The sequence below is a fragment of the Melghirimyces thermohalophilus genome (genome assembly GCF_900102685.1).
GTDB lineage: Bacteria > Bacillota > Bacilli > Thermoactinomycetales > DSM-45169 > Melghirimyces > Melghirimyces thermohalophilus.
This window is the reverse complement of sequence record NZ_FMZA01000018.1, coordinates 1-57,671: the sequence shown is the minus strand read 5'-3', so window position 1 is coordinate 57,671 and position 57,671 is coordinate 1. Positions and strand designations below refer to the sequence as shown.

Annotated in this window: 57 protein-coding genes, 2 rRNA genes and 2 riboswitches (1 of these 61 running past the window's edge); of the genes, 12 read left to right on the top strand and 47 right to left on the bottom strand. The window is 53.7% G+C overall.

Annotated elements, in window-relative coordinates:
- The 6 genes from BLP91_RS13080 to BLP91_RS13055 all read right to left on the bottom strand — a co-directional run.
- A protein-coding gene (locus BLP91_RS13080) for a nucleoside deaminase (RefSeq protein ID WP_091571920.1) crosses the window boundary here: on the bottom strand, positions 1-124 show its beginning. 326 nt of this gene lie to the left of the window's left edge; 124 of the gene's 450 nt are visible here — the first part of the coding sequence; it begins with the start codon at positions 122-124; its stop codon lies beyond the left edge, outside the window.
- A gap of 77 nt (positions 125-201) precedes the next feature.
- Positions 202-561, bottom strand: a complete 360-nt coding sequence (locus BLP91_RS13075) for an arsenate reductase family protein (protein ID WP_091571917.1) — start codon at positions 559-561, stop codon at positions 202-204.
- Between the two features lie 45 nt (positions 562-606).
- Positions 607-1,164, bottom strand: a complete 558-nt coding sequence (locus BLP91_RS13070; protein WP_091571914.1) for a cob(I)yrinic acid a,c-diamide adenosyltransferase — start codon at positions 1,162-1,164, stop codon at positions 607-609.
- A gap of 33 nt (positions 1,165-1,197) precedes the next feature.
- Positions 1,198-2,019 carry a heme ABC transporter ATP-binding protein gene (locus BLP91_RS13065; protein ID WP_091571911.1) on the bottom strand — a complete coding sequence of 274 codons (822 nt, stop codon included), beginning with the start codon at positions 2,017-2,019 and terminating at the stop codon, positions 1,198-1,200.
- 37 nt (positions 2,020-2,056) lie between these two features.
- Positions 2,057-3,067, bottom strand: a complete 1,011-nt coding sequence (locus tag BLP91_RS13060; protein WP_245662271.1) for a FecCD family ABC transporter permease — start codon at positions 3,065-3,067, stop codon at positions 2,057-2,059.
- A 14-nt stretch (positions 3,068-3,081) separates the two neighbouring features.
- Positions 3,082-4,029: an ABC transporter substrate-binding protein gene (locus BLP91_RS13055; protein ID WP_176757976.1), complete on the bottom strand. Its 948-nt coding sequence runs from the start codon at positions 4,027-4,029 to the stop codon at positions 3,082-3,084.
- 147 nt (positions 4,030-4,176) lie between these two features.
- Positions 4,177-4,369, bottom strand: a riboswitch (cobalamin riboswitch).
- A gap of 113 nt (positions 4,370-4,482) precedes the next feature.
- Here BLP91_RS13055 and BLP91_RS13050 point away from each other — a divergent pair.
- Positions 4,483-5,358 carry an alpha/beta hydrolase gene (locus BLP91_RS13050; RefSeq protein ID WP_091571903.1) on the top strand — a complete coding sequence of 292 codons (876 nt, stop codon included), beginning with the start codon at positions 4,483-4,485 and terminating at the stop codon, positions 5,356-5,358.
- A gap of 1,284 nt (positions 5,359-6,642) precedes the next feature.
- On the opposite strand, the gene BLP91_RS13045 is transcribed toward BLP91_RS13050, so the two are convergent.
- From BLP91_RS13045 to BLP91_RS13020, 6 genes are all read right to left on the bottom strand, one after another.
- Complete coding sequence (locus BLP91_RS13045; protein WP_091571900.1) at positions 6,643-7,221, bottom strand: glycerol-3-phosphate acyltransferase; 579 nt, start codon at positions 7,219-7,221, stop codon at positions 6,643-6,645.
- A gap of 64 nt (positions 7,222-7,285) precedes the next feature.
- Positions 7,286-7,864, bottom strand: a complete 579-nt coding sequence (locus tag BLP91_RS13040; RefSeq protein ID WP_091571896.1) for a nitroreductase family protein — start codon at positions 7,862-7,864, stop codon at positions 7,286-7,288.
- A gap of 296 nt (positions 7,865-8,160) precedes the next feature.
- A complete protein-coding gene (locus tag BLP91_RS13035) occupies positions 8,161-9,213 on the bottom strand; it encodes a YkvI family membrane protein (protein WP_091571893.1) in 1,053 nt (350 codons plus the stop codon).
- 135 nt (positions 9,214-9,348) lie between these two features.
- Positions 9,349-9,483 (bottom strand): hypothetical protein, encoded by a 135-nt coding sequence (locus BLP91_RS17310; protein ID WP_281220632.1) that lies wholly within the window; start codon positions 9,481-9,483, stop codon positions 9,349-9,351.
- 109 nt (positions 9,484-9,592) lie between these two features.
- Positions 9,593-12,085, bottom strand: coding sequence for a transglycosylase domain-containing protein (locus BLP91_RS13025; RefSeq protein ID WP_091571888.1), 2,493 nt, complete (start codon positions 12,083-12,085; stop codon positions 9,593-9,595).
- 188 nt (positions 12,086-12,273) lie between these two features.
- Positions 12,274-14,886 (bottom strand): transglycosylase domain-containing protein, encoded by a 2,613-nt coding sequence (locus tag BLP91_RS13020; RefSeq protein ID WP_176757975.1) that lies wholly within the window; start codon positions 14,884-14,886, stop codon positions 12,274-12,276.
- 158 nt (positions 14,887-15,044) lie between these two features.
- Here BLP91_RS13020 and BLP91_RS16790 point away from each other — a divergent pair, with 158 nt between their 5' ends.
- The 6 genes from BLP91_RS16790 to BLP91_RS12995 all read left to right on the top strand — a co-directional run bounded on the left by BLP91_RS16790 (position 15,045) and on the right by BLP91_RS12995 (position 18,143).
- Entirely contained in the window at positions 15,045-15,215 is a 171-nt protein-coding gene (locus BLP91_RS16790) for a hypothetical protein (protein ID WP_176757974.1), read from the top strand.
- 282 nt (positions 15,216-15,497) lie between these two features.
- Positions 15,498-15,638, top strand: coding sequence for a hypothetical protein (locus BLP91_RS16785; RefSeq protein WP_176757973.1), 141 nt, complete (start codon positions 15,498-15,500; stop codon positions 15,636-15,638).
- Between the two features lie 325 nt (positions 15,639-15,963).
- Positions 15,964-16,386 carry an ATP-binding cassette domain-containing protein gene (locus tag BLP91_RS17400; protein ID WP_342670304.1) on the top strand — a complete coding sequence of 141 codons (423 nt, stop codon included), beginning with the start codon at positions 15,964-15,966 and terminating at the stop codon, positions 16,384-16,386.
- Positions 16,387-16,389: 3 nt separating this feature from the next.
- The gene (locus BLP91_RS17395) at positions 16,390-16,905 is read left to right on the top strand and encodes an AAA family ATPase (RefSeq protein ID WP_342670305.1); all 516 of its coding nucleotides are present in this window, start codon (positions 16,390-16,392) and stop codon (positions 16,903-16,905) included.
- Entirely contained in the window at positions 16,898-17,404 is a 507-nt protein-coding gene (locus BLP91_RS13000; RefSeq protein ID WP_091571877.1) for a hypothetical protein, read from the top strand. The genes BLP91_RS17395 and BLP91_RS13000 overlap by 8 nt, the downstream gene beginning before the upstream one ends.
- Positions 17,405-17,435: 31 nt before the next feature.
- Complete coding sequence (locus BLP91_RS12995) at positions 17,436-18,143, top strand: ABC transporter permease (RefSeq protein WP_091571874.1); 708 nt, start codon at positions 17,436-17,438, stop codon at positions 18,141-18,143.
- Between the two features lie 30 nt (positions 18,144-18,173).
- On the opposite strand, the gene BLP91_RS12990 is transcribed toward BLP91_RS12995, so the two are convergent.
- The 4 genes from BLP91_RS12990 to BLP91_RS12975 form a co-directional block, all read right to left on the bottom strand.
- On the bottom strand, positions 18,174-18,947 hold the full coding sequence (locus BLP91_RS12990) for an SDR family oxidoreductase (protein ID WP_091571871.1): 774 nt from the start codon (positions 18,945-18,947) through the stop codon (positions 18,174-18,176).
- Between the two features lie 335 nt (positions 18,948-19,282).
- On the bottom strand, positions 19,283-19,534 hold the full coding sequence (locus BLP91_RS12985; RefSeq protein ID WP_091571869.1) for a hypothetical protein: 252 nt from the start codon (positions 19,532-19,534) through the stop codon (positions 19,283-19,285).
- 888 nt (positions 19,535-20,422) lie between these two features.
- Positions 20,423-21,361, bottom strand: coding sequence for an RluA family pseudouridine synthase (locus BLP91_RS12980; protein WP_176757972.1), 939 nt, complete (start codon positions 21,359-21,361; stop codon positions 20,423-20,425).
- 230 nt (positions 21,362-21,591) lie between these two features.
- Positions 21,592-23,268 carry a transglutaminase domain-containing protein gene (locus tag BLP91_RS12975; protein ID WP_245662270.1) on the bottom strand — a complete coding sequence of 559 codons (1,677 nt, stop codon included), beginning with the start codon at positions 23,266-23,268 and terminating at the stop codon, positions 21,592-21,594.
- A gap of 487 nt (positions 23,269-23,755) precedes the next feature.
- Between BLP91_RS12975 and BLP91_RS12970 the strand changes: the two genes are divergently transcribed.
- Complete coding sequence (locus BLP91_RS12970; RefSeq protein ID WP_091571865.1) at positions 23,756-25,090, top strand: helix-turn-helix domain-containing protein; 1,335 nt, start codon at positions 23,756-23,758, stop codon at positions 25,088-25,090.
- Positions 25,091-25,165: 75 nt separating this feature from the next.
- On the opposite strand, the gene ligA is transcribed toward BLP91_RS12970, so the two are convergent.
- The 3 genes from ligA to pcrB all read right to left on the bottom strand — a co-directional run bounded on the left by ligA (position 25,166) and on the right by pcrB (position 30,400).
- Positions 25,166-27,178 (bottom strand): NAD-dependent DNA ligase LigA, encoded by a 2,013-nt coding sequence (gene ligA / locus BLP91_RS12965; protein ID WP_091571862.1) that lies wholly within the window; start codon positions 27,176-27,178, stop codon positions 25,166-25,168.
- Positions 27,179-27,195: 17 nt separating this feature from the next.
- Positions 27,196-29,415, bottom strand: a complete 2,220-nt coding sequence (gene pcrA / locus BLP91_RS12960; protein WP_091571981.1) for a DNA helicase PcrA — start codon at positions 29,413-29,415, stop codon at positions 27,196-27,198.
- A 208-nt stretch (positions 29,416-29,623) separates the two neighbouring features.
- Complete coding sequence (pcrB, locus tag BLP91_RS12955) at positions 29,624-30,400, bottom strand: heptaprenylglyceryl phosphate synthase (protein WP_245662269.1); 777 nt, start codon at positions 30,398-30,400, stop codon at positions 29,624-29,626.
- Between the two features lie 503 nt (positions 30,401-30,903).
- On the opposite strand from pcrB, the gene BLP91_RS12945 reads away from it, so the two are divergent.
- Positions 30,904-31,230 carry a hypothetical protein gene (locus tag BLP91_RS12945; protein ID WP_091571854.1) on the top strand — a complete coding sequence of 109 codons (327 nt, stop codon included), beginning with the start codon at positions 30,904-30,906 and terminating at the stop codon, positions 31,228-31,230.
- A 50-nt stretch (positions 31,231-31,280) separates the two neighbouring features.
- On the opposite strand, the gene BLP91_RS12940 is transcribed toward BLP91_RS12945, so the two are convergent.
- From BLP91_RS12940 to BLP91_RS12925, 5 genes are all read right to left on the bottom strand, one after another.
- Positions 31,281-31,724, bottom strand: coding sequence for a DUF2935 domain-containing protein (locus BLP91_RS12940; protein WP_091571851.1), 444 nt, complete (start codon positions 31,722-31,724; stop codon positions 31,281-31,283).
- A 165-nt stretch (positions 31,725-31,889) separates the two neighbouring features.
- Positions 31,890-32,027 (bottom strand): CocE/NonD family hydrolase, encoded by a 138-nt coding sequence (locus BLP91_RS17195; RefSeq protein WP_245662268.1) that lies wholly within the window; start codon positions 32,025-32,027, stop codon positions 31,890-31,892.
- Positions 32,028-32,051: 24 nt separating this feature from the next.
- Positions 32,052-32,228 (bottom strand): hypothetical protein, encoded by a 177-nt coding sequence (locus tag BLP91_RS17190; RefSeq protein WP_245662267.1) that lies wholly within the window; start codon positions 32,226-32,228, stop codon positions 32,052-32,054.
- A 274-nt stretch (positions 32,229-32,502) separates the two neighbouring features.
- The gene (locus BLP91_RS12930) at positions 32,503-32,817 is read right to left on the bottom strand and encodes a YerC/YecD family TrpR-related protein (protein ID WP_091571849.1); all 315 of its coding nucleotides are present in this window, start codon (positions 32,815-32,817) and stop codon (positions 32,503-32,505) included.
- A 64-nt stretch (positions 32,818-32,881) separates the two neighbouring features.
- Entirely contained in the window at positions 32,882-33,865 is a 984-nt protein-coding gene (locus BLP91_RS12925; RefSeq protein WP_176757971.1) for a DUF3048 domain-containing protein, read from the bottom strand.
- A gap of 248 nt (positions 33,866-34,113) precedes the next feature.
- On the opposite strand from BLP91_RS12925, the gene BLP91_RS12920 reads away from it, so the two are divergent.
- The 3 genes from BLP91_RS12920 (at position 34,114) to BLP91_RS12915 (ending at position 35,045) form a co-directional block, all read left to right on the top strand.
- Positions 34,114-34,353, top strand: a complete 240-nt coding sequence (locus BLP91_RS12920; protein ID WP_091571844.1) for a YgaP family membrane protein — start codon at positions 34,114-34,116, stop codon at positions 34,351-34,353.
- Positions 34,350-34,478, top strand: coding sequence for an EYxxD motif small membrane protein (locus BLP91_RS16435; protein WP_143003555.1), 129 nt, complete (start codon positions 34,350-34,352; stop codon positions 34,476-34,478). Before BLP91_RS12920 ends, BLP91_RS16435 begins: the two co-directional genes overlap by 4 nt.
- 345 nt (positions 34,479-34,823) lie before the next feature.
- Complete coding sequence (locus tag BLP91_RS12915; protein ID WP_091571842.1) at positions 34,824-35,045, top strand: hypothetical protein; 222 nt, start codon at positions 34,824-34,826, stop codon at positions 35,043-35,045.
- A gap of 35 nt (positions 35,046-35,080) precedes the next feature.
- On the opposite strand, the gene BLP91_RS12910 is transcribed toward BLP91_RS12915, so the two are convergent.
- The 23 genes from BLP91_RS12910 to BLP91_RS12795 all read right to left on the bottom strand — a co-directional run.
- Entirely contained in the window at positions 35,081-36,136 is a 1,056-nt protein-coding gene (locus tag BLP91_RS12910; RefSeq protein ID WP_245662266.1) for a CDP-alcohol phosphatidyltransferase family protein, read from the bottom strand.
- A 6-nt stretch (positions 36,137-36,142) separates the two neighbouring features.
- Positions 36,143-36,892 carry an ABC transporter ATP-binding protein gene (locus BLP91_RS12905; RefSeq protein ID WP_091571839.1) on the bottom strand — a complete coding sequence of 250 codons (750 nt, stop codon included), beginning with the start codon at positions 36,890-36,892 and terminating at the stop codon, positions 36,143-36,145.
- Positions 36,893-36,894: 2 nt separating this feature from the next.
- Entirely contained in the window at positions 36,895-37,722 is an 828-nt protein-coding gene (locus tag BLP91_RS12900) for an ABC transporter permease (protein ID WP_245662265.1), read from the bottom strand.
- Between the two features lie 11 nt (positions 37,723-37,733).
- A complete protein-coding gene (locus tag BLP91_RS12895) occupies positions 37,734-38,828 on the bottom strand; it encodes an iron-containing alcohol dehydrogenase family protein (RefSeq protein ID WP_091571837.1) in 1,095 nt (364 codons plus the stop codon).
- An 18-nt stretch (positions 38,829-38,846) separates the two neighbouring features.
- The gene (locus tag BLP91_RS12890) at positions 38,847-39,563 is read right to left on the bottom strand and encodes a phosphocholine cytidylyltransferase family protein (protein WP_091571834.1); all 717 of its coding nucleotides are present in this window, start codon (positions 39,561-39,563) and stop codon (positions 38,847-38,849) included.
- A gap of 61 nt (positions 39,564-39,624) precedes the next feature.
- Complete coding sequence (locus BLP91_RS12885; protein WP_176757970.1) at positions 39,625-40,371, bottom strand: CDP-alcohol phosphatidyltransferase family protein; 747 nt, start codon at positions 40,369-40,371, stop codon at positions 39,625-39,627.
- Entirely contained in the window at positions 40,343-41,392 is a 1,050-nt protein-coding gene (locus BLP91_RS12880; protein ID WP_091571827.1) for a glycosyltransferase, read from the bottom strand. The genes BLP91_RS12885 and BLP91_RS12880 overlap by 29 nt, the downstream gene beginning before the upstream one ends.
- A gap of 368 nt (positions 41,393-41,760) precedes the next feature.
- Positions 41,761-43,035, bottom strand: coding sequence for a phosphoribosylamine--glycine ligase (gene purD, locus BLP91_RS12870; protein WP_091571820.1), 1,275 nt, complete (start codon positions 43,033-43,035; stop codon positions 41,761-41,763).
- A gap of 261 nt (positions 43,036-43,296) precedes the next feature.
- A complete protein-coding gene (locus tag BLP91_RS12865) occupies positions 43,297-43,575 on the bottom strand; it encodes a hypothetical protein (protein ID WP_091571817.1) in 279 nt (92 codons plus the stop codon).
- A 69-nt stretch (positions 43,576-43,644) separates the two neighbouring features.
- Positions 43,645-45,213, bottom strand: a complete 1,569-nt coding sequence (purH, locus tag BLP91_RS12860; protein ID WP_091571814.1) for a bifunctional phosphoribosylaminoimidazolecarboxamide formyltransferase/IMP cyclohydrolase — start codon at positions 45,211-45,213, stop codon at positions 43,645-43,647.
- Complete coding sequence (gene purN, locus BLP91_RS12855; protein ID WP_091571811.1) at positions 45,210-45,818, bottom strand: phosphoribosylglycinamide formyltransferase; 609 nt, start codon at positions 45,816-45,818, stop codon at positions 45,210-45,212. Before purN ends, purH begins: the two co-directional genes overlap by 4 nt.
- Positions 45,815-46,852 (bottom strand): phosphoribosylformylglycinamidine cyclo-ligase, encoded by a 1,038-nt coding sequence (gene purM / locus BLP91_RS12850; RefSeq protein ID WP_091571809.1) that lies wholly within the window; start codon positions 46,850-46,852, stop codon positions 45,815-45,817. Before purM ends, purN begins: the two co-directional genes overlap by 4 nt.
- Entirely contained in the window at positions 46,849-48,285 is a 1,437-nt protein-coding gene (gene purF, locus BLP91_RS12845) for an amidophosphoribosyltransferase (RefSeq protein ID WP_091571806.1), read from the bottom strand. Before purF ends, purM begins: the two co-directional genes overlap by 4 nt.
- Positions 48,255-50,507, bottom strand: a complete 2,253-nt coding sequence (gene purL, locus BLP91_RS12840) for a phosphoribosylformylglycinamidine synthase subunit PurL (RefSeq protein ID WP_091571973.1) — start codon at positions 50,505-50,507, stop codon at positions 48,255-48,257. The genes purF and purL overlap by 31 nt, the downstream gene beginning before the upstream one ends.
- A gap of 19 nt (positions 50,508-50,526) precedes the next feature.
- Complete coding sequence (gene purQ, locus BLP91_RS12835; protein ID WP_091571804.1) at positions 50,527-51,210, bottom strand: phosphoribosylformylglycinamidine synthase subunit PurQ; 684 nt, start codon at positions 51,208-51,210, stop codon at positions 50,527-50,529.
- 3 nt (positions 51,211-51,213) lie between these two features.
- Positions 51,214-51,498, bottom strand: a complete 285-nt coding sequence (purS, locus tag BLP91_RS12830; protein WP_425412228.1) for a phosphoribosylformylglycinamidine synthase subunit PurS — start codon at positions 51,496-51,498, stop codon at positions 51,214-51,216.
- The gene (gene purC, locus BLP91_RS12825) at positions 51,458-52,177 is read right to left on the bottom strand and encodes a phosphoribosylaminoimidazolesuccinocarboxamide synthase (protein WP_176757969.1); all 720 of its coding nucleotides are present in this window, start codon (positions 52,175-52,177) and stop codon (positions 51,458-51,460) included. Before purC ends, purS begins: the two co-directional genes overlap by 41 nt.
- A gap of 41 nt (positions 52,178-52,218) precedes the next feature.
- A complete protein-coding gene (gene purB, locus BLP91_RS12820; protein WP_091571797.1) occupies positions 52,219-53,514 on the bottom strand; it encodes an adenylosuccinate lyase in 1,296 nt (431 codons plus the stop codon).
- A 9-nt stretch (positions 53,515-53,523) separates the two neighbouring features.
- Positions 53,524-54,678, bottom strand: a complete 1,155-nt coding sequence (gene purK, locus BLP91_RS12815; protein ID WP_091571968.1) for a 5-(carboxyamino)imidazole ribonucleotide synthase — start codon at positions 54,676-54,678, stop codon at positions 53,524-53,526.
- Between the two features lie 15 nt (positions 54,679-54,693).
- Positions 54,694-55,188 (bottom strand): 5-(carboxyamino)imidazole ribonucleotide mutase, encoded by a 495-nt coding sequence (purE, locus tag BLP91_RS12810; RefSeq protein ID WP_091571794.1) that lies wholly within the window; start codon positions 55,186-55,188, stop codon positions 54,694-54,696.
- Positions 55,189-55,291: 103 nt separating this feature from the next.
- Positions 55,292-55,393, bottom strand: a riboswitch (purine riboswitch).
- Between the two features lie 269 nt (positions 55,394-55,662).
- Positions 55,663-56,904 (bottom strand): dicarboxylate/amino acid:cation symporter, encoded by a 1,242-nt coding sequence (locus tag BLP91_RS12805; RefSeq protein ID WP_091571791.1) that lies wholly within the window; start codon positions 56,902-56,904, stop codon positions 55,663-55,665.
- A gap of 461 nt (positions 56,905-57,365) precedes the next feature.
- A 5S ribosomal RNA gene (gene rrf, locus BLP91_RS12800) occupies positions 57,366-57,482 on the bottom strand.
- 71 nt (positions 57,483-57,553) lie between these two features.
- Positions 57,554-57,671: ribosomal RNA gene (locus BLP91_RS12795) — 23S ribosomal RNA — on the bottom strand; the annotation flags it as partial.

The window sequence follows — 57,671 nt, the reverse complement described above, 5'->3', positions numbered from 1 at the left end:
GTAACTCATTCACCCCTTCGGCGATCGCCTCCTGATCTTTGACCAGGACAGCGCCAAAGGGCTGCCCTCCCTCACGAACATTATCCACTGCCAGTTGCACGGCCCGCCTCATGAATGAATCCATGGTAATAGCCTCCCTTTTCGGTTCCACCCAAAGGTAAAAAAATGAGCCCGACAGGGCTCCCTTCGTTGACCCTCGCTTTACTGGGCCCAGGTTTGATCGAAGGTATCTTCCTTAAAACCGATGGTCACCTTTTCGCCATCGGTAACGAGCGGCCGTTTGATCAACATGCCATCGGAGGCGAGAAGATCCAGCATCTCCTCGTCATCCATCTCTTTTAAACGATCTTTCAACCCTAACTCCCGATACTTTTTGCCGCTGGTGTTGAAAAACTTTTTAACCGGCAAACCGCTCTTGCGCACCATCTCCGCCAACTCCTCCCGACTGGGAGGGGATTCGACGATATTTTGATCCGCAAAGGGAATCTCTTTTTCCTCCAGGTACTTGAGCGCCTTGCGGCAAGTGCCGCAGCGCGGATACTGGTATACTTTTAAGGCCACCACTCATCCCCCCTTCCATCTTCTCAGTATAACCAAAGAGGGGACTTACTTAAAGACATCCCCACTCCGCTCATATTCCACATCCTGATGCCCCTTTCGGGCGTTAGCGGCGCGGGCGATGGCGAAGAAGAAGTCAGATAGCCGGTTCAGGTAACGACGAACTTCCTCGTTGGTCTCCTGATCCTGGGAGAGGGTGACCACCCGCCGTTCCGCCCGTCGCGTCAGGACGCGGCAGACGTGAAGGGCGGAGGAAAGGGAGGTCCCCCCGGGCAGGATAAACCGACGAATCTCCGGCGCCTCCTGATGATAGCGGTCGATCCATTCCTCCAGCCGTGCCACCATCTCCGCCGTCACTTTGTAATCCCGTTTTTTACCCGCTTGAGCCAGGTCGCCACCGGCATCAAACAGCTCATGCTGAATATGGGTCAAATCCCGGATCATATCCTTGTCTCGAGATGGGTCCATTCGGGAGATGGCTTCACTGACAAAGGCATTCACTTCATCGATGGTGCCGTAAGCTTCCACACGGATATCGTCCTTATCCACGCGTCCACCGACCACACTGGTTTTCCCGGCATCACCGCTCCGGGTATACAGTTTCATCCTGATTCCCCCTTGCTTGGAGTCTCTCCTCTTTTACAGAGGAAAGGGTACGGCAGATTCTCTGTTCTCGGCAGGAGCCTGTTCACCGGAAGTGAGCAGCACCTGAGGTGCCCCGGTGACCGGATGCTCAGTCAACACCGGCTGTACACCGTATACTTCCCAAATCCGCTCCGGTGTCAGCACCTGTCCCGGTGTCCCCTCTGCAAAGAGGGCGCCCTCTTTCATGAGTAGGAGACGATCGCAGTACTGGGCGGCCAAATTCAGGTCATGGAGGATCACCAACACCGCCAATCCCTCCCGTCGCCGCCACTGTTGAATCCCGTCCAAAACCGATAGCTGATAGGCGATGTCCAGGTAGGTGGTCGGTTCATCCAGTACCAACAGCCGGGGCTGTTGCGCCATCGCCTTGGCGATGGCCACCCGTTGCCGCTCCCCACCGCTCAAGCGATCCACCCGCCGGTTTCGGTTCGACTGCAAGCCAGTCTCTTCCAACACCTGTTCCACGGCCTCAGCATCCCTGGATCCTGACCAGGGCCACCATCCCCGATGGGGATGGCGCCCCATCGACACCACCTCCTCTACGGTGAAAGGGGTCGGTGGCAGTCCCTCCTGGGGAAGGACGGCCATCTGTCGAGCCCGCTCCCGGGCACTCCATTCCGTGAGCGGTCGCCCACCCAGCCGAATCTCCCCTGCTTCCGGGTTCTCCTCTGCAGACAACAACCGAACCAGGGTGGTCTTTCCGCTGCCATTGGGGCCGATCACCCCCAGCATCTCGCCGGGAGCCACCGACAAGCTGATTCCCCGCAGGAGGGGCCGGTCGCCGTCATATTTCCATAAATTCCGGATGTTCACCATGGGCTCTCTCTCCTGTTCAACTGCTACCGCCGATTTATCACCGGTGTCGGAGGCTGCGTCGTAATTGCCAGGCGAAGAAAGGGGCCCCGATCAAGGCGGTCACCACCCCGATCGGAAGCTCTCGCGGTTCCATCACCGTGCGGGCCAGCGTGTCCGCCGCCACCAAAAACATCGCCCCAGCTAGGGCAGACACCGGCAACAGCACTCGGTGGTCAGGACCCGTCAGCCTCCGCATCACATGGGGAATAATCAGGCCAACAAAACCGATCGTTCCCGATACGGCCACGGCGGCGGCGGTCATCAAGGTAGCCGTCAACAGGAGGACCGTCCGGGTACGCCGTACGGAGACCCCGAGATGGCCGGCGGATCGCTCCCCCAGGGAAAACAGATTGAGGGAACCGGACATCAGCCAGACCAGACCCAGGCCTAAAACCAGAAAGGGCAGGATGGCCGTCGCGTGATGCCACTCCCTCAAAGCGACACTGCCCATGATCCAATATTGGATCCGCTGCATCTCTTCCGCGGAGGCGACCGCAATCACAAAGGTGAGCAGAGCGCCAAAAAAGGCCTGGACAACCACCCCCGACAGGATCAGTGTCTCGGTTCGCATCGCTTTTCCCGCCAGACCCAACACCAAAAACAGCGCAGCTGAGGCCAGGATGAAGGCCCAGGCGGGCACCGTCCACGCACCCAGTACAGCAGTGCCCATTCCTGTGAATATGGCCAAGGCCGCTCCCAGAGCCGCTCCAGAGGAAACTCCCAGGATGTAAGGGTCAGCCAGCGGATTTCGCAAGAGCCCCTGAAACACCACCCCTGCTCCAGCAAGAGCCGCTCCCACCATCGCCGCCAACACCACCCGGGGCAGGCGAATCTGCCAGATGATGGCGTCTACCGCCGGATCGACGGCGCTCACTCCAGTAAAGCGGGAGGCCACCACCCGCCCTACATCGGCCATACCCAATTCGGTGCTGCCCCAGCAGATCGCCGCCGCCATCGTGAACAACAACAGGGTAGTAAGTGTACCGCTCCACAGGGTAAGACGGGACAACCAATTCCGTCCGCTCATTTCACAACGTCGGCGTATGCCTCAGGGTAGATGGCTTTGGTGATGTGGAGGAGGCCCTCGGTGATCCGAGGACCCGGTCGACTGACGATATCCGGCGGCAACGATTGGATCCGCTCCTCTTTAACCGCCTCGATTGATTTCCATCCACCCCGGGAAGCGATTGCCGCAGGTTTCTCCGTATGGGTATACAAAATCACATCCGGGTTCCATTTAACCACTTTCTCCGAGGAAACCTGTACCCAACCTTCCTGCTCTTTGGCCACGTTATCTCCACCGGCGAGGGAGATCAATTCATTCATAATCGTATGATTGCCGGCGGTAAACAAATCGGGAGAGACTTCCACCCATACCTTAGCCCGTTGATCCTTCGGAACCTGTGACGCCACCTTTTCCGCCAACGCCCTCTCTTTGTTCATCTTCTGGATCAGCTGGTCGGCTTTTTCCGCAGATCCGGTGGCCTTGCCAACCGCCTCGATCTGCGCAAATACTTCTGTCAGATTTTTCGGCTCCAAGGCGATCACTGTCAGGCCCAATTTTCGCAGTTGATCGATGGTCTCCTTCCCGTTCATTCCCGGGGAAGCTAGCACCAGATCCGGTTTGAGGGAGACCACTTTTTCCACGTTGATTTTCATGTCTCCCACTTTTTCCACTTTTTTGACCGCCTTCGGATAAGTGTCGTTCGTCGTCACCCCAACTACCCGGTCTCCGCGGTCCAGGGCATAAACCGTTTCCGTCATGCTGGGAAGCAAGGAGACGATCCGCTTCGGCTCCTCCTTCACCGTCACCTGTTCGCCCGTGTCATCTTTCACTTCAACCGGAAACCCAGCCGCCGCCTTCTGTTGCCCCTCGCCGCCCTGATCCGCTGCAGGCGCCGATGTACAACCAGCGCTCAAAACCAGCAGCATGGCCAGCAACAGGGCTGAAACCCTTTGCCATCTCTTCATCCGGATCCTCTCCTGCGTTGAATGTTGGTTTTGGGGCAAAGAAAAAACCCCCATCACCCGAGAGGTAAACAGGGGGGCGTAGCCTGCATCTGGACATAGATCACCCAGAACAGGCCCAGCGCTCTCCTTTACCTCGAAGGAGATCGCAAGCATCAAAGTGACAAGGCAGGTCTCCTGGCTCTTGGATCCTCGCTTCACCGCGCCTTCCCGTCATGCTGAAATGAAACAGTGGCATCCTACGGCTTCGCTCCCCAATCACAGTGGCGGGACCGCGCCGGATTTGCACCGGCTTCCCTCTTTCGCTTCCGCAATGCGGAAGACCTTATCACCTGATCTACTTGTGGAAACTATTATATCCCATTGAACAGAAGGGTTCAATTGAAGCAAAAAGGGGCTACAAAGAGTGGGCATAAGCAGGGATAATGGAAGGAGACCGACCGGAAGGAGGGAAGGGTGGAGGGACAGCACCCTCCGCACGAACATATGGGACTGCGAACCAAACCTTTTACACTGGACGTAGGAAAAGAAGACCGGGTGATCCGGGGGGAGATTCGTCTCCCCGAAACTTCCGGCACCTATCCTGTCGTGGTTATCTGTCACGGATTTAAGGGATTTAAGGACTGGGGTTTTTTCCCTTACACAGGAGAGCAATTGGCCGCAGCGGGCCTGGCCGCTATCACCTTCAATTTCTCCATGAACGGCGTCGGGGAAAACTCGGAAACCTTCGAGGAATTGGACAAGTTTGCCCGCAACACCTTCAGTCGGGAGCAGGAGGATTTAGCACGGATCTTTCAAGAGATGGAAGCAGGATCGCTGCCTTTCCACGAGGAGCTGGACCTCAATCGGCTCGGGCTGCTCGGCCACAGCCGGGGCGGCGCCAACAGCCTCCTGTTCGCACTGGATCACCCGTTCATCGATGGGGTCGCTTTGTGGAACAGCGTCGCCCGAACTGACTTTTTCGCCGATGAGTTGAAGCAAGAAATCCAGGAAAAGGGAAGGGGTTGGATTCCCAACGCCCGAACCGGTCAAAACATGCCGATCGATCGGGAAGTGTTGGAGGACATCGAGCAGCATCGGGAACAGTTTGATCTGTTGCAGCGCCTGACCGACTACGAGAAGCCAATTCTGATCCTGCAAGGGGAAGAAGATCCGGCCGTTTCTCTCAAAAGCGCCCGCTCCCTGCGAGAGGCAGCCTCCCACTCGCAGCTTCACACCATTCCCCATGCGGGACACACCTTTAATGCCGTCCATCCCTTCCAGGGAAGCACTGATGCCCTGGATGAAGCGCTCAAGAAAACCATTACTTTCTTCCGCAAAATTTTCAACTGATCATTTTCTGCAAACGAAAAGACCGGCCATGATGGCCGGTCTTTTCGTCTCAAGGGGGTCAAACTCATTTTATCGGATAAAAGGGAAGATTGCCATTTCACTAATCCTAAAAAAACCTTCAAAATCGTTTAAATACATCATAGTCGATTTAAAACTATATGTCAATCATTAAAGGACCAAGAAATGCTTTTTTGTAGCGCGTTGGTGCTTTTAATTGTAACAACGAAAGATCTTCCAGTCCGGTTTCATTGACGTCGTTTCTTCCCTCCCTTTATCTCCGATGATACTTAGAAAATCGCCATTTTATCTGGGCTCTACTTCTCAGCCCATGAAAATGGATCCCCCACCCAGAATCGCTTCCCCACCTTACGAGACTTTGTTACAATCCCTCGCCGTCTCCGGGAAAAATGTGGAATCCTCCCCGTTTTGAGCCATCAACTATTTCATTAAATTTCTGCTAGCTCAACAGAGGCCCTCACAAAAGAATAGAATTCCGCCATAAACTATTATAACCACAAGTGGCGGGGTATGAGAGTGGCAAAGAAAAAAAGAGAAAGAAACGAAATCCTCGAAGCAAAATCACACAGGCCCGATTCCTAACGCCATTTCCTAGAACAATACGTTTTAATAAAAAAACTTATGCCGCATGATGCGACGGTATTGGGTACTCTACATCAAACCCAACGGCGAGGGGCAAGGGAAGAGAATCCTGCGGCTGAAACGAAAGGGCAAAAACAAGTGCCAGATCAAAACTCGACGAAACGTGTTCGTATACAAGAACAAACAGCCCGACTGAGACGGGTCATGAACAAAAAGGGGGCATTCTGTGATCCCAAGGGGGATTCGCAGCGTCACCCCAAAAAACAAGCCCTTTGATACGAGTTCTCGTCACGCGAATCCGCGGGAAATGAAAAGTAGCTGACATCGTTGGAAAAATGGCCAGAAAAAATAGAATCGTCACGAACTACCATCCAGGAGGACGACCGATCCAACTGAACCATCTTCTTAAAAATCATTTAAGATACAAAAAAGAAGCGCCGCCGGATAAAAAGAAGGCTGAAACAGCTTTCAATCCAGGCGGCCAAAGCGACGAGCAGACAATATAATCGAAAAGCATACGGAATCAATTTCGGGATTTCCCGCAAAATTTATGAAGTCAATATTACTCAGGGGGTCAACCTATTTAAAATAAACCAAAGACGGTATCGCCGAGTATGTTCTTATCGGAAAACGGCCAGTTGATCATGAGTAAAGGGCCTCAAAGGTCCTTTTTTACTAAAGAGGCTAACGCCACCGACGAAAACCGCGCCAGCGAATCGGCGGTTCCGCTCCCCGATACCGGCCCTTAAATAGATCCCGATGGCGAAACATGATCAGGCTGCCGGCAAACAACACGACACCCATCACATACAACTCGGGAAACAGGACGAGGGTGAGCAACATCACGCCCAGTGCAGCGAAGACAGCGGAGACAGACAGATAACGAGTGACCCACAGGGTGATCAAATATATCGAGGCCCCCACCACAATCAATAGCGGGCTTAAGATGAGCAATGTGCCACCAGCCACCGCTATCCCGCGACCGCCTTGGAACCGTTGAAAAACGGAAAAAAGGTCACCCAACACCACGGCAGCTGCGGCAAAGGCGGCTCCGGTCCACCCGTGAAACATCAAACCGACCAGGGTGGCCAACGCCCCCTTTCCCACCTGCAGCCCGGCCAGAACCAGACCTTCCCGCAGATTGCGCACCGGATGGATCCCGATCGGAAGCATTCCCGGCCGCAATTGTTTTCGTCCTGAGATGACATGTACTGGAAGTGAGCCGATCAAGTAGGCGATGACGACCATCAGGAGCAGGGTCATCTTTTATGTCCCCCTTCTGTTTTCGTCCCGAGGTGATCGAAAGGTACCCAACCGATCCTACCGTTTACTGATCCCACCACTCCACTTTTTCCTCCAGCGCCTGCCGCGGTCGCTCTTTAGGCAGAATGGACGGATAACCGACATACAAAAATCCGAGCAAGGTATCCCGCTCCCCCAATCCGAAAAAGCGCTTCATACGAGGGTGATACGTTGGTTTCCCCGACCGCCAGATGGCTCCCAATCCGAGGGCGTGCGCGGTGAGCAGCGCATTTTGCACCCCGGCGGCCACCGCGCAAATCTCTTCGATCTCCTCTACCTTTGGATCATCGGAAGGCGTGACGGCGACGGCGATCACCACGGGGGACCGGAGAGGCTTTTTTCGTTCCCTGGAAAGACGATCCATATTGGCTTCGGTTTGTTGCTCTTCTTCGCTCATGGTCTCCGCTTTGATCTCCGCCATCACAGTCCCGAGCCGGTTCCGAGCCTCTCCGGTCAACACAAAATATTTCCAGGGTTGAGTCATATGGTGGTTCGGCGCCCACTGAGCGGCTTCCAACATTTTTTCAATCAATTGCGGGTCCGGCATGGATTCACTCACTTTACCAATACTTCGACGGGTTCGTATCGCTCGGTTGATTTCCAACTGATTTTCCTCCTTTTGGTCTGAATCCATCTCTTAATTTCCATATTAAACAAAAGGAAGCAATTTTCGAAACCGTAACGGCCACGATGCCGTATGTGAAAGGGCAGTCGTATATCCCCAAGCGCAACCGGGAAGCGAAGCGTCTGGCAAAACTTGTGTTGTTAACCTTTTGCACGAAAGGTACAGACGAGCTGATGCCCTTTTAAGGAGATGGAATCGTCGGAACAAGCTCACATGTAGTCCCGACCTCCCCAGACAGCGACAATCCGTAAGGAGCTCGGTTATCTTAAAGGGCACTACGTCTGCAGACGGGGGTATTTGCGAGCCGCCAACAATAAAATCACGATTAAACCGCAGTACCCAAAGAAAGGATAGATCCAACCCACCAACACCGGGAAGCCGATCAGCGAACAGATATATCCCAGGACGAAAATGCCGCCCATCAGCACGTTTATCTGAATCGGCAGAATCGGTTTCAGGTTGGCCGCCAGCCCGTAAACATTGCCGATCAGGGTGGTAAATATCTCCCCCCACATCACTGCCAGAAAAAAGTATTTCATCCCTTCCCCCAGCGCAGCGATCACCGAGGCGATCGGAATCTCCATATGGAGAATCTGGGGAATTTCCAGAGCCAGGGCAAAGTTGGTGGACAAAAGCATCAGTCCCAATCCGACTCCGCCGAAGGCCCCACCGATACGAAGGGTTTTCTCATCTTGAATTTCGCCTCCCATGGGCACCAAGACCGCCTGGGACATCGCCAAATTGAAGGCAACATAGGTGATGGCGGAAACGGGCCAAGGTTTGGTTCCCTCCACCGCCTCCATCGATATAAAACTCTCCAAGCCCGACCCTGCCAAACCTTGTACACCAACCACCACTGTAAAGGCGAACATACAGGGGACCACCAGGGCATTGACATCCAAAATCCCTTCCATTCCCCGCATGATCACCAAAAAGGCGATCAGCGATGTAACGATGACTCCAAAGTGGAAGGAGAGGCCCAGCTGCTCTTGAAACAGTGCGCCGGTACCCGACATCATCGCCGTCGTCACCCCAAACAGAATGATACCGACAAAACCGTTCATCCATTGTCCCCACTTAGGACCGAAGAGATAATTGTTGAACTCCTCGAAAGACTGCGCCCGCAGGCGTGCCCCCATCACCATCATCCGGATCCCGAGCCAAGAGAACAGTCCGGTCACCGCCAGGATGGACCAGACACTGTTAAAACCGCTCACTGTAAAAAACTGCATGATCTCCTGTCCGGAGGCAAACCCGGCTCCGACCACTGTGCCGATATATGCAAATCCGACACGCGCTGCCGTAAACCACCGTTCATGCACCGCCACACACAACCCCTCCCGGTCTGTAACTCATCCCTTGTACAAACAGTGTATTGGGACAACACCCGGGATAGAACCTGTCCTTACAGGAACGGGCGGTCGTAAAAAATCCGTCCACTGTGGGTGGACGGATCGGTGAGGTTAAGTGCTCGGACGGTTTGGCCCCTCCAACTTTCGACTGCCATAACCTGCCCGGCTCTCCTGTTCTCTGTATCCCTTCCGTTGATCTTGGGCTTTCTTCTTCTGTTCCACACTGGATTGGAGCTCCTTCTTCACAGGTCTCCTCCTTTTTCCATCAGGCTTTTCGATAGCGTTCCCTGCCAGCCCGTTTGTATACAACAAAAAAGAGGAGAGCTTGCAAAGCTCCTCTTTTCCCCTGTTTCGGCTATCCTCCCTCATCTCCGCCGGCATCTTCCGGATCCCCCCCATCAGGGAAAATGGGGCCTTGGTCCCCTGGGGGACGTTCTCCCCCTGGATCCCCTTCCTGGTCTCCGCCCTCACCCCCTCGTTGGTCACCGGGTCGATCCCCCACCGGGCCGCCACCTTCCTCTCCAGGGGAATCCCCTTCCTGGTCACCTGGGTCGTCAGGCGGTTTCTCCTCTGAAGGGCGCAATTCTAACGTGACGATATTGGAGGGATCCGCCTCATCATTTTTCTCGGTATCAATGGCGATCACCCGATAATGGTAAGTTTTCGCCTCTCCACCAAAAATGTCGTCTAAAGGATCATCACCATCAGGTTGTGGAAGGACGATACTGCCATCGGTGTAAGAACCGGCCTGCGTCTCTCCGACAGCTCTCCAGTTTTGACCGTCTTCCGACCGTTCGATGCGATACCGCAACCGGTCGTCGTAATCATTCCATTTCAGCTGAACCGCTTCTTCCTCTCGATCAAAAGAACCGGAAAGTTGGACGGGCTTCAGCTCAAAGGGCGGTTCTGGCTCCGCCACCCCGGGGTTATCAAAGCGGCTGACCGGCCTTCCTTCCAAAGCTTTGGACATCACCGTACGGAAAATCTTCGCCGGATACTGCCCCCCGGACAGCTCCACCTCTCCATCTTGCTGATGAAACACCATAGCAGCCATCACATACTCGCGGGTGTAACCGACAAACCACGCCTCCCGGCTATCCTGGGTGGTTCCGGTCTTCCCGGCTACATCCCGCCCGTCAGGTAGTTGGGCATTGGTCCCGGTGCCCTGGCGGACGTTATCACGTAACATTCGGGTCAGATAATAGGCGGTCTTCGGTGTGATCACTTCCTCTTCCTTCGCGATTTCCTCATCCGTCCATTTGCGATCTGCAGTGGTGGTAGTGATGTTGCGTATAGCATGAGCCTCCGTCATTTTTCCCTGATTGGCAAAGGCCGAATAAGCCTGAGCCATCTCCACCGTATTCACCCCGTGGGTTAACCCACCGAGGGCTAAGGCGGCATAGGAGGAGCGATCTTTCCGATCCAATTCCAGCCCCATCCGGGTGGCGTAATCTGCCGCCGTATCCAAGCCCACTTCATTTTTCAGCAGCCAGGCGGTGGCTACGTTGAGGGATTTCGCCACCACTTCCTTTAAAGGTACCTCGCCGAATGTACGCTGCTGAAAGTTTTTCGGTTTCCAATCCCCGATATGAAAATCGGGAGGATCAGGGACCGTCGTATACTCGTTGTAACCCTGTTCCTGCACGGCAGGAGCGAAAACCGTAATCGGCTTGAGCGCCGAACCGGGCTGTCTGTGCTCCTCTTTGGACCGAAGCATAAACCCTTGGCCCCTGTAATCGCGCCCGCCGGCAATGGCGGCTACTCCCCCGGTTTTGGGATTCATCATCGTCGCTCCGCCATCCAAGGCTTCATGGTTTTGAAAGAGGCCATCATTATCAAAAGCATTCTCCATGGCCTGTTGCGCCTTGGGGTCTAGATGGCTGTATATTTTAAAACCGCCGGTCACCAGCTCCGTCTCAGAGATATCAAACCGCTCCGTCGCTTCCTCAATCAAATAATGCTTGTAGGGGGTGTACTTATCCACCTTGGCGTATTGTTTCAAATATTTTCTATCGACACCTAAAGCCATCTGCCGGTATTTTTTCTCCTCCGCTTCCGTAATCATGCCTTGTTCTGCCATCAACCGGAGGACCAAGTCCCGACGCTGTTTGGCTTTCTCTTCATGACGATAAGGATCGTATGTAGAAGGGGCTTTAGGTAAAGCAGCTAACAGAGCTGCTTCGTTGGGCTTCAGCTCCTCCTGGGTCAAATCCTTGCCAAAATAGATTTTGGAAGCCATTTGGATTCCCTGCACGTCATTGCCGAAGTAAATGAAATTGAGATACGCTTCCAGGATATCTTCTTTGCTGTATTTCCGCTCCAGATTCCAGGCGACAGCCACTTCTTTCAATTTCCGAATGTAGGTTTTATTTTTATTTTCCAATATCACATTGCGAGCCACCTGCATCGTGATCGTTCCGCCGCCCTGCGCTTTTTGCCCTTCGAGCACATTGGTGATAAGAGCCCGGAAGATCCCGCGGAAGTCGACGCCGTTATGTTGGTAAAAACGGCGGTCTTCCACGGCCACAAAGGCATCCTCGATCAATTCCCGGGATTTGACATCTTTCAGCTCCACATATTCCTTATTGGTAGAACCGAGCTTGGCTACCGGTTTGTTATTCACATCGTAAACGGTGGAGGCCACGTCGATCTGGTTCAGCCGGTCCAAAGGCATCGACTTGGCAGATACCATGATCACCGAACAACCGCCTACCACCAATAAAACGGTCGTGATCAGAACGAGCAAAAACCACTTTCGATTAAAATATCGTTGCCACCCTCGCTTGCCACCCTTTTCCGATACCCGGGAGGAGGTGGTATCCACCTTCCCGTTCCGGTCCCGTGCCATCTTCTCAACCCCCAGTCACAGGATGTCTCCGACAAGTTCTCGCATCCTTACAATCCCCTCTATCTCTCTCATTTTATGTAAAAAAAGGACCTTATATCTATACTACTCAACTTGCGTCCCAATTCCAATAGATTCTTCCACCAAAAAAAAGACCGGTTCGTCGATGCGAACCGGTCTTTTCATTCACGTTAACCGAATATGCCTCCGCCGTCATCCCCGCCTTCTTGGTCGCCACCGTCTGGCTGTTGATCCCCTTGAGGATCACCGCCGTCAGGTTGACGTCCCTCTTCATCCCCGCCATCGGGGAAGGGAGAGTCTCCTCGATCAGGGAATTGGTCTTGTTGTTGGTCCTGCTGTTGATCTTGCGGATTCTGATCCTCCGGCGGTTCCTCCGATTGCTGATCCGGAGTGACCTCGACCGTCAGCACATTGGAGGGATCAGATTCTTTGGGCTCCCCTTCCTCGGCCTGGGTATCCACAGCGATGACACGGTATTGATAGGTTTTGGGTTCTGCAGGCTCATCTCCGATGCCAAACCATCCGCCGCCATCCTCGTTCGGCTTCGGGGGTTTGATGCTGCTGTCGCTGAAGCTTCCTTCCTTCGTCTCTCCGATATCCTTCCAATCTTGGCCGTCCTCGGAGCGCTGTACCTTATACTTCAACCGGTCATCATAATCGGACCACTGCAGGTTGACCGCCTTGGCGCTGGGATCATACTGTCCCTTAAGATCCTGGATCGGTTTCAGCTCAAAGGGCGGCTGCGGCTCCGGTACACCGGCCGGCTTTTTGAAGGGCTGCGGTGTCTGGCCTTCCAGCACTTGGGTCATCACATCCCGGAAGATCGGGGCTGCATATCCGCCGCCGGACAATTTCACGTCGTTGGAGTCATCTTTATCGTACATGTTAAAGACGGTGACCGCTCCCACGTAGTTGGGAGTATAGCCGATAAACCAGGATTTCTTGTTGTTCTGGGTGGTCCCGGTCTTCCCAGCCACATCGTAGCCCGGAATCTGGGCGTTGGTTCCGGTCCCCTCCTCCACGTTGTTCAACAACATGCGGGTCATATACCAGGCCGTCTTCTTACTCCATACCTGTTTGGGGGTTTGCGGAATTGGTTGTTCTGGCTGCAGCTCTTGTCCCGTGGTCGGGTCGACGATCTTTTTCACGGTGTGGGCCGGTGTATACCCCCCCGTGTTTACATTGGCAAAGGAGGAGTAAGCCTGGGCCATCTCGATCGTGCTCGCCCCTTTGGTCATCCCGCCGAGGCCGAGTGCAGCATAGCTACCTCTATCATTTTGATGCAGCTCCAGCCCCGCTTTTTCGGCATATTGAGCGGCAGGATCCAGTTTGACCACATCTTTCAGCATCAAGATGGTGGAAGCGTTGAGGGATTTATTCACCACTTCCTGCAGCGAAACCTCCCCGAAAAACTCCCCTTGTTCGTTCTTCGGCGTATAGTTGCCGATCTTGATCGGTTTGTCTTCTACTGTGGAAAATTCGTTGTAGCCGTGATCCTGCACCGCTGGTCCGAACACGGTGATCGGTTTGATGGTCGAACCCGGCTGGTGTTTCTTTTTGGCCCAGTTGTAGTAACCCGGTTTGTAGTCGCGGCCGCCACCGACAGCGACGATCTCCCCTTTGGTGTTCATGATGGTCATCGCCGCATTCAAGTTCTCGGTCGGCTGTCCGGTCTCTTGATTGATAAAGTACTCCTTCTTCTCCAGGGCCTTTTCCACCGCCTGCTGGGCATTGGGGTCCAGGGTGGTGTGAACCGTATAACCGCTGTTGGCAAACTCTTTGATGTTATCGATCGAATAACGTCTTTCGATTTCGTCGAGCAGGACATCCTTATAGGCATAGTAGGACTTACTCTTCAGATGCTTGTCCACATAGTCCGGGTTGACCCCTAGAGGCTTCTTTTTGTACTTCTCCGCTTCCTCTTTAGAGATGATCGGCCCTCCGGGAAGCGCCGTGTCTTCAGCCATTTTATTCAGCACCACATTGCGCCGTTCCTTGGCTTCTTCCGGATTGGTATAAGGGTTATACCCGTAGGGCGCCTTGGGCAATCCGGCCAAGAGGGCGATCTCATGAGGTTCCAGCTTTTCCTTGGTGATATCTTTGTCAAAATACACCTTGGCCGCCATCTTGATCCCCTGGACACTGCTGCCCAGGTCGATATAGTTAAGATAAACCTCCAGAATTTTCATCTTATCGTACTTTCTCTCTAGATCGAGGGCGACGGCGATCTCGTTCAGTTTCCGGGTGTAGGTCTTTTCCCGTTCTTTAAGCACAGCGTTCCGGGCCACCTGCATGGTGATGGTACTGGCCCCTTCCGCTTTACCCATGGCGACGATGTTGCTTACCACGGCCCGGGCCAACCCCCGATAGTCCACCCCATTGTGCTCGAAAAAGCGCTCATCCTCCACCGCCAGATAGGTTTTCCACAGCTCCGGTGACTTCACATCATCCAGCTGGACATACTCCCGGTTGGTCGCCCCGAGATTCATCACTTTATCGCCGTCTTTGTCCAGGACGACAGAGGAAGTTTTCATCGAATCCTCAATTTGATCCATGCTGAACTTTTTCGCGTTCATCATCACGGCGGAGCAGCCGCCGACCACCAACAGAAGGGTGGTCAACAACACCAGCAGAATCCACTTCTTATTAAAAAAGCGAAAACGTCTACCGCCGCCGTTGCCGCCTTTACCTGCCCGGTTGGTCAACGATCGCCTCCCAGCCCGGCGTCCGGTGCTTCGCGACCGCGGAGGCATGCCTCCCGTCGACATCCGATAGTTATCCATCACTTCAAACCCCCTGCATCCCATTCTTTTTCTAATCATTAAAGGGAAAAATCAGTTCAGGATGAATAAGAACAAAATACAAATCCATCAGAACGGCAGGTCTACTCTCTTTCTACGCTTCGACCGTCCTGTGGTAAGATGGGGGACGAGGTGATCCCATGAACAAGAAAGCAGCCGTATTCGCCTGCCGCTTCACTGGATTCATCGGCCTCCTCGTGTCCCTGCTGTTTTGGTACATGTATGGCCTCTCAGGCTTGGTGCTTGGTTGCATCGGTTCGATGGTCTGGTTCGGTTTAGGATGGTATGTTCAACATTCTGCCAACACCTAACAGAGACCTGATTGAACACCCTCTCATTATAACGCATGTGCTTTTATTTTTGTTGCAAGATGTCTGTTTTTGTCACAAAAAGGGCCGCCTGTTCCTGCAGGCGGTCTTATTATACACGTTTTTCCCCATTGAGGATATCTCAATTTTTGAACACACCCTCATTTTCCTAGTGTTAAAAAACCCGGGAGAAGTTGTAATATAAAAATATTCTTATTGATAATAGTCAAGGAGTTATTTTTTCCAAGGGGGCTACTTAATGAAAAAAAATAGGAGTCATTCTGGTTGCATTTATGGTCGCTGTATTTGTTCCCTCAACCGTATCAGCTGAAGTTGGAACCATGGGTGCTGGAGAATGGGATTATCTTGGTTATTCCGTTTTTCAAAATCAAAGTGTTTCATTTGAGTCTGGTGGAGGATATCTAAAAACCTGTATCAGTACTGGTTCTGCCGGTGGACATTACAGACTGTGGGAAAAAGATCCCTACAACCCAAATGATCAGATTGGTATTGAATATATATCTCCGGGTGGTTGTCAGGATTTGGAAGGTCGATAAATATGTAGATGGGACTAATGACAAAGCAGAGGTGTATCTCGGTATACCTCAATGGTTTAAAGACCGCGATTATGAAACAAGGGCTGAATTTTGGGACTAATCGTTAAAAATAGGGCCTGCTTGGTTATTCAAGTGGGTCTTTTTTCTGTAGGATATATCATAGAAGATTTAAAGGAGAATGAAAGGATGAAATGATGGATGTTTTAGTAGTGGAGGATCTCTCCAAGAAACTCGGTTCCCGATGGGTCGTGGACAGGGTTCGTATGCGGGTTCGAAAAGGGGAGGTCTACGGATTTTTGGGTCCTAACGGTGCCGGCAAGACCACAACCATACGCATGATTGTGGGATTGATCAAACCAACCATGGGCAGGATTCAAATCATGGGAAATGATGTGCAAAAAAACCCCATACAGGCATTAAGGCATATCGGAACCATCGTGGAAAATCCTGAAACCTATTCATACCTTACAGGCCGAAAAAATCTAATCCATTATGGGCGGTTAGCGGGATTAAGCAAAAAAGAACGAGACTACCGTGCGGAAGTCGTGGCTGAACAGGTTCAGCTAACCGACAGGCTCGATGATAAAGTGAAAACATATTCTCTCGGCATGCGTTAACGTCTGGGAGTAGCTCAAGCTTTACTAGCTGATCCCAAGCTGCTGATACTTGATGAGCCGACTAACGGATTGGACCCTGCGGGCATACGGGAGTTTCGGAACCTGATCCGTCAACTGGCAGGTGAAGGAATGTCCGTTTTTATCTCCAGTCATCTTTTAAGTGAAATTCAAATGATGTGTGACCGGGTAGCTATTCTGAACAATGGCCGCCTTTTGAAGGAAGCAGCCGTGTCACACTTGGTGGAACCATCGAATGCGGTCGCTTTCCGTGTAGAAAATCCAACTCACGCACTCTCTGTTTTTCGGCGTGAAGGTGTCGTGGCAAAAGAACATGAGCCTGGTATCATCCATGCCCAACTAAAAGAAAAAGCCGTTCCTTATATCATTAAACAATTGGCCAGTCAAGGTGTATCCATTTATGAGGTGCGATCGGAACAAAACTCCCTCGAAGACACGTTTCTTCAATTGACTGAACAAACGACGTCGGATTCACCGGGAGGAGGGAAGATCAATGCGTGAATGGGGGTATGTTTTTTCTAATGAATGGATGAAGATGATCCACCGACCTCGTTTTTGGGTCATCTTGATAATTGCTGTCGTGTTGGGGGCAGCTATTTCTATTACATTATATATGTGGGAGAAAGAATTTGCTGTCCGTAATACCATTGGAGGAATGGAAAAGCGGATTAGCAATGCAGAACAGTACCTGCACAAACTGAAGAAGGAATCTGAAAACGGTTCCCCATCGTCGATGACTAAAGAACGAATCGAAATACAGGAGAAATCAGTTCGTAACCTGAAGAAGAAACTGGAACGAATGAGACGGTTGAAATCAGACGACTGGAATGAAGTTGTAAAAGAGGACTTGGCGAAACTTACCGCGAAAATGGAAAAACAGTCAACCGATCGATCGGAGGCTATGGACCCTTTTCAAAAAAAGCAGTGGCAAACCAATATTGCTAGTAAAAGAGAGTTACAGTACCATCTCCGACAGGATATCCCCCCTCCTACCGGATGAGAGTTCTAGCTGGGATCAAATTTACAAAATCATGCCCCATGCCACCGGACTCTTCCTTCCTGTTCTGATCATCTGGCTCATTGCTGATATAGTGTCGGGGGAAAGCACTAGAGGTACGATCAAGTTGTTGTTGGTCCGTCCTGTATCGAGGGTAAAAATCTTGCTGGGAAAATGGGCCACCAGCCTCACGGTCACTGCCCTTCTTACTTTCTGTTTTTTTTCATCCCTCCTGGCGACCAACCTGTTGCTGTACGGCATTAACGGAGCAGAGCAGCCGCGATTTGTAAATGTGGATTTCAGCTTTACCTCGGTGTCCGAAGCGGCGGAACAGGAGACAATAATTTTGCCCATCCCCCATTTCAGCGAAGCCTTGGTGATTCCTGAGTGGCAATATAGCATCCTATCGATGTTATTCGCACTTTTGGCGATGATGACTATTGCCTCCATCACGTTTTTAAGTTCCACCTTGTTCAAATCCCCTATGGTCAGCGCCGGTACGGCTCTGGCTGCAGTGATAGCGGGGTATATATTAGTACAAAAGATGGAGGATGGGCGCTGGCTGTTCTGGTTGTTCTCGGTTCATCTGAACCCAGGCAATAACTGGAGCGGTCAACTTTCCGCGAATTTGAAAAGCGATTTATCTTTAGGCACGGGGGTGACAGTCTTATCAGTTTGGACCGGGATCAGTCTTCTGACCGCCATTTATTATTTCCGTAAAAAAGATATTTTAAATGCTTAAACGACCGCCTGTCCCTTCAGGCGGTCGTTTTTATTGGTCCCCCTCCACATGGAAATCGCGGTTGTCAAAGCCCCCGGTCACGGGAATGACCGCCCCGGTGACAAAATCGGAATCGTCCTCGGCCAAAAAGCGGATCACCCGGGCCAGATCCTCCCCTGTTCCCGGCCGGCCCACCGGGTTTTTGGGTTCCCGTTCGCCCCGGGCGGCGGCGATGGGAGCTTCCTTGTACGGGTGACGGATATCCCCGGGTGACACCATGTTGACGGTGATGCCGTGAGGCGCTTCCTCCCGGGCTAGTGTCCGGGTCAAGGAGACCAGACCCGCCTTCGCCGCCGCATAGGCGGAAAAACCCTCCCAGTGGGGAGCGGTTTCCACCTCAGGGAAACCGAAGGTGATGATCCGCCCCCAGCCTCGCCTGCGCATCCCGGGAACCGTTTCCCGCGCGCAGTAAAAGGCGCCGCTCAGATTCCCGTCCACCATCTCCCGCCATTGTTCATCGGTCAGATCCACGGCGGAGATCCGTTTGAACAGAAACGGGCCGGCGGCACAGACAAGGATGTCCACCCCGCCCCAGCGCTCTTCTATCTCCCGTACCATCCGCCTGACCGCTGTCGGATCGGCGACATCCCCCTGGAGGGCGAGCACTTCTCTTCCCTGTTGCTCCAGGGTTTGTACCAGTTGATCCGCTTTTTCCCGACTGCTCCGATAATTGACGGCGATGCGGCAACCGGCTTCTGCCAAATGGTGGACCACCATGACGCCCAGACCGGAGATTCCGCCGGTTACCCAAGCTACACGGTTCATCCTGCCCCCTCCTCACAATGGAAGTCCCGTTCATTGTAACCTGACCCCGGTCCCGAGTCCAACTTAGAAATTAAAAACAGAGTAAGAGGGATATCGGCACTGGAACGTGCTGGCTGTATCGGCCCGTCAAAATCGGTCTTTTTTTAAAAATAGAATGATATCCCCATGCTTTAAAGGAACAACAAGATAAGACGGAGCCAGTGAATAACAAAGAGGGGTTAGAAACCGTACCTGATAGAGGTGGCGGACAAAATGGGAGAATGACCTCCTTTAAGGGGTGAGCGATAAAGAGAAAGAGGTGTGGAGTTACTCCACACCTCTTTTTCGGCGGAGGTTCAATCAGTGGCAGGATCCAGGATTTGCCGGGTCATCAGCAGCAGGAAGACGGAACCGATGATAATCCCGAGAAAGGTCACCCAGGGACCGGAGGTTTCCAACAGCGCCGATGACAGCATCAGGACCGCCACGCATCCCCACGCCGTCGCCCGAAAAAACCTTCTTTTGGTCCACCAGGCCAGCCCGGCGGAGAGAACGGTAATGATGGTCATCGCTTGCCATTCCCACAGAGAAAGTACAGACCAATCCATCGCTACCCCTCCATTCATTCCCCAGTATGACCCGGTAGCGCCGTCACTAAAACACCATTTCCTGTATTCTCGTCAAAGGGGATGAATCAATAAGGATCAACCTTCACCCGCCCTTCACCCGCCGAGTCCGCTGGAAGCTTTCTCCTTTATCATTAAGACCACGGATATAACCACTCGGCCGACAGCATGGGGGACCCTTCGGGCTAACCGATTCCTCTTTTCCCCGACCGTTCTTAAAAAGATACCCTCTTGTCCACAGCGTCGATGGAAACGCTCCCCAATCAGACCCTGCCCCGTCAGATAGCTGTTATTTTCAATAGGGGATGGTCATCTGTCAGGGAGCGGAAATGATCCATCACCCCCGTCTGCAAAGATTCCATCCCCGCATTCAACAGTTCCGGCAGCCAGCCGGCCACCAGCTTGTTCGCCAAACCGACTAGATGGGAAGCCCGAGTGCGATGACGCGCCCAGCCGTGGGATAGGCATCCAAGTGAATCAGCGCCGACTGAACATCGATTCTCTCCCTTGCTGTGGAGGACGATGTTGTCCGTTCCTCGAAATACGGTTGGATTTTACGCAAAAGATCGGCCAGCAAGGCTCCGTTCAGCCGCTTCTCCCGATGCATTGGAGACGAAGGTGGTCCGGTAACCCTTATGGTGGGCATGACCGCACATATTGTTGTGTCTCCTTCACACTCGGATGTCGATCCGTGCAAACCCTCACAAACACATTCAGAGGCTTGCCTTTGCTCGGCCCTGGCGGATCATTACCAGGTTCTCAGTTGGACAGCGGCTGTTCCCTCCCCATCCGAAGCCGAGGGGAGGGAACGTCCCCGCCGGCTTTTGCATCCCCAGTCCGCATAGGGGTCCACTTCTCTCATCCACCGCATCATTGTCCTTTCGGCTTGTAAAGAGGTGAATCCTCTTCATCACCCCTGAGCTCCTCCAACAACTGCTTCAAATCTGCGGCAAGCGGTGCAGTCCAGGAACGAGGGTGTCCACCCCGGGGATGGTACAGCGAAAGATGGAGGGCATGCAACGCTTGCCGACCGATCCTGTCCCCCTTTCCGCCGTACATGGTGTCCCCCAGCAAAGGGTGCCCCAAATGGGCCATGTGAACGCGAATCTGATGAGTACGACCGGTTTCCAGGCGCAACCGTATCAGCGTCGCCTGTGGAAACCGCTCCAGGACACGGTAATGAGTGAGTGCCTTCGCCCCTTCGGGGGAGACGGTGCGCAGGCGAGGATGGGTGCGGGAACGGGCGATGGGCTGATCCACGCTCCCCTGTCCTGAATGCAGTCGGCCATGAACGACGGCCACATAGTCCCGTCGATAGCGTTTCTGTTGCATCTGCGCCGACAAGCGCGCGTGGGCGTGGGGGTGTTTGGCAAAGACAAGCAACCCCGATGTATCCCGGTCCAGCCGGGTGACGGGCCGGATCAGATGAAACTCCCCCCGCTCCTGCCAGTGATGGGCCAAACCGTTGGCCAAGGTATGATCGGGATAATGTTTCGTGGGATGGACCACCACCCCCGGTTGTTTGTCGATCACGGCGATATCTTCATCTTCATAAACGAGGTGAACTGGCACCGGCTGCGGTTCCACTCCTGCTCCTTCATCTCCCGGAAGGCGAACCCGGATCCGATCCCCCTCATAGACCCGGGAGGTGATAAAGACCGTATCTCCATTTACTTCCACCGCTCGCGCCTCTTTTAGCCGTCGAAACATGCGGCGGGAAAAGCGGAACCGGTTCCGAAGCACCTGACGGACCATTTTGCCCGCTTCCTCCCGTCGTACCCGGTGCGTCAGCGTTGACCATTCTTCCATCCTATCCCTCCCGTGTGTCTCATTCCTGATTAGCATAGGTGTCATTCGCTCCTTCTACCCCGTTTCTGTCACTCGGCACTGTTGCTGTCTTATGAACAACAACTCCTCAACCTCCCCCTCTCGCTTCATAACCATGTACTCAAGTACAAATGATATAAAAGGAGTTCGATTTCCTGTGCGAAAAAGGAGGCGTTCGTTGGAAACGCCTCCTGACGGATGATGATGGGCTTTTAATACATCACCCCGGTTCGCCGGTGGGTCTTGGCAAACTCCGAAGGATTCGGATCGAAATATTTCGTGGTGTACCGCTCCACAAATTGGCCGTTTTGGTTGATGTAGCCGGAACCCCATGTGGAATCCATCGTCAACCAGTCCCCGTTCACCTTGACCTCCACCCAGGCGTGACGGTTCCCATCCGCTATCCCTTCCACAAATCGAGCCTCCATATCGATGGATCGGAGAAGGGCGATGGCGAGAAAGCTGTAATCCTGGCACACCCCGCTTTTTTCCTTCAAGGTCTTCAGGGCGGAGTCATCGTACTCGAAAGCATCCGTATTAAATTTCTCCACATCATACCGGATGTTCTTGGCTACATAGTTGTAAATCGCCAGCGCTTTCGCCCGCTCCGTCTCTTTTCCTCGGGTTAGTTCGCGAGCCAGTTGTTTGATCGGCTTCGCCTCCGACTGAATCCCCCGGGAAGGCAATAGATTCCGTAAATCCTTCTCCGCTGTATTGGTCACCGTAAACCGGGCCACCCCGAAGAAACGGAAATAGTCCCGCTGTTCGTCGGTAATCTCCGGTACATTCACGGTCACCTCGTACTCCCCTTCGCCGAATCGGAGCCAAAAGGAGCCGTCAAACTTGTAATTTTCCACAGGGACAAAATACGTGGCTTCCATGCCGTCTTTCTCCGTTTGCACGATCAGGTGCTCCGTTTCCTCCGCATAGGGAGCATCAGGATCGATCGAGCCTTTGATCCGATATTTCATATTCCCTTGACCGCCCCCTGCCAGCGGATACTCCAATTTAATCCCTCGAGTATCGTAATGCTTAAAATATTGGATCGGAGTTTTCTCCTCGGAGGAACGGTTGCGGATCAATAACGTGGCCGCTTCATGATAGTAATTCTCTCTGTCGGCAGCCGGCGTCATCACTGTCAGTTTGTGAATCCCCTTCCCGTAAAAGAGGGGAATTTGACTGTCAAAGCGTCCTTTCTCATCGACACGAAGCAAATGTTTCCACTTTTCACCGTCTTTCTCCAGATGAACCATCACCCGGTCCACCCTTTGTCGGCCAAGAGAGCCTTTCAATTGGAAGGCCCCATCGGCTTCCACATAACCGGAGGCCGGTCGACTCAATTTCAATTCCGATTTCAAACCAGCCCGAGTCTTTCCGATATCCCGCTTCACCTTCGGGTTAACATTGATCACTTCAAACTGAGCCAGGTCATAGTAATGGTCCGCTTCATCCCTGCTGGGAAGCCTCACAGTGACCTGGTACGTCCCTTTTCCGTTAAACAGCTGGATCGAGCGGCTAAATGATCCATCCTTCAACGGCACATAATAGGAAAATTCCTTTTCACCGGTTCCCTCCGGCCCATCGGTCTTTTTCATTTCAATCCAGACCGTGTCGGAGTGTAGGGTTTCGTATTTCTCAACGGTACCCGCCACTTTCAATCGAGAGTTGACGGCAAACCGTTCATATTCTGGGGAGGAGAGGCGAGCTCCCACCTGTTTCGCATAGGGTTTAAGCTCCAATGCTTCCCGTGTGAGATGTTGATTTTTTTCATCGGCAATCTGGTCCCATCGGTTTTGTTTCGGCTCCGCTTCGGTCTCAAAGGAGCAACCGGCAAGGATCACAGCCGTGGAGACGATCAGCATCCCCCCGACGCGTAAGATCTTATTCATGACTCCCTCCCGCTTCCTTCGCTATGAAATCTTTTACTATTATATCAATGAACCATCTGGAATCATCCATCGATTTGACAAAATAAAAAAAGGTGCCTGTATACAGACACCCTACACATAAAATAGAAGACCAAGACCAATAGGAGTTTCGCATGATCACAATGCTCGAAACGGGAATGCTCCGAACATCCCGTTTCATTACTATCATACAACATATTTACCTTCTCGTGTTTTTAAAAATTCGACAGAAGTCGACATAAATAGCCCCGAGCTGAGCCCTTTCCTTCCCCCTATCCCCCTTAACTTTTTAAAACTTTTTTCTACCAGTAGTACTTGTCGGTACCATAGTTGACAGAGCAAAGGAAAGACGTATGATGATAAATAGAACTGACCGCCGGAAACCGGGGTTCATTAAGTATATCGCCATTATTCGTATATTGACATATGCCGGTTTCTCATTCCGGCATTGCCAACTGAAAGGGGGATCATGATCATCGGGCTTGGACACAACATCCGCCGACGAAGGAAGAAACTCGGGTTGACCCAGGCTGAACTGGCGGAAGGGATTATCTCCGTCCCTTATCTCAGCCTGATCGAAAATGAGAAAGCCCACCCGAAACCGGACATTCTGAACCCCCTCGCCAAAAGACTCCGCACCAGCCAAAAAGAACTGTTAGGTGTGACGGACCGGCATGTCCTACGCAAAGCGGAAAACCTGATCGACAAGATTCGAAACGCCCTTGTTTACGAAGATGATCAGGAGGCTCAATCCAACCTGGAAGAACTGAAGCAACTGGCGGACTTGATCGCCGATCCGAAAGTCCTGATTAAAACGGATTTGTTGGAAATCAACTGTCTGATCCATTTTTCCGAAGCGACCTACGAAGAAAAGCTGAAGGCATTTGAGACGAAGTGGGAGCAGCTGGAAGACGACGCGAACCTGATGGTCTGGTATCTTCGGATCAAAGGAAATATTCTTTTTATGAAGGATCAGTTGGACCAGGCCCTGTTTTATTACAAGGAAGCGGAAAAGGTCATCCCCCAGGTGACCGATGAGCTGGAGAAGGCCTATATCTACGGAAACCTGGGCAAAACCTACCTTCTTTCCTCCAACCCCTCCCTCGGCATTCTCTATACGGAGAAAGCGATCGCCATTATGATGAGGAAAGATCGTTGGATGGAAATGTGCTCCATGCTCAACATTTTAGGGGCGTGTCACACCCACAAAGGGGACTATAAAGATGCGATCGCCTGTTTTGAACGAGTATTGCGGATTGCGGATCAATTCAATTTCTCTAAGATGCTTCTTTCCCGGACTTTTCATGAGCTGGGAGTCTGTTATCTGAAGTTGAAAGATTATAACCAAGCGATCGCTTCCCTTCATCGCTCCCTGGAAGTGGTCCAACCGGAAAAGCTCCCGGATTGGGAAGTGGGCAGCGTACACCGGGTTCTCTGTCAGACGTACCTTGCCACAGGGAGACTGAATCAGGCCGAAGAACATATCACCCAGGCGATCTCCCTTTTGAAGGGTCGGGAACGGATGAAGACCGAGTGTCTGATTTTCCTGGGTCAGATTCACTATCTGCGGGAAAACTATGCAGAATTTTCCCAGTGTTACCAGGAAGCGATCGACACCTTTCTCCAGCTGGGCACACCGGAAAAAGTGGCTCACGCCGCCCACACCCTCGGAACTTACTACATCCACTCGGGACACCGAGAGGAAGGGGTTCATTACCTCCTCTTGGCTGTAGAGTACTACCATCGGTTGGTTCCCGGCTATGACTTCGATGTCCTGTTCCCCGAACCCCTTCAACTCACTTGAATAGATGGCCGTTTCCCTGGATGGGAAACATATACAAGAAGCCACCGCTTTTCGGTGGCTTCTTGTATATCGGTATCAACCTTTTAACATTTCCAGAAATGCCTGTTCATCCACCACTTCTACCCCCAGTTGGCGGGCTTTGGTCAGCTTGGAACCGGCTTTCTCCCCTGCAACCAAGATGTCGGTCTTTTTGCTGACGCTTCCTGTCACGTTGCCGCCCAGCGCTTCCACCCGGGCTCCCGCCTCTTTGCGGGACATGGTTTCCAAAGTCCCGGTGAGTACGACGGTTTTTCCTGCAAAGGGGGTGTCCTGTTGTTCCATTTGTTCGATGGAAGGCCCTTTGTAACTCATGTTAACTCCCGCCGCTTCCAGCCGGCGGATGGTCTCCTTCACCTCAGGTTTATCGAAATAGGTGACGATGCTTTCCGCCATCTTAGGACCGATCTCATCAATCGCTTCCAACTCCTCCTGATCGGCCGCCATGATCCGGTGCATGTCGCCAAACTGCTGGGCTAAAATCTGCGCCCCTTTGGAACCGACAAAACGGATGCCCAGGCCGAAAATCAGTTTTTCGACGGAGTTCTGTTTGCTTTCCTCAATCGCGTGCAACAGATTTTCCACTGACTTTTTCCCCATCCGCTCCAGAGGCAGTAGATCTTCTGCCGCCAGGTCATAGAGGTCGGCAGGACCCCGCACGAGGCGGGCGTTAAAGAGCTGTGTGACCACCTTTTCTCCCAAACCTTCGATATTCATGGCGCCTCGAGACACAAAGTGGATAATCCCTTCCCGTGTCTGGGCCGGACATTGGGGATTGATGCAGCGCAGGGCCACCTCTTCCTCCAGCCGGACCAAGCGACTTCCACATTCCGGACATTCCGTCGGCATTTCGTATGGTTTTTCCTCGCCGGTGCGCTGTTCTTCCAGCACACTAACCACTTCCGGGATGATGTCCCCCGCTTTTTTCACCACGACTCGGTCGCCTAACATGATCCCCTTTTCCCGGATCATATCTTCATTGTGAAGGGAGGCCCGTTTCACTGTGGTGCCCGCCAGAGTGACGGGATCCAGGATCGCCGTCGGGGTAACCGCACCGGTACGGCCCACGTTGATATCGATATCCTTCAGCACCGTGACGCTTTCTTCCGCAGGAAATTTGTAGGCGATCGCCCAGCGGGGGCTTTTAGCGGTCCGTCCCAACTGCTCCCGGAGATCCAGGTTATCGACCTTGATCACTATCCCGTCGATCTCATAATCCAGCTCCATCCGGTGTTCCCGCCAATAATCGATAAAATCCATCACATCGTCGATCCCCTTGACAGTAACCCGGTCCTTATTGACCTTCAGCCCAAGCCGGCTGAGCAGATCCAAGGAGCCCGTATGGGTTTCGGGTAGGTCGACTCCCCGGATTTCACCAACCTCGTACAGGAAAATGTCCAGTGCACGCTCTGCAGCCAGCTTGGGATCCAGCTGGCGCAGGGAACCGGCGGCAGCGTTGCGGGGGTTGGCAAAGAGGGATTCCCCTCTCTCTTCTTTCAGCCGATTGATCCGTTCAAACTCCTTTTTTGGCATAAAGGCTTCACCGCGCACTTCCAGCGTCACCGGCTCGCGAAGCCGCAGAGGGAGGGAGCGGATCGTTTTCAAGTTCTGGGTGATGTTCTCCCCAGTGGTGCCATCCCCCCGGGTCGCCCCTCGGGTGAATAAGCCATCTTTATAACGAATAGAGACCGCTAAGCCGTCGATTTTCAACTCACAAACGTAATCCACCGCCTCCACGCCGGTCAACCTGCGGATCCGGTGGTCAAACTCCTTCAACTCTTCGACGTTGAAGGCATTGCCCAAGCTGAGCATCGGGATGCGGTGCTCCACCTTTTCAAAGTAAGGAAGCGGCTCTCCCCCCACCCGTTGGCTCGGGGAATCAGAAGTGACCAGATCGGGATGCTCCTCCTCCAACCGGATCAGCTCCCGCATCATCTGATCATACTCCGCATCATCGATGGTCGGATGGTCCAACACATAATAGCGATAGTTATGCTCGTTTAGTTCCTCCCGCAACTGACGGATCCGCTTTTCCGCGTCGTTCCGATCCACTCGATTCTTCCTCCCTCCTAAACCTTGGTAATCGGGGCAAATTGAGCCAGCAGCCGTTTGACACCTGTAGGCGCTGGAAAGGCGATATTTAACTCCTGATCTTGTCCATCCCCCTGGACTTTCACCACGGTGCCAACGCCCCACTTCTTGTGGCTCACTTTATCACCCACCTGCCATACGGTCTCTCGGTCGGGGGTGGGCCGGATCGGCCCCTGACGCAACACCGGCTTTTTCAGCGTCGCCGACGCTTTGGAAACCGATTCGACCAGCTCTTCAGGCAGCTCCTGGAGAAAGGTTGACGGAGGGTTGGCGTTGGTCTGTCCAAACAACATCCGGGTCCGCGCCCGGCTAAGATACAACCGCTCTTCCGCCCGGGTGATCCCCACGTAGGCGAGACGCCGCTCCTCCTCCAGCTCTTCGGGATCATCCAGGGTGCGGTTATGGGGAAAGATCCCCTCCTCCATTCCCACTAGAAACACGTATGGAAACTCCAACCCCTTGGCGGAATGGAGGGTCATCAGGGTGACCGAGTCTTCTCCTTCTTCCTGCTCCTCTTCCAGGCTGTCCACATCGGAGAGCAAGGCCAGTTCCGTCAGAAAGGAGACCAGGGTTTGATCTTCATTTTTCTGTTCAAATTCCCCGGTGACGGAGAGGAATTCTTCGATATTCTCCAGCCGACTGGCCGCTTCAACAGTTTCCTCTTTTCTCAGATCTTCTCGGTAGCCGGACCGGTCCAGCACCTGCTCGGTCAACTCCCCGGCGGAGAGGTATTCCTGCATGGCATGAAGCTCTTTCACCATACTGGAAAATTCCGTGAGCGGCCGAATAAACCGTCGGGTCAAACCGATCTCTTCCACCTCCAGGAGAGCGCGGAACATGGAGATACCCCGCCGGCTGGCGAAGGCGGCAATCTTATCGACGGTGGCCGCCCCAATTCCCCGTTTGGGCACATTGATCACCCGCCGCAAGCTGAGATCGTCATCCGGGTTCACAACCAATCGCAGGTAGGCCAGGAGATCCTTGATCTCCTTCCGCTCGTAGAACTTCAGCCCCCCTACCATCTGATAGGGAATGTTGGATTTCATCAATACTTCTTCCATCACCCGAGACTGGGCATTGGTGCGGTAGAGAACCGCAAAATCACTGTAATTCTTCCCGTTTTTCCGTTCTTTTACAATCGTATCGGCGACAAAATATGCCTCTTCGTGTTCATTATCCGCTTCATAGAGCTGCACCGGCTCCCCTTGATCGTTTTCCGTCCACAGGTTTTTCGGCTTGCGCCCCGCATTGTGGGCGATCAAACGGTTGGCGGCCTCTAGGATGGTCTTAGTGGAACGGTAATTCTGCTCCAATTTGATTATCTGAGCATCGGGATAATCCTGCTCAAAATGAAGGATATTAGCGATATCCGCCCCGCGGAAGCGGTAGATCGACTGGTCGGAATCCCCCACCACGCACAGGTTGCGATGGTGGTCCGCCAACATCTTGACCAGCATATATTGGACGCGGTTGGTATCCTGATACTCATCCACGTGGATATATTGAAATTTTTTCTGATAGTGATCCAACACCTGCGGCACCTGCTGAAACAGCCGAACTGTTTCCAGGAGCAGGTCGTCAAAATCAAGGGACTGATTGGTACGAAGTTTGTCCTGGTAGGCTTCGTACACCTGTGCCGCGATTTCATCCGTATAATTTTCCGCTCGCTCTTTTAGGTCCTGTGCCGACCACAGATGGTTTTTTGCATTGCTGATCCGGTTTAAGAGCGCCCTGGGAGAAAACTGCTTCGGGTCCAGATCCTTCTCTTTCAGTATCTGTTTCATCACCGTCAGCTGGTCGGAACTGTCCAGAATGGTGAAATTGCGGCTGATCCCGATCCGGTCCACATCCCGGCGCAACATGCGAACACACATCGAGTGGAAGGTAGAAATCCAGATTTCCTCCGCCTCTGGTCCCGCCAACCGGTGAATCCGCTCTTTCATCTCCCGGGCCGCCTTATTGGTAAAGGTGATGGCTAAAATGTTCCAGGGATGAATCCTTTTCTCCGACAGCAGCCAAGCCACCCGGTTGGTCAACACCCTCGTCTTGCCGCTTCCAGCGCCGGCCACGACCAACAGAGGACCTTCCGTCGTCTCCACCGCCTGTTTCTGATCCGGGTTTAACCCCTGTAAAAGAGAACCCTTTATCCCGTTTTGTGCCAAAGTGATCCGCACCTTTCCGTCTGCAGTATGGCTCATCTCGTCCAATAAGGAAATCCAGTGCCCCTTTTATCCGCACGGTCTGCTTCACATTTCGCCGAGGCACTGGAAGCATAGTGATGATTGATGACGGCTTAATACGGGAGGAAGCTTTACCCGCAAGTGAGTTGACGCCCGCAGCAGGATATAGCAGGACAGTATTTGAAACACTTTTTACAAACCCACTTCTTTGCTTGTCACCCTTTGTTCACTCGCTCCCGCCCTTCGCTTCCTTCGCCTGGTGGACGGTTTCCAACGCCGCCGCCACATTCCGATAAACCAGATTGCCGACCACGACCGTATCTGCCCATTTCGCCATGGTGCGCGCCTCGGTTTCTCCGGCGATCCCGCCCCCGTAAAAGAGATGGGAGCGATCCGTCCCTTCCCGAGCAGCCCGGACGATCTTTTCATCCCCATAGGTGCCGCTGTATTCCACATAGACGGCGGGAATTCGGAACATCCGTTCCGCCATGCGGGCATACGCCTTCACATCCTCGGCGTCAATTCGGGTTTGGCTCCCCGTCCGTCGGGCCACCTTGGAGGCTGGATTCATGACCACATATCCGAGCACCGCCACCATGTCCCAGGGAATCCAATCCCCGTACCTTTTAATCGCCCGCTGCTGGGCTCCCAGCACCCACTCCACGGAGCCCGCGTTGAGGACAACCGGAAGGAGATAACCGCTCACTCCCGGCACCACCGCCTCCGCATCGGAAATCTCCTGGACGCATTCCACGGGATAAGCGGAAATGCGCTCAATCAACCGCCGGGAATTTTCATATGTAATGCCATCGGTTCCGCCGACGATCACCGCGTCGGTCCCCGAGGTGCATACCTCTTCAAGTGCCCGATCGGGCAGTGCCCGGTTGGGATCCAGTTTAAAGGCGTGGCGCCAATGTTTCATCCGCTCTTCCAGCATGCTCGCTCCCCTTCCGCAACCGGCCTCTCGTTCAGCACTATTATACACGACGAAGGAATCGGGCAAAAGGAAGAGCCCCCCTTTTCAAACCATGCTACCGCAGCCATTATAGAATATCCGATCCTCTTCGACTGCTCAGAAACCACTGATATAAAAAACCGCCATAAGGCGGCTTATTTGCTCAGGGTTTTCGGTTTTTTGATCAAATCCAACCGCGATAACAGCCGATAGCGCAAGGACAAATCCCGATAACCAAGTAAACCAGCCCGAGTGAAAAACGTTCTTGCCCAGGAAATATGATAAGGGGATCCATAATAGCAATAAGCCTCCAAGAACCCTCATTCTAAACGATCCCTCCCGCTTTCCAAACGCATGAAGGTTCTTATACGAGAAAAGCTAACTAGCATCACAAGACGATCGATTCTTGATCAGACATAGACGGTTCGGGAGGCTTTGAGTGGGATGGACCGTGGTCAACCTCACTCCCTCGGGCCGATGGGAAAAGGGAATTCTCCAGTGGAGCGGCATAACATGAGGATGTGAACCTCAGTTGCGCAGGAGGGACCCTGATGAAAAAAATGTTATGGCGGGTGGGAAGTTATTATGGCGTGACCACCCTTCTCTTCATTGTGGCATGGGTATGGCTGGCCCAGAGCCAGCGTCCGGGGGAGGAGGCGGAGTGGGTTCCCTATTGGATCTTGGCTGGCACTCTGTTTTTCGCCCTACCTGCGGGCATCTTGACCGTGGTGGCGGGGGTTCGGTCTTACCGCTGGACTTCTCCCCGTCCCCGAACCTGGATCACCGTCTTGATCGGGGGGATGTTGATCATCCCCGCCCTGCTGACGATATTGTTTGGGGCGGCTCTCTTTTTCACCCTAACCTACTTGTTCTTGTAACTCAAACAAAAATCCCCGGCGCACCGGAGGAAACAGGCGTTTCAGGGTGGTCAGGAATGCGCAGGGTGTCCGCTCGGATACAATATGCCCTGAACCACACCGATAAAATATTCCGATTCCCGCCGGATGTGGCGAACCACGACAACAGCGGTCTGGTTCCCAGAAATGGCCCGGCTGTTTTTCTCCATCTCTTCTAAAAAGCGAAGGAATTGTTCGCTCTGTTCCACCGCAGACCGGGTCAGCTGCAGGATCTCGTTATAGAGAGCTTTGGGTAAGGCGCTGCCATATTTAAGCGCTGTTTCAATGTAACGAGTCACACGAATTTCAAAATCGACAAACTGCTGCTCCCACTGTTTGAGAGATTCCACATACTCCCGCTCCAAATCATCGCTCAATTCCCGAATGACCACCGTGTGTTCGCTCTCCTGCTGTTTCCAAAATTCAGCCTCGTCTAGGATGCGGATTGGCATCCAGGCCCCGTATGCGTATAGCATATACACCCGTCCTCCCTTGTACTTATTCAGCACATGTGTATGAGAACGAGCATTGGATTATGAATGGCTCGACCCATTCCTAAACATAGGCAGATAAACGCATTTGATCTCAGTTGTTCCCTCAACGGATCGATGCCGCCGACAACAAGGAGGATGAGCTGGCTTCTACCCGGGGTGGATGGCGCCAATAGGAACAATCGTCTTCCATCCTTCCACCTCGGTGGTGGCCACGGCGTTGGGGAAGGTTCCGCCGTAGGAAACCCCGATCATACCAGTCTCCCCTGTGGACCAATCCACCGTCACCGGTTCTCTCTCTGCGTTAAAGGCCTAGGTCCGATCGTTTAACCAGTCGATCACCGCCCGGGCGGCCGTCACCTCGTATTTACCGCCGGTGGGGGGCAACCGGTGGATCGGCTGGTGCCTAATCCCTCGGCCAGAACCACCGCATAACCGCGAGGTACGAAAGATTATCTGCTTTTGTCCGTCCCTGCTGCCCCCAGGCACCGGTTTACCGCCTCTGTCCTCAACAGGATTTAATTCCACGTCCACATCGTAAAACGGGATCTCATTCAACCCCGACCGATAGGGACTACCGGTACCTTCAACCCTTGTTCCATCTCCCGGGAACGGATAATATCCGCGGCAATTCGGTCTTTTTCTACATAGACCGTCTCACGGATGGCGTCCCGTTAGGAGAACACAGGCTGGGTCATCCCCTCTTTCAACCGATACGGATCTGACCCATAAAAAAGCCGCGGGAGAACCAGCCCGCGGCGTATTATGTCGTCTCCTTTTTCTGTTTTTCCTCCTGTAACCGTTCCAAAGCCAAGCTGTAACCGTCCGTCCCATAATGAAGGCATCGTTTGACCCGGGAGATAGTAGCGGTACTGGCACCGGTATCTGCCTCGATCTGATTGTAGGTATAACCTTCCTTCAACATCCGGGCTACTTCCAGCCGCTGTGCCAGCGACTTCACCTCGCCGACGGTGCAAAGGTCATCGAAAAATTGGTAGCACTCCTCGATACTTTCCAAAGTCAATATGGCCGCAAAAAGGTTGTTCACTTCTTTTTGTCGCAATTTATCCAGCTGCATTTTTTTGTCACCCCTTTTCCTTCCCGCCTCTTTACCCCTTTAATGAACTTATTCGATAGCGAAGTCACCGGTAGGAAAGCTCCCCCTTTTCCGGAAGGACATGGATCCATGTTTTTCCCGGAAAGAAGGAAGCCACCTTACCGTCAACCAGGGGGACGATCCAGCCATCCCGATACTCCCAACGGATGACGCGGGCTTTTCCTCCCTGAAACAACATCCCTTCTCCCTTCCCCGTCAACTCCACCTTCCGCCTCCCAGAGGCATCGATTACCTGATGAGGGGCCCGAATCACCAACACGTTGTCTGCCGAAAGGGCTTGATCGGTGAGTCTGTCCCGGTGCTGCTTTCCTTCCGTATACCGGATATATTGATCGGACGACGCATCATAACGAAATCCCGCCTTAAACAGGCGATGAAATGTCATCTCGATGCGGGAGGCCGCTTTCCCCTCTGTCTCACGTTGTTTGTTAAACCGATAGGGACTGTCCGGTGCCTTCTTAGCGTAACCTTTTTCAGCAGCTTTCCGCAACAATTGCTTCAGGTCGCTATACAGGTTGTGGGGGGGATGCCGGAAATCGACTCGCTGAAAAACCTCCTCCTCCCCATTTAACGCGTCCAGGCTGGCCAAGGACTGGCTTTTAATCTGGTTGAGGGCTGCCGGTGACCCCCCGGCATGAACCACCACCGCCCCCGGGCCTTTGGTCAAGTTCAAATAATAAGGCCGGGTGCTGCGAATGGGTCCTACCCTTCCCTCATCTTCTCCGTAAAAAAAAGCGGCCAATCGGGTGATCCCCCCTTCCGCCAACACCTCCACCAGCATATCGGCCCGGTTGAGCCCTGTTTGTGGACGCGCTTTGGAGTGGTTGTTCACCATCACCATCAAGGGCGGCCCCGTCGCTTCTTCCTTCATTTTCTCACCTGTAAAGGGATGAAGCTTCTCTTCTTCTTTCTGCTCATCCTTACCGGAAAGAGCTTCCCGCAACGGTTGGGTACTACAGCCACTCAACACCACACACACCAATAGAGCAGCGAGGAGCCTGTACCACATCCTACCACACTCCTTTCTAAACCCTCCCGTACCCCTTCGACACAGCGGCGAGCTCCTCCTCCAGTCTAAAGCGATGGTGGGCTCCTTACCACAAAAAGGGTTTCGGTTTCTTCTGTTGAAGAACCTTTCACCATGGCTATTCTTCCTCCTCATGCTGCCATAACCCACCAAATGCCCAAGGCTGTATAAGGACGAGATCGCCGATAATAATAAGGTCGACCCAAAATAAACAACGGGGAGGTGATCACATGCAAAAAAATGTGGGAACATGGGATGCGTTGATGCGAATCACACTGGGTTTCACCGGTCTTGCCTGGGGGATTTCCCGGATGATCCAGAAACCTCACAATATGACACCATTGCTGGTGGCCTTGCTCTCCGGCATGAAGGTGGCGGAAGGGATTACCCGTTTTTGTCCGATGCTGACGGTGATGGGGGCCACCACTCAGGACAGCAAAACCGCAGACAACAGGGAGGTGACCTCATGAACGGGTGGTTACTCATCGGGGATCAATTCAACGATTACAGTTATGTGATCGCCACAGTGGTCGGTTCCCTCCTCGTGATCGGGTTTATGATATTTTATGTCCGACGTCGGCGAAAAGCCGGATGATTCGGGTAGCAAGATTTTCTGAGACAACATGGCGAGTTAAGAATGACAACCGTCTCGTTTTATTCCTTGGCTCTGCTGAGGCAGCCATGATCTCCTTTCATCCAAGGATGAATACTCCGCTTGTCGCGGAGTATCCCCCCCTTTTTTATCGCCGTCTTCTGAAAATTTACCCTTGAATCGATGCCGCGGTCCCCTTTATTTTAAGAAGAGAGGTAGTTTTTTCTCCCCCTGATGGACGGACCTTTTCCGATAATCAGGTGGAAATCGGTCCGAATCATGGTAAGATAAAGAGAAAGGGGAACATATGATCGAGTTGCCGGGAGCATGTAAAGGAGAGTGAGAAAAATGGCCCTGACCGAAGAAGAAAAAGAGACTGTCATCCAGTTTGATGAAGCGGGCCAGACCGCATTTGTGTATACAGCCAGCTGGGACATGGCTAGAAACTTAAAAAAAGCAGGTTTCGCTCCGGTCAAGAAAGTAAAGGGTGCTTGGTGGTTTGAGGTTCCCAGAGGATCTCTCACCATTCAGGGGGAAAAAGACTGCCTGACACTTGGAGGATTAGGCTAAAAAAAACAGCGGGCCCGAAAAGGTCCGCTGTTTTTTTATTTACCGGCAACGGCCTCTTTTTGTTCTTCCAGCTCTTCCTGCGGCAGCATCGCTTCTGCTTTTTCCGTCGCCTCTTTGATGCGGTTGTGTTCCCGTTCAAAGTCTTTGGTTGACAGCCAGATCTTGTACACGATCGCCGCTTCAAACAACATCAACAGAATGGAGCCGAAGAAAATCGCTTCTTTGATCAACCCGAAAATGGGAGCCACCACAAAAATAAACATCTGAAACTCGATTCCGCTGAAGAGGTGCATCCGAATCCGTTTATTGAGGAAGAAATCCCGCACCTTCATATAGGTGGAGAACTTGGATTTAAATTCTTGCTGCAGGTCGAATTTCTTCTTCTGCAAAAGCTCCGCTTCCGACGCAGCCGGTTGTTGTTGCTCCGATTGGGCCGATTGCTTCGACACGCGGTCCAGCGATTCGTTCTTCTCCTCTTCTTCCTCTTCTTCCTCGTCTTCCGGCTTGTCGGACTGCTGCACCGCCGGCTCGTCAATGACAATCCCCGCTGCTTCAGCGGTCCGTTTCAGTTTCCGGCGGGCCTTACGCAGCTTACCGCGCATTTCACGGCGCAGTTTATACAGTTGAAGAGCGTTGATATGGCGTGCGCAGTAGGCCGCCAGGAACATAAAGGCGAGATAGAGATAAGCCACGTCCCCTGTCAGCCGATATTGGCTGTAGGTGAGTGCCGCACCGCACAAGATCACCCGGATATGGTCCAGGGTGATATCCAGCAACACACCGAATGTGGAGCCCGTCCCTTTGAGGCGGGCAATCTTTCCGTCCATGCAGTCGATGATGAAGCTGATGTGATACAGAAGAGCCCCGACCACCAGGGCGGTGTAATCTCCGAGGAAAAAGCAGTAAACAGCGGTCATGCCGAGGATAAAGGAAAAGATGGAAAGCTGGTTAGGCGTGATGTTCGTCCGATTTGCCACCGGCTTGACCAACCGAGCAGCCACGGGATCGACGAGCAACACGGTCCACCAGGCATCTTTTTTCTTAAAAGTCCCTTTGACTTCTTCCATGGTGAAGTCCCGTTGCTCACTCAAAAGTCCTCACGCTCCTTTCTTCTTTTTTTTTGGTTTCTTATCCTCCTGATACTTATCGATCATCTCATTGATCTCCCCGATATCCAGCACCTTGCCCTTATCGAGAATCAGTGCTCGGTCACAGATTTTCCGGAGCGGTTTCAGGCTGTGGGAGACGACCACCAAAGTTTTGCCCGACTGGCGCAGTTCTTCCATCTTGGCGTAGCACTTCTTCTTAAAGTCCTTATCCCCCACGGCCAACACTTCGTCGATCAGGATAATATCCGCATCGATGTGGATAGCGATGGAAAAGCCGAGCCGGGCTTTCATCCCCGAGGAATAAAACTTGACCGGGGTGTGTATAAACTCCTCCAGCTCGGAAAACGCCACGATCTTGTCAAACACCTCATCGATCCGTTTTTTGCTCAGACCGAAGATGGCGCAGTTGAGGCGGATGTTTTCCGCACCGGTCAGATCACGGGAAAGACCCGCACTCAGTTCGATCAGGGGAGCCACCTTCCCGTTCATTTCCACACGACCGGAGTCGGGATATATGATTCCGGACAACACCTTGAACAAGGTGCTTTTTCCCGCCCCGTTCTTCCCGATGATCGCGTAGGATTCTCCTTGCTTTACCTTGAAGGAGACATCCTGGAGGGCGGTAAATTCTTTATACCGCTTTTCCCCTTTGGCCAGGGAGATGAAGAACCCTTTCAGGGTCTTGTCATAAGCTTTACGGAAATGCTTGGTCAGATTTTCGACGACAATCGCTTCCATCGTCAGATCACTTCCCCTACGCGGCGGTTCATCTTACGGAAGAGATACCAAGCGCCCAAGAACAGGATCACCGTGACCAGTACGGTATAGATCACCCAAAAACCGGGAATCGTCGGATGGGCGGGGACCCCCTGACCCGGGAAGAAAATCCCGTGGTACAAGGAGATAATCACCGCCATCGGATTCAGGAAATAGAGATCGGCAAACTGCTGCACAATCGGATCCGCATCTGTGCTGAACAACATTTTGACGGGGTAGATAATCGGACACAGGTACATCCAGGCCCGCATCAGCAGATTGACGATAAACTCCACGTCCCGGTAGTACACATTGAGCACCGAGACCAACAGCGCGATTCCCAGGGTGAAACCGGACTGAATCAGAATGATTCCTGGCAGCAACGCCAGTTGATCCCACTGAATCGACTGCTGGGTGACCACCGCCATCACCATAATCAGTCCAAAGGCCGGGATGAAGTTGACCAGGTTGGAGATCAACATGGTCAAGGGAAAAATCTCCCGGGGAAAATACACTTTTTTGATTAGGGAGGCGTTGCTGGAGAGGGCCTTGGTCCCTTTCCGCACGGAATTGTTGAAAAAGGTCCAGGGAATGAGTCCGGACAGTACATACAGGGGATAAGCCCCCTCCGGCAACCCCTTGTTCAGATTGACCAGGTACCCGAACACCAGGGTGTAAATCACCATGAGCCCCAAGGGTTCCAACAGGGTCCAGAAAAACCCGAACAGGGAGTTCCGGTACCGGATCCTCAATTCTTTGTGGACCAGAAAATACATCAGTTCCTTGTATTTTGTCAGATATGCCAACATCATGTGGAGACTCCTTATCCTGCAGACGACCCCGTTTGCTGATATCGATTCTTCGCGTGATCGGGGTAAACGTCGTCCAGCATTTTGTCGATGGTTTCATCCGTCAGATCCCATTCGTTAAAGACGGTGTAGCGATTCCGCATCGACGGGGCTTTTCTGATGGCTCGGTGCATCTCTTCCCGGGTGTATCCGAGATCGCTGTAGTGAGTCGGCAACCCCAGTTTCTCGTAGTAGGGCAAGAGCGGTTCCACATGATCCCGCTTTCCCTGTAAATACTGAGCGAAAAGCACACCGATCGCCACCTGTTCCCCGTGCAGCGCCTTGGCGCCGCAATGGTAATCCAGCGCATGGCTGATCAGGTGTTCGGATCCGCTGCAGGGACGGCTGGAACCGGCGATAGACATGGCGATCCCGCTCATGATCAGGGATTCCGCAGCCGTTTTCATCAATCGGGACTGATCGATCTCCTCCCGGTTCAACACGTTTAAAAAGGAATCGGCGGCGTTGTCAGCCATCAGGCGGGCAAAGGTGTTCATCTCTTCTTTGCCGGCACGGTGGGCCAGATTCCAGTCGAAGAGCGCCGACTTATTGGACAGAAGATCGCCGATTCCCGCCGACATCATCCGCGGCGGGCAGGAAGCCAACAAGTCTAAGTCGATCACCACAGCCTGAGGCATTTTCACCCCGATGCTGGTGCTTTTGTTCAGCATCTTGATCACTGCCACCGGAGAACAGATGGCGTCGCTGGAAACCGCCGTGGGAAACAGTACGACCGGCACGTTGCTCCGGGTCCCCAGCACTTTGGAAACATCCAGGGCTTTGCCTCCACCCACTCCAAAAATCATATCCGGCGGATCCTCAAGCACTCGCCGTTCCAAATCGTTAATCGCATCCAGGCTGTTCTCCTTGCAGGTCATCACCTGAATCCCGGAAGCCTGTTCGTTGATGACATCGATGATCTGATCGGTCACCTGTCGGGTTTTGCCGCTACCGCTCACGAGGGCCACCTTTTGGTCTTTGATCCACTCGTAAACTTCGTTTTTAAACAGGTGCGGAATCGCCCGATGTTCAATGGTCAGCTTGATCGGAATATGCACCTTTTTCGTCATAAAAAACGCCTCCCCGGTTTATGAACGGACACGGGACGCCAGCTTTTTCGCCGTCTCGAGATCATTGAAATCGTCGATTTCCACCCAAGAATAGCCCTCGGTGTCCACGCATTTGATCAACACCTCGGAAGCGCAGGCCTCATACACATTTTCGTACCAGGCCTGAGTGTCACCGGCATCAATCATTTTCCGGGCTTTCTCATACAGCACTTTTAGTTCGGGCCGGGCCAGTTTGGAGATGCCGATATATTCGCCATCCCCCTCATCCAACGCCATCTTCTTATTGATCCATTGCAAGCGATGGTCGGAATCCATTTGCACACGCATCGATTCCTCTGTCAACACCTTGTGCGTATCTACCAGGATGGCAGTCCGATCCGAGGCATCCAAAATAACAGGGATGAGACGGTCATCATAAAAGTCATCGGAGTTGATCAAGAGGAGGTCGTCCCCGATTTGTTCCGTCAACAAAAACGAGTAAATGTTGTTCATGGTGTCATACTCAGGATTGTGGATAAACTGGATCGAAGTGCCTGCAAAGTGCTCCTGAATCCGCTCCATCTTGTATCCGCCCAGGACCACGATATCCTCGTCTTTAAAGCCTGCTTTTCGCACACTTTCCACCTGGTACTGAACCAGCGGTTTGTCGGCTACGCGAATCATCGCTTTCGGTTTATCTTCCGTTTCGGGGCGCAGACGGCTGCCTACACCGGCTGCCAAAATGACCACCTTCATGAAAAACAACTCCTTCTTCCTTTGTAATGTGGATTTTACATATTTTTAATCCGTCTGCAATCTAAATTAATTTCATTGTGGTAAGATACAGGCGGACCAAGGTTTTTAGGGCCATGACAAGCAAAAACCCGATAAACAGAATGGGGACGAGGACCCAACCTGAAAAAAATTCCACTGCCGTCAATATCAGGAGGATGGCGAAGAAGCCAGGCATGCCTGTGAAAAACGCCACCCATTCCATCAAGGACGATGTGGTCCGCATATCGCTGACCGGATCGCCCTCATCCTCCTTCAGTCCCACATAATTGTAGGCAAGAGGGACCAACAAGGCGAGGGTCCCGACAAGGACCACCCCATAGATTAACGAGGAAGCCCACAGGTCCAGTTTCACTCCTTCGATCTGTCGGAGCAACCCTAAGGAGACGCCGGTCAAGATGGGGATGCTCATCGCCCGGATCAAGGTATCCAGAAACACTCCCAACCGGCTGGTCACTTCCTTTAAGCGGGCCAGTTCACCATCCAGGCAATCACAGAGATAACCCAAATTGTAGAACAGCACCGCTAACAGATACCCCCACATCTCACCCGACAACAGGAACCAGCCGGTCACCGCGAAAAAAAAGAGGCTGGACCAACTGATCCCGTTCGGTGTTACCGGGGTTCGGCCCAATGCCAAGGTCACATAAATGGAAACCCTTCGTAATACATACCAGGACCAGATCTCCTCCATATGCCTTGGCTTTTGACAGAGTGACCGCAAGAAACGGACCCGCTCACTGTCAACGGGCAATGTTGGTCGCTTTTCCATCATATCGCCGCTCCTTATCATATACCCGGTCACTCTTCCAGTATCCCTTGCTCAGCAAGCCGGCAGCCGATCCGAGGCCACGGCTGAAATGTAACAACAAAAAGGACAACATACAGGGGAAGACGTATTTCCAACCTTTTTCCCGAATCACTCCCCGGGAGGAGCTGACCAGAAGGAAAAAATAAACAAGGATGAGTGCGGACAACGTCGTCAGCGCTACGGGGCTGAAAAAGGAAGTGACCCCTAAGATCAAGGACATCAACACCATGATCAGTGGAATGTAATGCCGCCAACGGAGGACGCCCTGTCCCTGTCTGCTGGCAACCATGGTCCATTTTCCGTCGCTGTATGATTTATGGAGAAAAGCCGGCAGGGTGTTCCGTACAAAGTAGACAGAACGGATCGCAGTGGACAGGAAGAAAGAGCCCCCGTTCCTGCGAATCCGGGCATGCATCTCCAAGTCCTCGTTTCGCTTAAGCTGTTCATCGAAGTAGCCGACCTCATCGAAGATCTCCCGTTTGTATGCGGCGTAGGGAACGGTGTCTACATAGCCTTCCCAATCTTTTTTGGTGGTACGAAACTTAGAGTTGCCCACACCGAAGGGATGGGAGTACACATAGGCATTGACTTCCCCCCAAAAACCGGTTCCCTTCGTTTCGACCACGCCGCCCACACAGGAGGCCTCCGGCACCCGCCGGGCCACCCGATAAGTGCTGGAAAGAAAATCGACAGGAATCTGGCTGTGTCCGTCCACCCGGATCACGTACTCCCCTTCCGCGTGTTGAATCCCGATGTTCCATCCCTTAGCCAGGGTTCTGCCGGGATTGGAAAGGAGGAGGATCCGTTCCGGATAGCGTTCCTGCATCTGTTCAATAATCTGCAGAGTCCGGTCATCCGATTCCCCGTCAATGACGATCACTTCATATTGTTCCTGCGGAAAGTCCTGATTCATGATGGCTTCCAGCAGGTTTTCTATATGCTGTTCCTCATTTCTTACAACCAGTAAAAATGAAAATACCAAGGGTTTGCGCTCGATGGTGAATCACCTGCTCTCTACTGCCCTGTGGTACCACAGTCAGTCATGCTAACATGATATCACGGTCCTATCAAATCTACAATTGACCTCTCTCTCTTGTTAAACTTTATACAAATGCACCCCGCCACACTCGGCCACTCTTATGAAGATTTGGAAAAGAACCTTCCACGTATTTATCTTACCACTTACAAGAAGGTTTGCGGGGGTCCAGTCCCTGAAATAGTGCTTTTCACGTAGAGAGTTCAACCAAAAATCGGGACTCTTCATCCATCCGTCTCTCAAAACTACCTCGATAGTCTCCCTCGTAAAAACCACCCCGAAACAGAGGTGGTTTTTACTTTTCAAGGAAATATTTACTTGGTTTTCACCCCACAAAAAGCTGTGGCAATATCCCGCCGGAAATGGGCCCCTTCAAAGCGGATGTTGCCCAGGGTCTTGTAGACCGACTGTCTCGCCCCTTCCAGGTCCGTTCCCAGTGAGGTCACGCCCAAAACCCTGCCACCTGCGGTAACCAGCTGCTGGTCAATCGTGGCGGTCCCGGCGTGAAAGACGACCGCCTCCTCACACGCTTTGGGCAACCCTTGGATCACCTTTCCTTTTTCGTAGGAGCCGGGATAACCACGGGAGGTCATCACCACACAGACTGCCGCCTCTCTTTTCCAAGCGAGTTCCGCTTTCGCCAGAGACCTTGTCGCTGTCGCCAGCAGAATATCCGCCAGATCTCCGTCGAGACGAGGGAGCACGACCTGGGTTTCCGGATCGCCGAAGCGGGCGTTAAACTCGATCACCCGCGGCCCCATCTCCGTCATCATCAGTCCCGCATAAAGAACCCCCTGAAAGGATAACCCCTCTCGGGCCATTCCCCGGGCCATCGGTATGAGGATCTCTGAGAGCGCCTGCTGGATCTGGCTGTCCCCAATATGAGGCACTGGGCTATAGGCCCCCATCCCGCCGGTGTTGGGGCCCTGATTCCCTTCATAGACCGGCTTATGATCCTGGGCAGGCACCATCGGGCGGACCGTCTCCCCGTCGACAAAGGCCATCAGGGACATCTCCTCGCCGAAGAGGCACTCTTCAACGACGATCTCCTCACCCGCATGGCCGAAGGTCCGCTCTTCCATCATCCGGTGGACGGCTTCCACCGCTTCCTCCACCGTCTGGGCCACGATCACGCCTTTTCCTGCGGCCAGTCCGTCCGCTTTGACGACGATAGGCGCTCCCTGACGTCGGATATAAGCGATGGCCTCCCTAGGATCATGAAAGGAACGGTAACCGGCGGTGGGTACACCATACTTCTCCATCAGTTCCTTGGCGAAACGTTTGCTTCCTTCCACACGGGCGGCTGCCCGCTTGGGCCCGAAAATGGTGAGCCCCTCCGCCTCAAAGGCGTCTACCACCCCTGCCATCAGGGCGGATTCCGGTCCCACGACCGTCAGTTCGATCCGCCGATCGGAAGCAAACCGAACCAAGGCTTCCACGTCGGTAACGGAAATGGGCACACAAGTGGCCATCTCTCCAATTCCGGCGTTGCCCGGCGCACAATAAACTTCCTGTACCTGGGGACTCTGTTTTAATTTCCAAACGAGAGCGTGTTCCCGCCCCCCTCCTCCAATCACCAATACACGCACGTTGAGCCACCGCCTTTGGGGAAGTATCGTTCGCATTATGGGGGTCTATGCTTGTCCTATAACAGGACACGGCGACGTTTACTCGAAACCTGACACTTCATCCATCGAGCACCAATCTTGCGTCAAGTCTGAGCTTATTTATCTTCTAAGCCCTGGAACAGCCAGTCGTTTCGAGCAAACGCTACCCTCCTTGTAGCAACGTCTCAGGGCTTGTCCCCTTGCGGCTGGATCGGTCCGGCCGCCTTCTATCGGAATCCATGGTTAATCAAACCAGAGGCTGATTCCAAATAGCGCAATAGTAACCACGATAAAGATAAAGGACCAATCCACCCGCTCATCCGGAGTCCGATTGGATTTTCGACGCACACTGGGGATCGACATGATCCCACTCATCGCCAGGGCAAGCAGAAAATAGATTCCACCCGCCACCCGAATGCTGTATTGCCAGGAGGTCGGATCATACCAGCCCCAGTAAACTGTCAGCCACATGAGGGAAAGCGTAAGGAAGACAAAGATAAGCGACCATCGAATCATATGCATAGCAAACCCTCCCTCGGCGTTCTGGTCTTTTATATATACGCCGGAAAGGGTTCGTATGTTAACGGGTCGTCAATGTTTAAAATGGCGGGTATGGGTAAAGACCATGGCGATCCCACGCCGATCCGCTTCCTCGATGGACTCCTCGTCCCGGATGGAGCCGCCGGGCTGGATAATCGCTTTGATCCCCGCTTCTGCCGCTGTCTCCACCGTATCTTTCATCGGGAAAAAGGCATCGGAAGCCAATACGGAGCCCGCTGCACTTTCTCCTGCCTGTTCGATGGCGATGCGCGCGGAGCCGACACGGTTCATCTGACCGGCTCCCACACCGGTGGTTCGGAAGTCCCGAGCCAGGACGATGGCGTTGGACTTCACGTGCTTGACGATTTTCCAGGAAAAGAGAAGCTGCTCCCACTCCGCTTCCGTCGGTTGCCGGCTGGTTACGACTTGGCAATCTTCCCGCCGGATATCCTTGATATCTTCTTTCTGAACCAAGGCCCCTTCCCGTACCGTCTGCAGACGATCGGCGATCGTCTCCCCACCTCGCTTCAAGTCGTTCAACTTAAGCAGCCGCAGATTTTTCTTTTGTTTCAACACCGCCAGCGCTTCTTCCTCAAAGTCAGGGGCCATAATGATCTCCAGGAAAATCTCCTTCAACATCCGGGCGCACTCCTCGTCGACAGTCCGGTTCAGGGCGATGATACCGCCAAAAATCGAGACCGGATCCGACTCATAAGCTTTGCGGTAAGCCTCGGCAAGGTGATCCCCCACACCGACACCGCAAGGGTTCATGTGCTTAACCGCCACCACAGCCGGCTGTGCGAATTCGGAGACGATCTCCAATGCCGCGTTGGCATCGTTGATGTTGTTATAGGAGAGAGGTTTGCCGTGAAGCTGTTCCGCCATCGCCAAAGAGGCTCGACGGGGAAGCGGCTCTTTGTAAAAAGCGGCGGACTGGTGCGGGTTTTCCCCGTAGCGCAGGTCCTGTGCTTTATCAAAGGTGACCGTGTATTTCTCCGGGTGCTCTTCGCCGGTCTGTTCCGTCAGATAGCGGGCGATCAAGGCATCGTAGGCAGCCGTGTGACGGAATGCTTTTGCCGCCAGACGCTCCCGCGTCTCTTGATTGACTCCACCCTGAGCCACCTGTTCCAGGACCTCATCGTAATCGGCGGGGTCGACCAGGACCGTGACATCCCGGTGGTTTTTCGCCGCCGACCGCACCATGGACGGGCCTCCGATATCGATATTTTCAATAGCTTCCTCCCGGGTCACACCGGGTTGGGCGATCGTTTGTTGGAAAGGATACAGATTGATCACCACTAAGTCGAAGGGATCGATGTGGTGCTCTTTCAGTTGGCGAAGATGGTCTTGATGATCGCGAGCCGCCAGCAACCCGGCATGAATCCGAGGGTGCAGCGTTTTGACCCGACCGTCCAGAATCTCGGGAAAGCCGGTCACTTCCGAAACGCCGATCACGGGGATGCCCGCATCCACCAACCGCTCGCGCGTCCCTCCCGTAGATACGATCTCCACCCCGTGTCGGGACAGTTTTTCGGCCAGTTCGGCGATGCCGGTTTTATCGGATACGCTGATCAATGCCCGTCGGATGGGTTTCAAATTTAATTCCTCCTCAGTAATCATTCTCGATGTAGATCTCCGCCAGCAGCCTCCGGCGGAGCGATTCGTCCGGTCAACAGTTTGCGAACCACCGCGGGGTACAGATTATGCTCCACAAATTGGATTTTTTTCTGCAAGGTGTCCACTGTATCTTCCGGTTCCACCAGCACGGGCTTCTGATCCACGATCGGTCCGGTATCGATCCCTTCATCCACCCAATGAACGGTGACCCCGGTCCAGCGGACCCCATAGTTGAGTGCTTCCTCCACGGCATTTTTCCCCTGAAATGCAGGGAGCAGGGAAGGGTGGATGTTCAATATCCGCCACCGATACGCCTGCAAGAGAACCGGTCCCACAATCCGCATATAACCGGCCAAGAGAATCAGGCGAATCCCTCGCTCCCGCAGACAGGCGAGCACCTCCTCCTCATAGGCTGCCTTGTTCTTATAATCGGAGGGGTGATAGACCGCAGTCGGAATTCCCAGCCTTTTAGCCCGTTCCAACACCGGAGCTCCAGGCTGGTCACAGACCAACAGACTGATCGGTTCCGGCCAACCCTGGGACTGGGACCGTTCGACCAGAGCCTCAAAATTACTTCCGCTTCCTGATGCAAATACAGCGATGCTCAAAATGGATTCCTCCCTGTCCAGGTAACTCCATCCCCTTGGATCACTTCGCCGATCCGATACGCCCGTTCTCCAGCTTCAATCGCGGCTCGCTGGACATCGTCCGCCTCTTTTTCCGGGACAAACAATACCATCCCGATCCCCATATTGAAGGTGCGGTACAGATCGTCGGCGTTCAGATCACCCTCTTCAGCCAAGGTGGGAAAGAGATCCGGCACCGGCCAGCTTCCCCGATCAATACGGGCGGCACAGCCTGGAGGAAGCATGCGAGGAACATTTTCCTGCAACCCGCCTCCGGTGATGTGAGCGCCTCCCTTCACTTGAAACTGCTCCAACAGGGATCGATAAGCTTTTACATAAATGCGAGTCGGTGTCAGCAGCACCTCTCCCCAAGTGGTTTTTGCATCCCAGGGAACTGGCTGCTCCAACCGACTTACCCCGTCCCGCAGTAAAACCTTGCGGACAAGGGAATAACCGTTGCTGTGCAGTCCATCGGAAGCCAGTCCCAGGATCGCATCCCCGGGACGGATGTGGCGTCCATCCGCCAGACGGCTCGCTTCCACCGCTCCCACCGTGAAGCCGGCCACATCGTATTCCCCGCCGTTGTACATCCCCGGCATCTCCGCCGTCTCGCCCCCGATCAAGGCACAACCGGCCTTTTCACACCCGTCGGCAATTCCTTTAACGATCGCTTCCACCTGATCCGGATGTAGCTTGCCAGTGGCCAGATAATCCAGGAAAAAGAGAGGCTCCGCTCCCTGAACCACCAAATCGTTGACACACATGGCGACACAATCCACCCCGATGGTATCGTGTCGATCCATGGCGAAGGCGATCTTCAATTTCGTCCCCACGCCATCTGTGGCAGATACTAACACCGGTTCTCGGTAACCCTTGAGACGGAAAAGACCGCCGAACCCGCCGATTCCTCCTATCACCTCCGGACGATGGGTCCGTTTTACATGATCTTTGATCTGTTGCACAGCCTGATTGCCGGCATCGATATCGACGCCGGCCTGGCGATAAGCTTCGCTCATCCGACATTCCCTCCCGTCGTCACCGGCTTCGCATCTTCGATCGCCGTGGGATAATTTCCATTGAAGCAGGCGAGGCAATGACCGCAGGTTTCCGTCTCCTGTGGGCGTCTCACCGCCTCTACCAACCCTTCTTCACTCAAAAAGGAGAGGCTGTCAGCTCCGATCAGCTTGCGGATTTCTTCCACAGTGTGATCGGCGGCGATCAGCTGCTTCCGGTCCGAGGTGTCGATGCCGTAGAAACAGGAATATTTGACGGGCGGGGCGCTGATCCGAACATGGACCGCTGTGGCGCCGGCCTCCTTCAGCATCTTGACGATCCGACGGCTGGTGGTGCCCCGGACGATGGAGTCGTCGATCATCACCACCCTTTTTCCTTCCACCACTTTGCGCACAGCCGACAGCTTCATCTTCACCCCTTGTTCCCGCAACTCCTGACTCGGTTGAATAAAAGTGCGGCCCACATAGCGGTTTTTGATCAGTCCCAATTCATAGGGAATGCCTGCCGCTTCGGCAAACCCGATCGCTGCCGATGTGCTGGAATCTGGTACCCCGGTCACCACATCCGCTTCGACGGGGGATTCCCTGTATAGGCGTCGCCCCAAGCTTTTCCGGGCCATATGAACATTGATGCCATCGATGTCGCTGTCGGGGCGGGCAAAGTAAATATACTCGAAGGAACAGACCGCCCGTGGGGCCGGTGAAGCGAAGGTGCGGCTCTTTACCCCTTTCCGCCCCTCCAGGTCGATGGTGATCAGCTCCCCCGGCTGCACGGCCCGTAGTGTTTCCGCTCCCACCACATCAAAAGCGCAGGTTTCCGAAGAAAAAACGTAAGCATCTCCCAACATGCCCATAGCAAGTGGTCGAAGTCCGTGAGGATCTTGAGCCACCAGCAAGCAATCGTTGGTCAAAATCAGCAAAGCATAGGCACCGACTAATTGTCGGAGCGCTTCCTGTACGGCATCCTCCAGCTTTTCCTGGCGGGACCGAGCGATCAGACGGGCGATCACTTCTGTATCCGAAGTGGTGTGAAAGACCGCACCCTCCTGTTCCAACGCCTCCTTGAGGGAAGCGGCGTTAACCAGATTACCGTTGGTAGCCAAGGCCAACTGCCCCACGACTTGATGGTGAAAGACTAGGGGCTGGGCATTGGTTAATAAGCTTTCCCCCGAGGTGGAATAGCGGACGTGTCCGATAGCGCTGTGTCCCGCCATCCCCTGCAAAATGTCATCGTTAAACACTTCGTTGACCAAACCCATGCTGCGGTGGTAGCGGAAGCCGGTGCCTGCGCTCACCACCATGCCCGCACTCTCCTGCCCGCGATGCTGCAGCGCATGCAAGCCGTAATAGGTTAACTGGGCCGCATCGGGATGACCGACGACGCCAAAGACGCCGCACTCCTCTTTTAATTCGTCGAAGACCGATTCATCTCGCATGGTATCGCCCCTTCCCAGATGGATCGGAGATCCTGTACCGGCGTATCGATCACCTGCTGTCCGTTAACGCGTACGGTGAGTCGATCCCCGGTCACGCGCCCGATCTCGGCACAGGGAACCCCCATTTCTTCCAGCAACTGGCGGAAAGCGTCCCCGTGCTGCGGAGGAATGCTCAACACCGCCCGGGACTGGCTTTCACTAAACAGGAACACAATGGGGTCCCACGGACTGGTGACATCCACCTCTGCTCCCAGGCCCTCGCCGAAGGTGGATTCGGCCAAGGTGACGGCGACGCCGCCATTAGAGCAATCGTGGGCGGAAGAGACCCACCCCTTTCGAATGGCGGCCAGGATTCCTTGATGCAGCTTGGCTTCCACCTCCAGATCGACCCGGGGCGGCCGTCCCGCCACTTTCCCTTCGATGACCGACTGCAATTCGCTTCCACCTAATTCGGCCTTCGTCTCTCCCAGCAGGAAGAGACGATCCCCATCCCTTTTAAAGGATTGGGTGGTGATATGGCGACGGTTCTCCACCAACCCGACCATGCCTACGATCGGACTGGGATGAATCGTTCCCTTCGATTCGTTGTAAAGGCTGACATTGCCTCCCACGACTGGTGTCTCCAGGCGGCGGCAGGCTTCGCTCATTCCATCCACGGCCTGTTCCAGCTGCCAGAAGACCTCCAGCTTCTCCGGGCTCCCGAAGTTGAGGCAATCGGTGATCCCCAGCGGCTGGGCACCGGAGCAGACCACGTTGCGCGCCGCTTCGGCGACGGCGACAGCTCCGCCTTCGCGGGGATCCAGGTAGACGTAACGGCTGTTACCATCGGTGGACATGGCCAGCGCTTTATCCAGACCATCCAGCACCACGACAGCAGCATCAGAGCCCGGCCGCACAGCGGTGCTGGTCCGCACCATATGGTCGTATTGTCGGTAAACCCACTCTTTGCTGGCCACGTTGGGCGAGGCCAACACCCGCTTCAGCGCATCAACCGGGTCGACCTGTGACAAGCTTTTTTCCGGCTGCACATCGGCGTTTTCCCGGTAGTAAGCAGGTTCCACCCCGCTTCTGTACTGCACCGGGGCATCATCCACCAGGGTGTTGACAGGGATGTCCGCCACGATGTTCCCCCGGTGGCGGATCCGGTAGCGGCCATCTGCAGTGACCCGGCCGACGACCGCAGATTGAAGCCCCCACTTGTCCAGCACTTGCTGAACCTCCCCCTCACGGCCGTCTTCCACCACCAACAGCATCCGTTCCTGGGATTCCGACAGCATGATCTCGTAGGGGGTCATCCCCGTTTCCCGCTGGGGCACCTGATCCAGGTCCAACTCCATACCGCTCTCCCCTTTGGCGGCCATTTCCGTGCTGGAAGAGGTGAGACCGGCAGCTCCCATATCTTGAATCCCGATCAAGATGTTCTTTTTAACTAGCTCCATGCAGGCTTCCAGCAACAGTTTCTCCATGAAAGGATCGCCCACCTGAACGGAAGGACGTTTCTCTTCGGCATCTTCGCCTAACTCTTCCGAGGCGAAGGTGGCTCCGTGGATCCCATCCCGGCCGGTGCTGGCTCCCACATAAATCACCGGGTTTCCCTTCCCCCGGGCCACTCCTTTCTGCAGTTCCTCCTGAGGAAGCACGCCGACACACATGGCGTTAACCAGGGGATTGCCATCATAACTGGCGTCAAACTCCACTTCGCCGCCGACAGTGGGGATGCCGATCACATTGCCGTAGTGGGCGATCCCCGCCACCGCCTGTTCAAACAGATAGCGCACACGGGGATGGTGGAGTTGCCCAAAACGCAGGGAGTTGAGCAGGGCGACCGGGCGGGCACCCATGGAGAAGACATCGCGGATGATCCCGCCCACGCCGGTGGCTGCCCCCTGGAAGGGCTCCACCGCACTCGGGTGGTTGTGGCTTTCGATCTTAAACACCACTGCTTGCCCGTCCCCAATATCAAGGGCGCCGGCCCCTTCCCCCGGCCCCTGCACCACGCGAGGCCCATCCACCGGAAATCGTTTGAGAAGGGGCTTGGAGTTTTTGTAGCTGCAGTGTTCCGACCACATGACACTGTAGATCCCCAGTTCTGTCCAATTGGGGAGACGGCCCAGATAATGAGTGATCATCTTAAATTCCTCGAGAGAGAGCCCCACCTCCCGGAACAGCTCCTGGTCCCGAATCATCTCCGGAGTCGGCTCTTTTTCCGAAGCCCGTTGCATCACCGAATCTGTCTTTTGTTCAGGCTGCACCGTACATCCCCTCCCAGTATTGCAGCATCGACCGGAACAGACGGGCCCCGTCCCGGGACCCCATCCAGTCATGGATCGCCCGTTCCGGATGGGGCATCAACCCGAGCACATTCCCACGCCGGTTGACGATGCCGGCAATGCCGGCCACCGACCCATTGGGATTCTCTCCGTGGTATCGAAAGGCGATTTGCCCCCGATCTTCCAGTTCCTGCAACGTTTGATCATCACAATAATAATTACCTTCGCCGTGAGCGATGGGAAGACGGATGATTTCTCCTTGTTTATAGCAAGCGGTAAAGGGCAAGCTGTTGTTCTCCACCTGAAGTGTCTGGATGGAACAGCGGAACTGAAGGTGATCGTTTACTCGCATCGCCCCCGGCAGCAACCCGGCTTCCAGCAATACCTGAAAACCGTTGCAGATGCCGAGTACCAGCTTCCCTTTTTCCGCCGCCTCAGCCACGGCTTCCATCACCGGAGAAAATCGGGCCAGCGCGCCCGTCCGCAGGTAATCCCCGTAGGAAAATCCACCGGGAAGGATGATGGCGTCATAGTTATCCAGGCTGTCTTCGGTATACCAGACCAAATCCGCGGGGCGTTCCAAAACCTCCCGCACCGCTTTGGCACAATCTTGATCACAATTGGAACCGGGAAAGACCGGAACGGCAAAGCGCATGATTTAAGCCCCTTTCTCCAGACGAAATTCATAATCCTCGATCACCGGATTGGCTAAAAGCTTCCGGCACATGGCATCCACCCGGTCACTCGCTTCCTGGAAATCGGCCGTCTCCAACCAGACTTCCATCGTCTTTCCGATGCGAACCTGACGCACTTCTTCATAACCGAGAGAATGGAGCGATCCTTGAACGGCGCTTCCCTGCGGATCCAATACGCTCTCTTTGAGACGAACAGTAATCGTCGCCTTATACACGGTCTTCCCCTCCCAAACGGGTCCAGATTTCATAGTAGGCATCCTCCACGCCTCCCAAACTGTGGCGAAAACGATCTTTATCCAGTTTCTTTCCCGTGCCCCGATCCCAGAAGCGGCAGGTGTCTGGAGAAATCTCATCGGCTAGGAGCAGCTTCCCGTTCTCGTCCTGTCCAAATTCCAATTTGAAATCGATGAGATCGACACCCTTTTCTGTCATCAGCTCGATCAGGAGCTCATTCACCTGGAGCGCACGCTCCCGCATCTGCCGGATCTGCTCCCGGGAGGCCAGCTCCATCAGCGCGATGTGATCCTCCGTAATTAAGGGATCACCCCGTTCGTCATTTTTATAGTAAAACTCCACCAGAGGCGAGGGACACAGGCTCCCTTCCTTCAATCCCAGCCGCCGGGCTAAAGAGCCGGCCACCCGATTTCGGACCACCACCTCCACCGGGAGAATGTTGACCCGCTTCACCAGCTGCTCCGTGGCAGACAGGGTGCGGATAAAGTGGTGGGGAATGCCTCGCTTCCCCAGGTAAGTGAAAAGGAGGGCGCTGATTCGGTTGTTCAGCTCTCCCTTCCCGGGAACCGAACCTTTTTTCTCCCCGTTAAAGGCGGTGGCATCATCTTTGTACTCCACCCGGACCACGTTCGGGTCATCGGTTGGGTAGATTTTTTTGGCTTTCCCTTCGTATAAAAAGGAAGACTCGCTCATCACGGTTTCCCCTTCCTCTGTCATTTTCTCCCTGCCCACTGTTACAAGAGCTCCAGCCGATGGAAGATCTCATCTACCCGTTTCAAGTGATAGCGATAGTCAAAGGCATCCTCGATTTCTTCCGGAGTTAGTGTGGACATGATGGTTTCATCCTGTTCTACCAGCCCCCGGAAGGACTTCGCCTCCTCCCAAGCTTGCATGGCCAGCTTCTGCACCCGGTCATAGGCTGTTTCCCGTTTCAGTCCTTTGTCGATCAGGCTGAGCAGTACCCGTTGGGAGTAAATCAACCCATAGGTCCGTTCCATATTCCGCTTCATGTTTTCCGGGAACACCCTCAAGTTTTCCACGATACCGGCAAACCGGTTCAACATATAGTTGAGCAGGATAGTGGTATCCGGGAGGATCACTCGCTCCGCCGAGGAGTGGGAAATATCTCGTTCATGCCACAAGGCCACATTTTCCAGCGCGGTTACCAGATGTCCCCGCACCACCCGGGAAAGTCCGGTGATGTTTTCGGAGCCGACGGGGTTCCGCTTATGAGGCATGGCTGAGGAGCCTTTTTGCCCTTTACCGAAGGCTTCTTCCACCTCCCGGGTCTCGCTCTTTTGCAGCCCCCGGATTTCCACGGCAAATTTCTCCAGCGAGGTGGCGATGAGAGTCAGGGCCGACATATATTCCGCGTGCCGATCCCTTTGCAGGGTCTGAGTGGAGACCGGCGCCGGCTTCAGTCCCAGTTTCTTACAGACGTAATCTTCCACAAAGGGATCGATGTTGGCGTAGGTGCCGACAGCACCGGAAATCTTCCCGTAGGCCACCGTATCTGCCGCCTGCACCAGACGCTCCCGGTTCCGCTTCATTTCGGCGTACCACAAAGCCATTTTCAGTCCGAAGGTGGTAGGCTCCGCGTGCACCCCGTGCGTTCTCCCCATCATCACCGTATCTTTGTATTCCAAGGCCTTCTGTCTTAAGACCTCCAGGAACCGATCCACATCTTTTAACAGGATCTCGTTGGCCTGCCGGAGCAGGTACGAGAGCGCTGTATCGACCACGTCAGTGGAGGTAAGGCCGTAATGAACCCACTTGGATTCCGGCCCCAATGTCTCCGCCACCGCCCGGGTAAAGGCGACCACATCGTGGCGCGTCTCCTGCTCGATCTCCAAAATGCGGTCCACATCGATCCGGGCATGTTCCCGGATTTTTTTCACGTCCTCTCCGGGAATCACGCCCAGCTCCGCCCAGGCTTCACAGGCGAGGATTTCCACTTCCAGCCAGGCGCGATAACGATTTTCATGGGTCCAAATCGATCCCATTTCCGGTCGGGTATATCGTTCGATCATCTTTTTCCTTCAACCCCTCTGTCCAATTTCAGCTGTTTTTTTCCATTGTTTCACCGTGTCCAGTGCCTGGTTTACATCGGGAGCCAACACGGTCACATGGCCCATTTTTCGTCCGGGGCGGCTTTCCTCTTTTCCATACCAATGGACTTTTACGTTAGAGGAAAATGCCCTCATGGCGTCGAACAGCCACCCCGTATCCTCCCCCAGGATGTTGACCATCACCGCCGGGGTCAACAGTCGGGGGGAACCAAGCGGAAGGCCGCACAAGGCCCGCAGGTGCTGCTCAAACTGGGAGGTGACACAGGCGTCGTAACTGTAATGGCCCGAGTTGTGGGGCCGAGGAGCCAATTCATTGACCCACATGGTCCCGTCCTGAAGCAGAAACATCTCGACGGCGATCAACCCCGCCACATCCAATTGTTCCGCAACCTGCCGCGCCAGTGCCTCCGCCCGTTCCAACACCGTCTCCTCTACCGGAGCTGGTACAATCGACTGGTGAAGAATCTGGTGACGGTGTATATTCCAAGCCGGAGGGTAGGTGGCCACCTCACCATAAACGCTGCGTGCAGCCACCACAGAGATTTCTTTGTCAAAGGGGACCCACTGTTCCAGAACATATTCCCTACCCGTCTCCAGCTCCAGATTGGCCTCCACCTCTGCCTGAGAACGGAACACCTGCTGCCCCTTTCCATCGTAACCCCCGGTGGCCGTTTTTAGCAGACAGGGGAAGCCCAGCGCCTGAACCGCTTCATGTAAATCAGCTCGACTGTACACCGCACGGTAAGGGGCAACGGGGACCCCCGCCGCTTCCAAAGCTTTCTTTTCCCGAATGCGATGACGGGTGTGCCGTAACAGGTGGCTGCCTTGAGGGAAATTGGCGGAGTTTTCTAGAGCGCAAACGACCGAATCGTCCACATTTTCAAATTCGTAGGTGATCAGATCAGCTTCTTCAGCCAGCAGCCGAGCCGCTTCCAGGTCATCAAAAGCAGCGGTGATGTGACGATCCGCCGTTTGACTTCCCGGACAGTCCGGTGCCGGATCCAGGGTGACAAACCGATATCCCATCTTCTTTCCTTCAAGAGCGATCATCCGCCCCAATTGCCCGCCACCCAGTATCCCGATCGTGGCACCGGGCAAGATCGTCTGTTTCTTTTTCCCTTCCATCGCCTTGCTCATTGCTCACTCCTCATTTAACTCTGCATGTTCCACGACGCGCTGACGAATCGCTTCCCTCCGTTGCTGAAGCCGGCTGCGAAGATCCGCGTCTTTGATACCCACTATTTCCGCAGCCAACAACCCAGCATTGACTGCACCGGCGTTTCCGATAGAGACCGTCGCCACCGGAACGCCGCCGGGCATTTGAACGATCGACAACAGAGAATCCAGGCCGTTTAAGGTAGAGGATTTGATCGGAACCCCGATAACTGGCAACACCGTCTTTGCCGCTACCATCCCCGGCAAATGGGCAGCTCCCCCTGCCCCGGCGATGATAACATCGAGGCCTCTCTCACCGGCCGTCTCCGCATAGCGAAACATCTCATCGGGGGTTCGATGAGCGGAAACCACCCGCTTTTCATAAGGAACCTCCAATTCCTCCAACACTCCACACGCTTTCTGCATGGTCGGCCAGTCGGACTGGCTGCCCATGATCACGCCCACCTTCGATTCCGCCATGTTCGTCCCTCCATTTTCTATCTATACCATCCCTGTTCTTTCCCGAACGTAAACAGCCCGAACGGGGTTCACAGGGAACGCCTCCCGCCCGGGCAAAAATCCGCATACGGAAAGCATTTCCCATAGTCCAGGGATTTATGGTCCCCGGGTAGAAACGCCCGAGCCCTATTCCCGGGCATATATGAGAATGCCGTCATTCATTGATTCAATTTCAATTTCATTGTAACAGCCTGAAAAAGGGCAGTCAACAAAATCCGAACGTTACCAGTCTATACAAATAGCGATGTTCGTATTTAGTGATAAAGTCGATCCTCAATACGGGAAACTGCATACAGCATCCCACTTCCCGGTCTCGCTTTGTACTTTCTAGCACAAGTCTCACCTGGGGCGCGCCGCTCCCGGTCTCGCTTGGTACCAACGGGAATAGAAAACGGTATCCGGTTGTTCCGGATACCGTTTGTTGTGCATATTTGATTAAGCGGATTGGATACCGGCATTTTCGTCCACTTCGATCTCTTCGCCTTCCGATTTTGCGACGCAGGTGGCAACCATCGCATCGCCAGCAATGTTAATCGCCGTGCGGCTCATATCGAGCAGCCGGTCGACACCCAAAATGATGCCGAGACCTTCCAGCGGCAAGCCCACCGTCGGGAAGACGATGGTCAGCATCACGATTCCGGCGGAGGGCACCGCGGCCGTTCCGATGGAAGCCAAGGTGGCGGTCAGGATGATCAGCAATTGTTGCATAATGCTAAGATCGATCCCGTACACCTGGGCGATAAAGATGGATGCAACCCCCTGCATGATCGAGGTCCCGTCCATGTTGATGGTTGCTCCCAGCGGAAGAACAAAGCTGGTGACACTCCGCGGCACTTGGAGTCCCTTTTCCACCTGCTGCATCGTCACCGGCAGGGTGGCGGCGCTGGAACTGGTGGTAAAGGCCACCTCCATCGCCGGAAACATCGTCTTGAAAAATTTGATCGGACTTATCTTAGCCACAAATTTTAAGAAAAGACCGTAGGTGAGGGCAGCATGGACCACCAGGGCCAACAACAGGGTAATCATATATACAGCCATCGATCCGATCATGTCGATACCGGCTTCACCGATGGCTTTGGCCATCAGGGCGAAGGCAGCATAGGGCACCACACGCATCAGCATATGAACCAGATGCATCATGACTTCATTGGCTTGTTCCACAAATTCGCGAACCCGCTGCACCTTGTCGCCGAGGAAAGCCATCCCAATCCCGAAGGTGAGCGCAAAGAAAATAATCTGCAGCATTTCTCCTTCAGCCAGGGCCTGCACCGGGTTTTCCGGGATGATATTCATCAAAGTTTCTTTCACCGGCGGAGCGGTTTCAATATCCGTTTCTCCGGGAGTCGGTACATCAACCCCTTCACCAGGGGAGAACACGTTAGCCAGCAACAGGGCAATAGAAATGGCGATGGCCGTGGTGACCAGATACAGAAGCACCGTCTTGCCCCCGACGCGGCCCAATTTTTTAGGGTTGGCAATCCCCGCTGCTCCCATCGCGATCGAGAAGAATACTAGCGGGACCACGATCATCTTGATCGCTTTAATGAAGAGATCTCCGACTGGAGCAAAGAGCCAATCGTTTAAGGGTTTAAAGACGGTGGGGAAATAGACGTGTAAAATAACGCCCACGATAAGACCGAGAACAATCCCCAATAAGGTCTTCGTTGTCAGCTTCATATTCAAACCACCTGCCTATTCTTCGGGATTATCATCAGAATATTGCGTGTTCTGATAACCTTTCGCAAATTTGGCAGCGTTTACAAAAGTCATCAAGCTTAGTAACCAACATATGACAGCGGCAAACGTCCTGTTGACCCCCCTAGAGTATTATATCATAGAATAAAAGCCTGTTCATCCACCAATCACAGCCAATTGCTGATGAATTCCCCCTCAATCCCCCTTGGAAAGACCATTACAGCATCATATAAGTATACGTCATCAGGAGATGATTTCCTTCTGCCATGGACAAATGGCGATCGGTGGTTTTTTTATCTTCCTCCTTTTCAGAGACAGGTTAGTACTAATACACTATGCGATCGCAAGCTCGTCCCATACCGAAACACCCAGAGGGTGTCCATCTCCAAAAGAAAAACCACCCTCCCCGATCCGTTGTGGATCGAAGGAGGGTGGTTTCTGTTGCCCGGCGATGTCCTACTCTCCCAGGGGCTCTCGCCCCAAGTACCATCGGCGCTGGAGGGCTTAACTTCCGTGTTCGGGATGGGAACGGGTGGGTCCCCTCCGCCATCATCACCAGACCCTATATCATTCAGGGTTGCACCCTGAAAACCGGATGCGGAATGAGAACCTGCCACCAGTCGAAGCGACTCAGGAGAAGTCCTCGACCGATTCGTATCCGTCAGCTGAACGTGTTGCCACGCTTACACCTCGGACCGATCTACCTTGTCATCTACAAGGGGTCTTACCTGGTCTAGCCAGTGGGAAAT

Coding starts and splice junctions, on each gene's coding strand:
- BLP91_RS16790 (WP_176757974.1), top strand. CDS start 15,045: ATGAACAAGAAAGCAGCCGTATTCGCCTGCCGCTTCACTGGATTCATC.
- purL (WP_091571973.1), bottom strand. CDS start 50,507: ATGCAACGGGCTTCGGAAAAAGAGCCGACTCCGGAGATGATTCGGGAC.
- BLP91_RS12985 (WP_091571869.1), bottom strand. CDS start 19,534: ATGGATTGGTCTGTACTTTCTCTGTGGGAATGGCAAGCGATGACCATC.
- BLP91_RS12920 (WP_091571844.1), top strand. CDS start 34,114: ATGCAAAAAAATGTGGGAACATGGGATGCGTTGATGCGAATCACACTG.
- BLP91_RS12975 (WP_245662270.1), bottom strand. CDS start 23,268: ATGAATAAGATCTTACGCGTCGGGGGGATGCTGATCGTCTCCACGGCT.
- BLP91_RS12865 (WP_091571817.1), bottom strand. CDS start 43,575: ATGCATATGATTCGATGGTCGCTTATCTTTGTCTTCCTTACGCTTTCC.
- BLP91_RS12990 (WP_091571871.1), bottom strand. CDS start 18,947: ATGAACCGTGTAGCTTGGGTAACCGGCGGAATCTCCGGTCTGGGCGTC.
- BLP91_RS13065 (WP_091571911.1), bottom strand. CDS start 2,019: ATGGTGAACATCCGGAATTTATGGAAATATGACGGCGACCGGCCCCTC.
- purF (WP_091571806.1), bottom strand. CDS start 48,285: ATGCGAGATGAATCGGTCTTCGACGAATTAAAAGAGGAGTGCGGCGTC.
- BLP91_RS12940 (WP_091571851.1), bottom strand. CDS start 31,724: ATGCTATACGCATACGGGGCCTGGATGCCAATCCGCATCCTAGACGAG.
- BLP91_RS13020 (WP_176757975.1), bottom strand. CDS start 14,886: ATGGATAACTATCGGATGTCGACGGGAGGCATGCCTCCGCGGTCGCGA.
- purM (WP_091571809.1), bottom strand. CDS start 46,852: ATGAGCGAAGCTTATCGCCAGGCCGGCGTCGATATCGATGCCGGCAAT.
- BLP91_RS12945 (WP_091571854.1), top strand. CDS start 30,904: ATGAAAAAAATGTTATGGCGGGTGGGAAGTTATTATGGCGTGACCACC.
- purB (WP_091571797.1), bottom strand. CDS start 53,514: ATGATCGAACGATATACCCGACCGGAAATGGGATCGATTTGGACCCAT.
- BLP91_RS12900 (WP_245662265.1), bottom strand. CDS start 37,722: ATGATGTTGGCATATCTGACAAAATACAAGGAACTGATGTATTTTCTG.
- BLP91_RS12895 (WP_091571837.1), bottom strand. CDS start 38,828: ATGACGAAAAAGGTGCATATTCCGATCAAGCTGACCATTGAACATCGG.
- BLP91_RS12915 (WP_091571842.1), top strand. CDS start 34,824: ATGGCCCTGACCGAAGAAGAAAAAGAGACTGTCATCCAGTTTGATGAA.
- BLP91_RS12970 (WP_091571865.1), top strand. CDS start 23,756: ATGATCATCGGGCTTGGACACAACATCCGCCGACGAAGGAAGAAACTC.
- BLP91_RS12885 (WP_176757970.1), bottom strand. CDS start 40,371: ATGGAAAAGCGACCAACATTGCCCGTTGACAGTGAGCGGGTCCGTTTC.
- purQ (WP_091571804.1), bottom strand. CDS start 51,210: ATGCGCTTTGCCGTTCCGGTCTTTCCCGGTTCCAATTGTGATCAAGAT.
- BLP91_RS12905 (WP_091571839.1), bottom strand. CDS start 36,892: ATGGAAGCGATTGTCGTCGAAAATCTGACCAAGCATTTCCGTAAAGCT.
- BLP91_RS13025 (WP_091571888.1), bottom strand. CDS start 12,085: ATGGCACGGGACCGGAACGGGAAGGTGGATACCACCTCCTCCCGGGTA.
- BLP91_RS12980 (WP_176757972.1), bottom strand. CDS start 21,361: ATGGAAGAATGGTCAACGCTGACGCACCGGGTACGACGGGAGGAAGCG.
- BLP91_RS12925 (WP_176757971.1), bottom strand. CDS start 33,865: ATGTGGTACAGGCTCCTCGCTGCTCTATTGGTGTGTGTGGTGTTGAGT.
- purS (WP_425412228.1), bottom strand. CDS start 51,498: ATGAAATCTGGACCCGTTTGGGAGGGGAAGACCGTGTATAAGGCGACG.
- BLP91_RS17400 (WP_342670304.1), top strand. CDS start 15,964: ATGGATGTTTTAGTAGTGGAGGATCTCTCCAAGAAACTCGGTTCCCGA.
- BLP91_RS13000 (WP_091571877.1), top strand. CDS start 16,898: ATGCGTGAATGGGGGTATGTTTTTTCTAATGAATGGATGAAGATGATC.
- BLP91_RS13055 (WP_176757976.1), bottom strand. CDS start 4,029: ATGAAGAGATGGCAAAGGGTTTCAGCCCTGTTGCTGGCCATGCTGCTG.
- BLP91_RS12930 (WP_091571849.1), bottom strand. CDS start 32,817: ATGCAGCTGGATAAATTGCGACAAAAAGAAGTGAACAACCTTTTTGCG.
- purH (WP_091571814.1), bottom strand. CDS start 45,213: ATGATTACTGAGGAGGAATTAAATTTGAAACCCATCCGACGGGCATTG.
- purC (WP_176757969.1), bottom strand. CDS start 52,177: ATGAGCGAGTCTTCCTTTTTATACGAAGGGAAAGCCAAAAAAATCTAC.
- BLP91_RS12805 (WP_091571791.1), bottom strand. CDS start 56,904: ATGAAGCTGACAACGAAGACCTTATTGGGGATTGTTCTCGGTCTTATC.
- BLP91_RS12890 (WP_091571834.1), bottom strand. CDS start 39,563: ATGAAGGTGGTCATTTTGGCAGCCGGTGTAGGCAGCCGTCTGCGCCCC.
- BLP91_RS16435 (WP_143003555.1), top strand. CDS start 34,350: ATGAACGGGTGGTTACTCATCGGGGATCAATTCAACGATTACAGTTAT.
- BLP91_RS12995 (WP_091571874.1), top strand. CDS start 17,436: ATGCCCCATGCCACCGGACTCTTCCTTCCTGTTCTGATCATCTGGCTC.
- BLP91_RS13045 (WP_091571900.1), bottom strand. CDS start 7,221: ATGACCCTGCTCCTGATGGTCGTCATCGCCTACTTGATCGGCTCACTT.
- pcrA (WP_091571981.1), bottom strand. CDS start 29,415: ATGAGCCATACTGCAGACGGAAAGGTGCGGATCACTTTGGCACAAAAC.
- purE (WP_091571794.1), bottom strand. CDS start 55,188: ATGGCGGAATCGAAGGTGGGCGTGATCATGGGCAGCCAGTCCGACTGG.
- purK (WP_091571968.1), bottom strand. CDS start 54,678: ATGGAAGGGAAAAAGAAACAGACGATCTTGCCCGGTGCCACGATCGGG.
- BLP91_RS13070 (WP_091571914.1), bottom strand. CDS start 1,164: ATGAAACTGTATACCCGGAGCGGTGATGCCGGGAAAACCAGTGTGGTC.